We start from the raw sequence: 53,159 nt of genomic DNA, 5'->3' as shown, positions 1-53,159 counted from the left end.
AGAAATGTTTGACTTGCTCATTTTGCTTTTTTATAGTGTGTGCTCACTCAAAATTTACGTTGGCGCTTTGTTTTGTTCAGTTTTCAAAGAGCAATACCTTACGACAGCTTATTTATTATAACATCTTGTTAACTCAGAGTCAAGAACTTTTTAAAACTTTTTCGAAGTTTGTAATCCGTGTGAAACTCGTTCGTAACAACAGATATAAATATAACATCATTACGCAAACTGCGCAATACCTTTTTTAAAGTTTTTTTGAAATAGCAAAAGTTTTTATTTAAAAGCTAAAAATCAAACCCTAACAACCTAACAAAATTATAATCAAAAAACAAAAAACCGATTTAGAACAGTGTGCCATGAGTCGCTGCTCATATACACACTTCCTAAATCGGTTCTGATTCACCGGTTTTCCTTATGGCTTAACGATGTCTCATTAACGGGAATAACAGGACATCACGAATCGAAGGCGAATTCGTCAGCAACATAACCAGACGGTCGACCCCAATTCCCAATCCTCCGGTTGGCGGCATACCATATTCTAAAGCCTCCAAGAAGTCCTCATCCATTTCATGAGCTTCGTCATTTCCTTGCTCACGCTCTTTCAATTGTGCCTCAAAGCGTTGGCGTTGATCAATTGGATCGTTTAATTCCGTGAATGCATTCGCATGCTCTCTTCCCACTATGAACAATTCAAATCGATCAGTAAATCGATCATCCTCTGGGTTTTTCTTCGCTAAAGGTGAAATTTCTACTGGGTGTCCATAGATGAATGTAGGTTGGATTAACTTATCTTCTACTTTTTGTTCGAAGAATTCGTTAACGATATGACCAAATTCCATGGACTCTTTCACTTCAATCCCATTTTCCTTCGCAAGTTGTTGCGCTTCTTCTTTGCTCATAGTAGTCCAAAAGTCTACACCAGTATATTCTTTTACAGCATCAACCATATGGAGTCTTTTCCACTCTGGTTTTAAATCGATCTCATATTCTCCGTACTGGATAGTTGTGGTTCCAAGAACCTCTTGTGCAATATGGGCAACCAAGTTCTCTGTCAAGCTCATGATATCCTTATAATCCGCGTACGCCTCGTATAATTCAATAAGTGTGAATTCCGGGTTATGTCTAGTGGAGACCCCTTCATTCCTAAATACTCTACCGATTTCATAGACTTTCTCTAAGCCGCCGACAATCAGGCGTTTCAAGTGAAGTTCAATGGCAATCCTTAAGTTTAAGGGCATATCCAATGCATTATGGTGAGTCAGGAATGGGCGTGCAGCCGCTCCACCTGCTACAGAGTGCAATAGCGGTGTTTCCACTTCCAAATATCCTTGATCGTCTAAGTAACGTCTCATAGCCTGCACAATACGACTGCGCATGATTAAAGTGTTTTTACTTTCTTCATTTGTAATTAAGTCAACATAGCGTTTCCGGTAACGCTCCTCTACATCCTTCAAACCGTGGAACTTATCGGGAAGTGGGCGCAATGCTTTAGAAAGGAACACATATTCTTTAGCTTTAATGGAAAGTTCGCCGACTTTCGTTTTAAAGATGACACCCGTGATTCCCACGATATCACCAAGATCCGTTTGATTGAAAATTTGGTATGACTCTTCTCCAACCTTATCTAAGCGGACGTATATTTGGATTTGGCCACTTATATCTTGTATATTGGCAAAACCAGCTTTCCCTTTACCACGTTTGGTCATGACACGACCTGCAATGGTAACTTCTATTTCTTTCTCCTCTAACTCTTCTTTTTCCAATGCACCATATGCATCAACAATCTCCTGCGAAGTATGGGAACGCTCGAACCTACTGCCGAACGGGTCTTGTCCATTGTCAATCATAGCCTGCATTTTGTCGCGTCTTACCTGCAGTTGGTCATTCAATTCTTCATGACTCACGAAAATCATCTCCATCTCTATTAATCAAAGCCTCATATAACTATTTGAACTTTCTAATTGCATACCTATTTATTCTTACATAAAGTAAAGGATTTCAACAGCTTTTTATCTTAAATTCTAATATATGGACAGATAAAAACTGCCAGGTTCACTGGCAGTTTTCGATAAACGTATTATAGAAAAACAGGAAGGTAATGTCAAACATCAAACCATTTGGATGTTTTGTTCCCTCGCTTCACATTCATCAACGAGTCCATACAGAAGTCGCGTAACATCTTCTCTAGTCTCACATTCATTAATACCTTTACGTGCTTTTGCATTGCCTTTGACACCTTTAAGGTACCAGGCAGCATGCTTGCGCATTTCACGGACAGCAACATGCTCATTTTTCAACGCTATCAGACGATCCATATGAAGAATGCATACATCCATCTTTTCACGGACTGTCGGCTCATCCATCAATTGTCCAGTTTCCAAATACTTCACTGTCCTGTATATCATCCACGGGTTCCCTAAGGCCGCCCGACCAATCATGACTCCATCAACGCCAGTTTCCTTTAGCATTCTTTCAGCATCTTGCGGGGTTTCCACATCACCGTTTCCAATCAAGGGAATGTTAATGGAATTTTTCACTTCTCGAATAATGTCCCAATTAGCTTTCCCTTCATACAATTGAACCCGGGTTCTGCCATGAAGGGAAATTGCCTTGCCCCCTGCACGTTCTACCGCTTTGGCATTCTCAACAGCAAATACATGTTCATCATCCCAGCCAATGCGCATTTTAACAGTAACAGGTTTATCTACGGCATCCACAACTGCCGAAACCATCTCATATATCTTATTTGGGTCAAGTAACCATCTTGCACCGGCATCACATTTCGTGATTTTCGGGACAGGGCATCCCATGTTGATATCAATGATGTCTGCCGTTGTATTTTTATCTACAAACTTCGCTGCCTCAACTAGATTTTTCTTTTCACCACCAAAGATTTGCAAGCTTAGCGGTTTTTCTCTTTCATCTATATAAAGCATATTCAGCGTTTTGGCATTTTGAAGAACGATTCCCTTGTCACTTACCATCTCTGCGCATACCAATCCTGCACCGAACTCTTTGACAGTCAAACGAAAAGCCGAATTACATACCCCCGCCATCGGAGCCAGAACTACCCGGTTCTTCATTTCAATATCGCCTATTTTTAACACATCGTGACCCCCTATACCACTCTTTCATTTATCCTCAAGTGGTTGCAGATCCTCAATTGAAACTTTAAGAACATCCACCACTTCTAGTAAAAATTCCTCTGTGGGATTTCGGTTCCCTCTTTCAACTTCACCCAACAAAGAAACAGAAACACCCATCTCTTTTGCGAACTCCTCTTGGGTAAAACCTTTTAACTTTCGAAAAGCGCGAATACGCCTTCCCCATTTTTCAGCTTCCATAATCGAACTCCTTCTTTATCCGGAATCTTTTCAAGCAGGTCGCTCAAGGATGTATTCATTTTCGGAAGAATTATATCTGATTCCAATTCCATTAAAGGAATAATCACAAATGCTCTTTCATGCATCCGAGGATGAGGGATTGAAAGAATCTCCGTCTCAACATTTTCATGATTATATAACAAAATGTCAAGGTCTAACGTACGAGGACCCCATCTAACATTCCTTTTTCTTCCTAATTCTTGTTCAACTTGCATGCATGCTCGCAATAAGTCCTCTGGTGTTAAATCGGTTTCCACCTTAATGACAGCATTCAAAAAACAATCCTGGTCAGTATATCCGACAGGGTCCGTTTCATATAATGATGAACAAGAGACAAGTTTAATATGTGGATCTTCACTCAATAATTGGAAAGCCCTTTGAAATGTATCGAAGCTCTCCCCCATGTTCGAACCAATTGATAGATACGATATATTTTTCATTTTAGCGTCCCCTTACAATCTCTATGGCAACCGATTCATAGTGTCCTGCTATAGGAGGATCTGGTTTATATATCTTCACTGTACACACCATGATCTTCGGAAACTTGGTGAGTAACTCCGATGCAATCCTTTCTGCAACAGCTTCCACCAGCTTGTACGGTTCCCCTTCAACGATACCTTTACAGACTTCATATAATTCACCATAATTAATGGAGTCTTCGAGATTATCGCTCATGCCCGCATTGGCCAAATTCGCTTCTACAGTCAGATCCACCCTAAATCGCTGGCCAAGCTTTGTTTCTTCCGGAAATACACCATGGTATCCGTAGAATTCCATCTTATTCACAAATATCTTATCCATTAAACTCACCTTTTCCTATAAGAGCATCCATCATTTTAGCTGTACGTCCCATTTCCTTTACATCATGCACCCGGACCATTTGGCAGCCCTGAAGAATCCCATGACATATCGTTGCTGCCGTCCCTTCCAAACGTTCATGTGCCGGTAGATTAAGAACTTGTCCGATCATGGATTTTTTCGATGTAGCGAGCAGTACTGGATACCCTAGTGATACCAGCTTATCAAGATTCCTCATCATTTCCAAATTCAGTGTCAAATCTTTTGCAAACCCGATACCTGGATCTAGAATGATATTCTCATCCAAGACTCCCTCTTTCTTTACAATCCTAATGCTTTCGAATAGATCTTGCAAAGAATCACGGATAAATTGTTGGTACTCCATATTGTCTCGGTTGTGCATTAAAATAATCGGAACTTGGTACATAGCCGCTACCTTTGCCATATGTGTATCTGCTTTTGCTCCCCAAATATCGTTCAGGATGTGCGCTCCTGCTTTCAATGCCGCTTCTGCAACTTTGGACTTGTACGTATCAACGGAGATAGGAATTTCAAAAGTACGGGAAATCGCTTCAATGATAGGTACGACACGTTCCATCTCTTCCTCATCCGTTATCCGTTCATAATTAGGCCGAGTCGACTCACCACCGATGTCCAAGATATCCGCACCATCTTCAACCATCTGCTCAGCATGTCTTAATGCAGCATCTACCCGATTATATTTTCCTCCATCGGAAAATGAATCAGGCGTAACATTTAAAATCCCCATAATTAAAGTCTTTTTGCCGTAATCCAATTCTAATGAACCGCATTTGATCTTCGATGTACTAGCTAATGACATAGGACGTTCTCCTTCATTAAAAAATCTACGTATATATATGAGTTTACCTATATACCCAGGCAAAGCGCAAGCACCTTAAAATCCAGAACCTCATTACTACACAAAAAAGAGAAGCAAAGCACCATAGAGGTGCTTTGCTTCTCGGTTAACTTTTACTCTTATTCAAAGTTATACAAAGGTGTACTTAGGTAACGCTCACCATTACTTGGAATGATTACAAGGACTTTCTTGCCTTTTCCTAGTTTCTCAGCAACTTTAACAGCGGCAGCGATAGCCCCACCGGATGAAATACCACCTAGGATACCTTCTTCTTTTGCAGCACGACGGGCGTATTCAAAAGATTCATCCGTGTTTACTTGAATAACTTCATCATAAAGATCTGTGTTTAAAATGCTAGGAACGAATCCTGCACCGATCCCTTGAATTTTATGTGGGCCAGGGTTTCCTCCTGACAATACAGGTGAATCGGCAGGCTCTACAGCGTAGATCTTAATATCAGGATATTTTTCACGAAGTACTTCACCTGCACCAGTAATCGTACCACCCGTTCCAATTCCTGCGATAAATGCATCCAGGCCATCTTCACCAAACGCTTCAATGATTTCTGGACCGGTAGTATTACGGTGAACTTCAGGGTTCGCTTTATTTTCGAATTGTTGTGGAATGAAGTATCCGTGTTCTTTAGATAACTCAGTCGCTTTAGCAATGGCACCCTTCATTCCTTCAGGTCCAGGCGTTAGAACTAAATCAGCTCCATAAGCACGAAGCAAGTTGCGACGTTCCAAGCTCATCGTTTCAGGCATTACAAGGATTGATTTATACCCTTTTGCTGCAGCTACCATCGCAAGGCCAATCCCAGTGTTACCACTTGTAGGCTCAATGATCGTATCGCCTTGTTTAAGATCTCCACTTTTTTCTGCGGCTTCGATCATAGCAAGAGCGATTCTGTCTTTAACGCTGCTCCCTGGGTTAAAATATTCAAGTTTCAAATAAATATCTGCACTATTTTCGTTTTGAAGCTTGTTTAATTTTACTATAGGCGTTTGCCCGATTAATTCCGTTACTGAATTAACTATACGTGCCATGTTCTCCACTCCTTTTATTAATACCGAGTATGTTTATTGGTTTTATTAATTTAAAGTTACCAGTTTCACTAGTTCGTTGTCAATGTTTATCTGCAATTTTCTAAATTTTCTTTTATATCCTTTTACCTACTTTTGATCTTCTGATCCATATACCCAATCTACATCAAACTCATCCCAGAAAATCTTACCGGATACCGGCGCCTGGATTTGTTCCAAGGCTTTTTGGCGGCGTATTTGCTCTTTTACTTCCTTATACGAGTATTGCCTACCGTCAATTTTCTCATGTAAATAGAGAACAGCCCATCCTTCATCCGTCTCAACCGGTTGGCTCCAATTTCCCACCTTTAACTTTTCGGCAGCGGAAATATATGCTTTCGAGATTTGTTCATTATCCTGCGATATATACCCCATGTCTCCCCCTTGATTTGCTGTGAATTCATCAAGAGATTTCTCCATGGCTAACACAGGAAATGAAACGCCTTTATTCAGTTCTTTTATTATTTGCTCTGCTTGAGCCTTAGTCGATGTAGTTATTTGAGAAATATGATAGGTAGTGGGTATTCGATAGATGTCCTTATTATTCTCATAATAGTCCTCCATGGTCGCTTCGGAAACTGTGACATCCTTTGTAAGCAGCTTCTCGAGCAGGAGATTCGATTGAATTTCCTGCTTCCATTGGGCTTTGCTTTTACTTAGATTCTGACCAGCAGTTCCATACATCGTTTTCATCATCTTCAGTTCCCGATCCACTTCATCTTCGGATATGGTCACTTTGTATTTTTTCGCTGCTTGTCCCACTACTTCTTTATCAACCATTTCCTCAAGCACGTCTTTACCATATCGTTTTTCAAGTTCATTGATCCATGCTTCCCGGGAAATATCTTTAGAGCCAATCTTCGCTGCCGTTTCCTCTCCTAAAGTGATTTTGGAAGCGATGAATGGCCAGATGACAAAGATTAGGATTGTCAATAGGTTCAACAAGGCAAGACCAGCAATGATTGCCCTAAGCTTTTGTTTAGACAAAACCCTTTTCTCCCGTCTTTTTTTATTTTTGTGTTTCCTTTTCTAGTTCTTCAAGGTCCTCTTTGGAAAATTGGTATGTCTCATTACAGAAATGGCATTGGGCCTCTGCCTGTCCTTCCGTCTCGATGATATCCCTGATTTCCTCTTGCCCGAGGCTTATTAAGGCATTAGAAATCCTTTCCCTTGAACATGGGCATGAGAATTCTACATCTATTTTTTCTAGAACCTGTACATTTCCTTCCCCTAATAGTTCTGTTAGGATTTCTTCCGGAGTTAAACCATTTTGAATCATTTTAGAAACAGGAACGATGGTGCTTAGACGTTGTTCGATTTTCGTAATCGTTTCGTCAGAAGTACCGGGCATTAGTTGGATGATGAAACCACCCGCGGCTAGAATCGAGTTATCAGGATTCACTAATACGCCCACTCCCACCGAGGAAGGTACCTGCTCTGATGTTGCAAAATAATACGTGAAGTCTTCACCTAATTCTCCCGAAACTAGAGGAACCTGCCCAGAAAAATTATCACGTAAACCAATGTCTTTCACGACGGTTAATAACCCCTCGGTTCCAACCGCTCTTCTGACATCCAATTTTCCTTGTTCATTTAAATCAAAGTGAGTTTGTGGGTTCGTTACATATCCACGCACTTCCCCCTTTGCATTACTATCAACAAGAATGGAGCCTATAGGTCCTCCGCCCTCGATTTTAATCGTAAGCTTTTCTTCACCTTTCAACATGGCACCCATCATTACTCCGGCAGTCATAGCGCGCCCAAGTGCAGCCGATGCTGTCGGCCAGGTATAATGCCTCCGTTGCGCTTCCCCTACAGTTTCTGTTGTGGAGACCGCATACGCTCGCACTTGACCTTCATATCCTAACGCCTTTATTAAATAATCTTTCATTTATATGTCCTCCCATGCTGTTTTTTTAGGTTTACTTCTTTACTTGCTCTCGGTTCCTTTTGTAAATTAGCTGTAGGCCTTTTAATGTTAAGAAGGGCTCCACAACATCGATAACTGTGGATTCATTGGCAATCAACGTGGCCAATCCACCAGTGGCAATGACTGTCGGCTCTAAATTACTTTGTGCTTTCATGCGGTTTACGATTCCTTCGACTTGGCCTACATACCCGTATAAAATACCTGACTGCATGGCCGAAACCGTATTTTTACCTATTATTCCGTCTGGACGGCTAATTTCAATTCTCGGTAGCTTGGATGCTTTCGAGTAAAGCGCTTCTGTAGAAATTCCGATCCCTGGGGCGATTGCTCCCCCCATGTACTGCTTTTCCTCATTTATATAACAATATGTCGTTGCGGTTCCAAAATCGACGATGATGAGAGGGCTTCCAAATTCCTGTATGCCTGCTACAGCATTCACAATTCTGTCCGCTCCCACTTCGCGAGGGTTTTCATACTTTATATTCAATCCCGTTTTAATACCAGGTCCAACGATAAGTGGTTTGATTCCAAAGTATTTTTTGCACATGCGTTCAAGCGCAAACATTATAGGCGGTACAACCGATGATATAATGATGCCGTCAAATTGGTCGAATGAGAGACCTTCATGTTGCAGTAAAGACTTTATGACCATTCCATACTCATCTTCTGTTTTATTGCGGCTTGTTTCAATTCGCCAATGATATTTCAGTATTTCTTCATCGTATACGCCTAATACAGTATTCGTATTCCCAACATCTAGTACAAAAATCATTGTTTTCACCACTCCGCTAAATTATTCTCCCACATCATACCATACTGTTATTTTCGATGCTATTAGTCGCGCTTCTCAAAAGGTAAAAATATGCCAGCTGAAAATTTTGTAGGCTTTCTCATATTTATAGTGTAAAGAAAAGGGTATTTCCGAGGAGGAAATACCCTTTTGATTTCAAGTCAACTTACAACTTTTTATTGTCATCTTCTTTTGGGAAAGAAAGTGGCTTATCTTGAGGTGTACCTTCTTCAATCGGAGGTGTATTCAATCCTTCCTCCGTTATCTCAAGGTCCTCAGGTTCTCTTTTATCCAATGGATCTAAAAGAGCCTCTTTTTCCTTTTTCGTATTGATGTTAACTTTTACGTTTTCATCAGTAGTCAAATTCCCATTAAGAGCTGTATAATCCCGTTCTGGTAATTTACCATCTTGGAAAAGCCCTTTGATTTGTTCTGCATCCAGCGTTTCCACTTCTAGCAGGGTCTTGGCAACCAAATCAAGTTTTTCACGATTTTCAGTAAGGATTTTCTTACATCTTTCGTAAGCTTCTCTAATGATGCGTTGTATTTCCAAATCAATCTCATAAGCGATTGCATCGGAATAGTTTTGGTCATTATTGAAGTCGCGGCCCAAGAACACCTGTCCTTGTGAATTTCCAAACTGAAGAGGTCCAAGTTTACTCATTCCATATTCCATAACCATACTACGGGCAATGCCTGTCGCACGTTGGAAGTCATTATGAGCACCCGTACTCACTTCACCAAAAGTAACTTCTTCGGCTACCCTACCACCTAAAAGACCAACGATCTTATCTTTTAGTTCAGGCTCGGTCATGAAGAAACGGTCTTCTTTCGGAAGCATGACGGCATATCCACCAGCTTGACCACGAGGGACAATCGTAACTTTATGAACCACTTCTGCATCATCGAGGACCAGACCGATAATTGTATGACCCGCTTCATGCCAGGCAACAATATTCCGTTCTTTTTTCGATATCACGCGATTTTTCTTTGCAGGACCTGCAATTACCCGATCCGACGCTTCATCCAAATCGGACATATCGATTTTTTTCTTATCTTGACGGGCTGCAACAAGAGCCGCCTCATTCAGTAAGTTTTCAAGATCGGCACCCGAGAATCCAGGTGTACGTTGAGCGATTGCTTTTAAATCCACGCTTTCTGCCAAAGGCTTGTTACGAGCATGAACTTTCAATACTTCTTCACGGCCTTTTACATCTGGGCGCCCAACTGTAATTTGACGGTCGAAGCGGCCAGGTCGTAGCAATGCTGGATCCAATACATCTGCACGGTTTGTTGCGGCGATGATGATAATGCCTTCATTTCCACCGAAACCGTCCATTTCAACAAGCAATTGGTTCAACGTTTGTTCACGTTCATCATGACCGCCGCCAAGGCCTGCGCCCCTTTGACGACCTACTGCATCGATTTCATCAATGAAGATGATACATGGTGCGTTTTTCTTTGCATTTTCAAATAAGTCACGAACACGAGATGCACCGACACCAACGAACATTTCTACGAAATCAGATCCACTGATTGAGAAGAAAGGCGTGCCTGCTTCACCAGCTACCGCTCGTGCAAGTAAGGTTTTACCTGTACCTGGAGGACCCACCAATAGGACCCCTTTAGGAATACGGGCACCAAGCTCAGCAAATTTGCGAGGGTCTTTTAAGAATTCCACGACCTCTACAAGCTCTTGCTTTTCTTCGTCTGCCCCGGCAACATCATTGAAACGAACTTTCTTCTTATCATCGTTATACAGCTTCGCCTTACTTTTCCCGAAGTTCATCACTCGGCCGCCACCGCCGCCTTGTGCTTGGTTAAGTAAAAAGAAGAATAGTATGAAAATGATTACAAATGGAATGATCGAAGTAAAGAATGTAACCCAGCCACTTGTTTGTTTTGGAGGTAAAACATCAACAACTTCAGTACCTTGTTTTTCTACAGCTTCGCCAATGCGACTCTGTGCATACTCACTAAATGGAACGTATGCAACAAAATACTTGTTTTCATCATATTCCTTCAGCTTCCCTGTAATTTCAAAAACACTGCCTTCGGGTTGCATCGTTAATGACTTGACGTCCCCACTCTCCAAATGCTTATAGAATTGATCTTGGGTCAATTTTTCCTGAGGTTCATTGTTATTGTTAAAGATGCTCACAATCCCAATGATGACTAAAAATATCAGTAAATAAAATATGGTATTACGGAAGATCCGATTCATCCCTTACCTCCTCCCACGGGTAAACAAACTATAGTAAATATTATCATACAAAATTAATGAATTACAATAATTTAACACCGCTGTTTTTATCTGGCCATCTCTTTTAACTGAATACTATTATTTCGTGTAAATCTCAGGTTTCAATATGCCGATGTATGGGAGATTACGATATCTTTCCGCATAATCCAGGCCATATCCTACAACAAATGCATCAGGGACGATAAATCCAACGTAATCCGGAGTAATGTCAGCCTTCCTGCCTGTTGGTTTGTCTAACAATGTAACAATTTTAATGGATTTTGCTTTGCGGTAGCGGAAGAGCTCTGCAAGATAGCTTAGAGTTAAACCACTGTCGATGATATCCTCAATGATTAGTACGTCACGGCCTTCTACTGATGTATCAAGGTCTTTGATGATTTTCACTTCACCAGATGATACAGTGGAGTTTCCATAGCTCGAAACATCCATGAAGTCCATTTCAAGGTGTGTATCAACACGTTTCAATAAATCTGACATAAATGGCATAGCGCCTTTTAAAACACCGATAGCCAGTGGGAACTTATCTTTGTAATCAGCCTCAAGCTGTGCTCCCACTTCTCTGATTTTCTGTTGAAGTTCTTCCTCAGATATTAACACTTTTTCAATGTCATTTTGCATGGTCATTGTAATTAATTGCCCCCCAAGAAGATTAAGCTTTATTATATTCTAAGTAGATTAAAGATGATTCATCAGAAACCTGGTCCGCCTCAACATCCGATTTCTTTAAACCGGGAAGCCAAATGACCATCCCTGCTTGATCGATGATAATCGGCCATGCATTTCTTTCTAGCATCGGGACTTTCTCATTGATAAAAATCCCCTTCAACTTTTTCGTTCCACCCAATCCCTTAACATCCATTCTATCGCCTTCCTGCCTTGTGCGGGCAATCAATGGGAGTCGAACAGCCGATTCAGGGAGGATAAAAGAATCATTTCCTTTACTATAGGGAATTTCATCTTTTATATAGTGTGCTTTAATTTTATATCCATTCGGAAGAATAGTCTCACCGGGAATTTGTACTATAATAGAATATTCTTGGCTTTCTTGGCGAAAAAAACTAAAGATGCATGTTTGATAGGATTTTTCTACAATAAGGCCTTCCGGGAGATGCAGTTCTGCTGAAGGTTGAGGATTTAAAAACAAAGCTAAAAGTTGATCGATATGTAATGCCGAAAGCGATGAAGGTCTCTTCAAATAAAGATAGTTTAATATTAGTTGAATAGATCTTCTTTGTAAAGGTTTAGGCATCGCAAGTACCTTATCTATCCGAATTACAGAATGTTTCCTATCCTGTTGAACCCATATCTCGGACATTTCTTTCCTGACCAGATCCTGTAAGAACTTCTCATCTTCCATTACCTCTTCACTAAAGCGCTGGAAGTGTTCATGAACAAGCCTATTTTCTTTCTTTAGGAACGGAAGGACTTCGTGCCTGAAACGATTTCTCAGGTAATCATTCTTTTCATTACTTGGGTCGTATCTAGGCTCAAGATGATGAATGGTTGCGTATTCGATGATTTCATCCTTGGTAACTTCCAAAAAAGGCCTGATTAGCTGACCGCCATGGAAAGGTCTTTTCAGGGAGATTCCTGCTCTCGCTTGACCTGTCGCCCCTCGAGTCAAACGCATGAGAATCGTTTCGACTTGATCATCGCCATGGTGTCCCAAAACGAGCGTATCTGCCTGATGTTTATCCATCATTTCTTCAAAAAAAGCAAAACGCAGCATTCTTGATGACAATTGAGAACTCTGACCGGTTTTTTCAATATATGCTGGCACATCAATCCTTTTGCCTTCAAAAACAATATCCCACTGTTCGCACATTTGTTTGACATACTGATAATCGGCAAGGGATTCGTCGCCCCGAAACATATGGTCAACACTCGCAACAATGAGCTCATAATGAAAAATAGGTTGGGCTTCCTTAAGGAAATGTAAAAGTGCCAATGAGTCAGGCCCTCCAGATACACCTACGAGCAATTTCGAACCTTCCTGAATCAAGTGGTTCCTATGAATGGTCTTTAGAACTTTTTCCTTTAACATGGGATCTTCCTTCTTTATGTACAGGTATTAGTTTCTACGTTTAAAAAGTGTAATGGGTTTCAAATATTCCACCTCTACACTTTATTAACTATATCATAACAACTGTTCATATATGTAAAGAACATAGATTATCGAGATGACGGCCACCACTAAAAAAGTCTCTACAAATCCCCCCTTCTTTTTCTTCGGCTGCCTCTGGCTTCTTCTTGCTTGTCTCGTAGTAGCTTGACTCGACGTCTTTTTCTTTGAATGATTCTTGTCACTAAGTAAGACAACTAGGTCCTCACGCATCCTTAAGGCGGAGTCATACTTCCCGAGAAGCGCCTTATCCAGCATCTTTCTATATGGTTGCAATTCCTTTTTCTGTTTAATCACGTCTGTTAGTTGACTATACCCTTCCCCTTTTTTCTGAAAACGCGCTGGATAGGCCGAATTGATGATAATCATGGCAACAGCGAACAAATCATATTGTAGGTCAGCCTTTCTTGACCCCAACCCCCAGTATCCCCTATCGAAGAATTCGGTGAATTCCTTCACCGATCTCCCAATCAAGGTCGTTCCGCCGACATCTACACATCGTACTTTATAGTCCTGGGAAGTCACGATCAAATTCTCTGGCTTTAGATCGCCAAAGACCCACCCATTTGCATGCAAGGCAGATAAACTAGTCAATAATTGAAGGGCCAAGACCCCAATCCACGAGAACCCTTTCTTCTCAATGAAATACAAGAAATCATGACCGTGAATATACTCCATTACATAAAACGGGAGTTGCTTTCCTTTGGTCATAAAATCATCCGCTTCCAAAAATGAAGGTCCAAGGGTAGACCCCTGGACCTTGGAAAAGGATTTTAGAATATTCATCTCTGAAATGATCGATGTCCCATTATCACTGAGCTTCAGAGCATAATGACGGTTTTTGCTTTCTACTAGATAAACAAATCCGTTAGCACCGCAGCCCAACTCCTTGATAATTGTGTAATGGTTCTTATTCCACTTTCCAGTAATGATACTTCCAGGGGGGAGCTTACATAGATTCCTCAAAGTATTGTTCATCATCATTCGATAACAATCCCCTCAACGAACGTTTTTTATTGAAATAAGAAAGTGCTTCCCGTATTGCTGGTCCTGTTGGTGTGAGCCCTCCCGTACTAAGCTTGGAGAATATTTTCGTCAACGCTTCCAAGTTCGGCGTCCAATCAAGCAGTTTTTCCACATCATTCCTTTTCCCGGGAAATGCAAAGACGGAAAACCGGCTATCGCCCATTCTTGCATTCATACTGAGGGAAAGGTCTAACAAGGAATCCTTCACGGTCGGAAGCTTATGTTTCATACTCGCACTTGTATCGACAAGGATTAGCACCTCAAGCTCGCTCGTTTCTCCTAGCTCGTCGACCACCTCCATCACTTCTCCTCTTTTATCTGGCGGGAGATCTTCCATCGTTCTAGAGTCACCTAATATTTGTTGAAGTTCACGATTAATAACTCCTTGTATAGTTTGCGTCATGGCTTTTTGAGTCACCATCTGAACGGTTTGTGATAATTGTTGAGCATAAACGATTTGGCTGACGCCGCCCCCGGCACCCGCAATTTTCTCGATCTCTTTCAGGCCCTTTTCATCTATTACATCGTTTTCCAATACTCCTATGACATTGATGGTGACGCCCTGCTCCCTTGCTAGTGCAGCTACTGAAGCAGGCTCCTCACCATGATTCGAGCAGCCGTCCGTTATAAGCAAAACCTGTCTTAATGTACCTGCTTTCATGTTTGGCTCTCCCTTCCTTTCAATCTGTTACCATACTTGACTAAAAGGGAGGAATTTATACAATAAAATACATAGGCAACCAGTCAACATTCTATGACTGGTTGCCTATGTAAATCTTAGTTCCTGCGAACTTGTTATATCGGGTGAAAAGGTACCAACTTGGCACATTGATTCCTCCTTATGGTTTTTATAGGCACTCCTCCTCTATTGGGCTTTTTTTCGTTTGGCCGAAACGGGAATCGATGCCCATTTCGGTGTATTATGCTTGATTTTCGAAGTGACCACTGTCATGTCGTCATCTATGACTCCTTTTGTCCGTATGACTTCTTCTAGGATTAGATCAGATATTTCCTGTGGGTCGTCCGTTTCCATTTCCTTGATTTTCCGTTTAAGCCAAAACTCAATGTTTTCCACATGAGATGGGCCATCGAACACTCCATCACTCATCATGATCAATATATCGCCATCCCTCAGTTCCTCGGATACGACATCTACATCAACTTCTTGAATAATGCCCATTGGCAGGTTACTGGATTCTATTTTAATGATTTTATCCCCCCTCTTAATAAAGCTTGGTATGGAACAGATTTTTAAAAATCTAGCCTTTGCATCTTGAAGGTCAATCATTACTAGGTCAAGAGTAGAAAATATTTCATCAGTCGTTCGCAGAGATAATACGGAGTTTACAGATTTTATGGCTATCTTTTCTTCTATTCCGGATTGTAAAAATTTCTGAAGTAACTTCAATGTTTCCGTGCTTTCATAATGAGCCCTCTCCCCATTGCCCATCCCGTCGCTTATGGCAATCGCATATTTCCCGGCGCCAATTTCCATTGTCGTATAACTATCCCCTGATACAAGCCCTCCTCCCTTTGCAGCATGTGCTACACCCGTTTCAACCGTGAATTTTTTTGCCGACCTGAATATCACCTCACATTGGCCTTGTGGGTACTTGGCACATTCCTCAGAATGAACAACAATCGTTTCCCCTAAAATATCGGAAAGCATAGGAGCAATCAATTTCTCGCATTCCCCCCTTCCTTGACAGTAAGGGACGCTCATTTCTATATCGACACCTCCTTGTTCAAGGCTGTAAATCTCCACATACCCAATATTTAGACCAAAATCCTGAATGGCCTCCATTATAGATTCCTCATGCAGATGATGATTTTTCCTTTCCCTTTGAATTTCCTTGGCGAAGTCCTCCATTACGGCTGATACACCCCGTAACTGATCAGCTACTAGTCTCCTACTCTCTTTCACCTGCCTTTTCAGTTTTTGATTGGCTTCGTAATAATTAAGTTCCTGGGCTATCGCCCCTACGACCTGCGGACCTCTCGTACAGTACTTATCCCACTCCTTTGACGTTTTTTGGGGAAGCTGTCCATCATTTTCACTCAATTGAATCATAATTTCCTGCATTCCATCATAGGTTGTATTAAAGTTCTTGGCCCAGCATTGATCCTTCTTAAAACAGATCTGACAGGTCTTTTCAGTAACATTGCTTAAAAAGTAATCAAACTCTTTTTCATCCTCCTCCACTCTTCCTCTTTCATCGACTTGTGAGAAACTATTGGAAAGCGCCTCGAATACATGTGAGAACTGTTCTACCCTTTGGGCGGTCACGTCCCTCACTTTCCGGGCATACTGCTGCTGTTCATCTGAATTTTCAGCGGTTCCGGGTATATGCTTGGCAATTTTATTTATGATGGATGACGGTGTTAATACGAATAATAAGACGGCAATAAGCGATTCATATAGTGTGACCATGATATTGTTGGTTCCTTCTCCGTACAGGCCTATTAATAGCGTTGCAATTAATAGGCCTGCGGCAACGCCGACCTTTCTTCCCTCCTTCAGTAATCCCCCAAGCAAGCCCGAAAAGGCAAGGAGGCTCATTTGATAGAGACTCGCGATGCTTGCCAGGCTAAATATTAAACCGGTGACGACGCCGACAGTGGAGCCTATGGCGGCCCCTCCTGCCAGCCCGAATAGGAGGACCAGATATCGTGAAAATATATGGTCGAGAGATAAATCATAAATCATCCAGCCTATTGTCCCGGTCATCACTGATGCAAGCAGGATGATTATACTGACGATTTCCTCCGTCCTTAATGATTGCGATTTTTTACGTATGGATAGCAGCGGGATGGACTGTATGAATATTAGGGTAAGAATCATTGCGAGTCCCGCCTCCACCCCGATCATCATCATGTCGTATAGCTGAATCGTTCGGAAGACCAGATATTGCTGGGCCAGGTTGACCAGGAAGAGTGAAGCGAACACATACATCGACATCGTCTTGAACTGTCCTTCAACTCCCGGTCTCTTAATCTTATTAAAAAGAAGGAGCAGGAACGCGGATGCAAAGATCACTAAACTATTGGAGTAATGAATGGTCAGCCCCCCTGCGATTAAACCGAATAGTGCAAGTGGCGCTCGATCACGACGCATGAGAAACACAGCAGCGAAAAACGGAAGGGCAAATGGTGATAATTGTGAAAGAATCAAGGCTCGTCCTAATAAAAAACCGATAATGGCTAATGAAATTCCCTTCTTTATAAATATGTCATCCGTTTTTGCCTGAAGCGTCTGAATCCAATTGATCGCCCCATCCTTCGCTTCCTTTAACTGAACATCTCCAAGCGGTTCCATCATAGGTCTTTCGATTTTCTCCATTTCAACACCCCATTCGTATTATTGATTTTTATTATATAGAGGACATCTCTATTTTTTTGTCATAATTTTATAAGTCATACTAAAAAACGTTCGACGAAATTCTTCTTGAACGTTCATTTGTATACAGGTTTTTAAACGCTTTTCTTAAATAGAGGAACAGGCGTTCTTTTATTTCTGAAGAAAAGCAAAGTTTTTAGGTTATTTTTGTGGAAAATGCCCTGAATATTTAAGTTAAATTTGGAAAGTGACATTTTTTCTTTTTTCTGTTGACAATCCTCTAGCACGACTGTAAGATATAACTTGTGCTTCAGTAGCACTTATCATTATGGCGGCGTAGCTCAGCTGGCTAGAGCGTACGGTTCATACCCGTGAGGTCGGGGGTTCGATCCCCTCTGCCGCTATCTTTTTACTAATTCTGGCCCGTTGGTCAAGCGGTTAAGACACCGCCCTTTCACGGCGGTAACACGGGTTCGATTCCCGTACGGGTCATCCCATAAAAAAAAGCGCCTCGGTTCCCTCTTCATTAGGAGAGTAAACCGAGGCGCTTTTTAGTTGGCATAAGTCTTTTTGCCATAGCTAAGATCAGTTTTTTGAACCTATCACTATATTAAAAGAAGGCAAGCCTAGTAGGCTTGCCTTTATCCATGATCTATATTTGTATTCATACTATGAATTATTAACAGAAACGTTGCTAATCCATTTCAGCAGCAAGTTTATCCGCGTCTTCCTCCGCGCCCTCCACGCTTTGTTTCGGTGCTTCGCTTGAGTGTCGTTAAGCGGTCTTCGCTATCCTTTAAGAATTTAGCCATTTTTTGCTCAAAGTTTTCCTTAGGTTGAAAACCATTCCCTTTAGAACGAGAGTCTTTCGAACGATTATCATTCCCTCTTCCCTGGCGCGGACGTGGTGTATACGCAGGTTTTCTCTCTCCCTCAGGTCGGTCTATTGCTTTTTTTATGGATAAGCCAATTTTACCGTCCTTTTCCACATTGATGACTTTCACTTCAACTATGTCCCCAACCTTCAAATGGTCATTAATGTCTTTGACATAATTATCCGCTACTTCACTGATATGGACAAGACCCGTAAAACCCTCGGCTAACTCTACAAATGCACCAAAATTAGTAATGCCCGTTACTTTTCCTTGTAACTTGCTGCCTACTTCGATTGACATAAAAAAAATGTTCCTCCTTAGAAATGTTAAAAAATCTCTTCACTTATATTATAGCTAAAGTAAAAAAATAGTGTCAATATTAGTCGCTATCTTCCTTCGCCTTTGGAAGGTTGAAGATGACTTCACCCTTATCTGATAGGAAGTAATCCCTTCTCGCGATCTTTGCGATGTACTCCTCATCATTCAGTTTTACGATCTCTTCTTTAAGAAGTGACTCTTTCTTTTCCATTTTCGCTAACTTTCCTTCTAGTTCTTCCTTTTGCTGTACTTTTTCATCTAAGGCAATATTCTGCGTAACGAGAGTGGACACAGCCACAATCAAAAAGATAGCAGCGAAAACGGAATATAGCGTTAGTCGGCGGACTAAACCACGTTTCTTTTTTTTGACTGTTTGTACCTTTTTCTCTTGTTGAGCGACATAAGGATTTTCGATTTTTGCTACATTCCTTTTCTTGAGGCTGCTCATGGTCCTATCACTCCTCATTTTCTTCTTTTTCTCCATTTATGGATTGTCTCACTAATAGAATTCTTCATTTTCAATAAAATCCCTTTGCCTTTATTATAAAACTTCTCGCCATTTTTTGTAACAAAAACCGGAAATAAATTCCACATTTTTAAAAATATCCATTTTAGAGGCTTCCAGAATATATTTAATACAAAGAGAATCACTTTACCTATCCCTTTTAAAAGCGTTCCGACACCCTTGCCTATCCCCATGATGAATACAAACATGGTCATGATGATCCATTTAATTGGCTCAAATAGTACCAGGCGGACCAGTTCTGTTAGAAATCTAAACAGCTTGACCACCAAAGAAATGACAAATGACAATAATCGAAGATACAAATCTTTAAAAAGAGCTTGGTAGGCAGAAAATCCGCATAATAAGGCCAAAAATAAATAGAGGCGTAGCTCACCCTCATTCACTAAAAACAGGACATAAAAAATGACTAGGCCTTGAATGATCCAGAAAAGAAAGTCATGGAGGAAAACAATCCACTTATTCCTCTCTGAACGCTTCAAGAAATGGTTATACGTATCTAGGGCAGCACCAAACAAACTGCCCATTCCAATCATCGCAAGCAACGTATAAAATTGAATCGTCAGGGTCATTTGAACAATTTGCCAAAGAAGCCTTTAGCTTTCTCCCCAGATTGTTCATCTAAGTATACGAGGTCAAATACCTTCCCCTTGATTGAAACAATCCCTTTATCCACATCTAGATTCTTCATTTGTAAATTTTGTCCACGAATAGATAAGAAGCCCATGGATGTTTCAAGCAGAAACTCTTCGTTATCGAAACTTTCCACTTGTTTCACCCCGGTAATATCCAATAAACGACGGCCCTTCATCGTGACATCATGTTCCTGAATCGTTCCTTTTGTATAACCAGCATTTGGATCAATATATTGGCTCATTTCCATCCCTCACAATACCATTGATTTTGTACAAGTGTATGTGCAGATGGGATGAATTAGAACAAGCCTGTCCCTACACTTCTGCCAGCTTTTCTTCCTTAATGATTGAAAACATCTCGGCGGCTGCTTCTTTCTTCGTCGTTTCCTGGATTTTCTCTACGCGGACGGTAACCAACTTTTGACCAAAACGCACCGTTAATTCGTCACCCTCTTTTACATTTGAACTCGCCTTTGCCTGTTGCCCATTGATGGTGATACGACCTTTATCCGCAACTTCTTTTGCAAGGGTCCTTCGCTTGATTAATCTTGATACCTTAAGGAATTTATCTAATCTCATTGGCATGTTTACATCCCCTTATAATTTAAAGTCCTTTTGCTTTGGCTTCATTCCAATAGGAATCCAATTCCTCCAGTGTATAATCAGAGAAATTCTTTTCCTCCTTTTTGATACATTCTTCTATATATGTAAACCGTTTATAAAACTTAAGATTTGCCTTATGGACAGCTTCTTCTGCTTGTATGTCATAATAGCGCGAAACATTGACAAGCGCAAAAAAGAGGTCGCCCAATTCGGACTTTATCCGATCTTTATTTGGGTTAGGATCCTTCATTTCGTCTTCAAATTCTTGCACTTCTTCTATAACCTTTTTCCATGCTTCGGAAACCTCTCCCCAGTCGAACCCGACCTTCGCTGCCCTTTTCTGATAATCCTCGGCACGAAGCAAGTTTGGCAGTGACTTCTCCACACCATCTAAAAGGGAGACATCCCTGTCTGCGTCTTGTCCGTTTTCTTCTTCTTTGATTTTCTGCCAGTTCACTAAAACGTCTTCCTCGCCACTCACTTCTACATCTCCGAACACATGAGGATGGCGCCGGACCATTTTAGCCGAAATCCCGCCAATTATATCATCTATAGTGAACATGCCTTCATCTTCACCAATTTGCGCGTGAAGCATCACTTGTAGCAGCACGTCCCCCAATTCCCCAATCATTCCATCATCATCTTCTTCATCGATTGAGTCTATCAGTTCATAAGCCTCTTCTATTAAATATTTTTTTAGGCTCTCATGTGTTTGTTTCTTATCCCACGGACATCCATCAGGTCCTCTAAGCTGCGCAATGATTTGACGAAGCTTGGAAAATTCCCGGTACTGCAAGGCCTCTTCTTTAACGGGCGGTACATAAACACTCGTTAGGTTGCTCAGTTCCATTTGCCGATCTAACTCATAAAGCGCACATTGGGTAACCTTTTCCTCGCTACTTCCTGCCGCTGTTACGATATACACTGTATAGTCATCAGGAAGCTTCTCCATCAGCGTCAATTTCACGTTAGAAGCACTGAAGGCATCGTATACCTGCCCGATGATCATGTGTTGCCGGATATGTAAGTCGTCCGGGGAAAGATCCGTTCCATCCAGAAGTTGAAATCCTTCAATCGGATCAATCTTCACGGCCTGGAATAGAGGATCAAGGAAGCTTTGACCACCTTCAAGCTTGATGGCAACTCCACGGTCCGGTCCTTTCTCCAGTAAGAGCTGGACCGTCTTCTCGGCAACCATCGGGTGGCCTGGTACAGCGTATAGAACAGGACCATTCATGGCTTCGCTTAATAACGTCTCTGATATTTCCTCGTATACAGCTTCGAACTGGTCATGTTTTTCATATACTGAATCAAAAGAAAGGAACTTAGTTCCTAGCGCCGTCAAATCCGTGATGACCGGGTGGTCCATTGTCCGGACGAAGCATTCCTTTGTTTGAGTCAGTTTCTTATAGATTCCATATGGGAGCTGGTCTAAATCGCCCGCACCAAGACCTATAATCGTTATCTCATTCGTCAACATTTTCAGTACCTCGATTCTTCTTTTTAATAAGCCGTTTAACTTTTAACCCTGCTGGTATCAAGGCAAGCTCCTCTTCCGTGAACAACCCAGTACGGATGATCATGAATAAGAAGATCACCGCTCCCATGCCCACTCCGCCTAATGCTTGGAATGTAGCAAGCATCCTACTTTCTTCAGGTGGCATCACCCAGCGGAATGCTTCATTGAATAGCAGGACTGCCAATCCCATGCAAGCCGTACTTCCTAAAATAATATACAGGTGCCTCTTTTCAAATAAAGGCTTTTTGATATGTACCTTTACTACTATATAAAACAAAATCGTCATGATAAAGAAAGCCAGAACGGTAGCACATGCCGCCCCTGCAATGTGATAGCGAGGGATAAGGGCAAGATCTAATAGCCACTTGCTCCCTACCCCGATTAGCGTGATGATTACCGGGGCTACCGAATGACCCAGACATTGTATCACCGCAGCTTTTGCCATGATTAGTGACGTAAATAATATCGATATGGAATAGATGGCTAAGGTGACTGTACCTTTTGAGTCTGTGAACAACATGTAATTGACCGGTCTCATCGTTGCCATCAAACCCACGGCGGCAGCCAATCCAATCGTTGCACTCACACGCAACACCAATCTAACCTTTCCTAGAATTTCTTGATCATTACGGTCCCGGACAAACCCGGAGATAACAGGGACAAGCGCCAATGCAAAAGAGTTCGCCCCGACGGTCCCCAACTGAAGCAAAGGTTGTCCCCGGTCATAGACCCCTTTCCACCCTTTGGCTTCTCCTTCACCCATCCCGGACCCTCTCAATAGCGAGTAGAGGTGAAGGGAATCCACAAATTGAAACAGGATGAGTATAAGCCCGGTCACACAAAAGGCGAAACCTTGAAAGATTAAGCTCCTGGAAATACGAATGAAGTGGGGCCTCTTAACACCCATTGGCTTAAACAGCTTCCACTCCCGTCTCAAAAGCACGAAGGCAAACAACAGAACAAGCCCCGATATCCCTCCCGTAATCGAACCGAAGACCGCGCCCTTACCGACATCATACAGAGAATAGCCCATATGCACAAACAGTGTCGATAATACAAGGATGGTTACAACCCGGATACTTTGTTCAGCGACCTGGGAGCCAGCCGTTGGAATCATATCATTTTTCCCTTGAAAGAATCCTCTTAAAACGGATGAAAACGGCATGAGTAAATAGGAAAATGCTATGATTTTCAAAAGCCCTGATAACTCTGGGTCTCTCATGATCCCCGCAATCCAATCCGCTCCGAGAAATAGAGCCATGAATAACAATAAACCGATGGAACCTAAAACAACCAAAGCAGTCGACAGAATGTCTTTTATCGTGTAGTCATTTTCGGAAGAGCCCCGTTCTGCAATGAGTTTTGATATAACAACGGGAAAACCAAGCGTAGAGAGTGTCAAAGCCACTCCGTAAAAAGGATATACCTGTTGATAAATATAGAACCCGATATCCCCGGCGACATTTTGATATGGAATGCGATAGGCTGCACTCAAAATTTTCACGATAATGGCCGCAGCACTTAAAATCAAGGCTCCTCGAAAGATGTCCCTTGAAGTTTTATAAGGCTTTTCAGCCATTCTTTTTCCCCTTTTCACTTATATGTGGTTGTTATTATAGCACAATTTGTAGAAGTTATTTTACTTACAGGGTCCCCTCCTCTTAACACGATCCTCCAGCAAAAGCACGACTCCATTTATTCATGGGACTCCCTGTTATGATCTTTTTTTTAAAAGAACAAAAAGGACAGCGATCGCTGCCCTTTACACATCCATATATATAATTGCATTTCCTGACTTACTGTTCCATTTGCCTTGCAAGGAAACTAGCTGCTGTTTCAACCGACTTCTGTTCAACTTCACCTAATGCGCCATCTTTAGAGAAAATCAGAACCGCACCTATCGGGTCACCACTGGCTATGATCGGAGCTGCTGCATAAGATTGAACTTCTTCATCATTTGAATCCACGAAGGAAATTTGTCCATTCGGTGATTCAAGGACAGGATTTCTTTCCTCCATGATTTTTTCTACCAAGTCACTGATGCTTTTATTTAAATAGTCCTTTTTAGACCCGCCCGCTACAGCAATGTAAGTATCACGATCACATATCATAACTGGATTTCCTAGGCTATCATATATTGCTTCTGCATATTCTCTTGCAAAATCACCTAGTTCACTAATAGGGGAGTATTTCTTTAGAATGACTTCTCCATCTCTGTCCACGAAGATTTCTAATGGGTCACCTTCACGGATGCGGAGAGTCCTTCGAATTTCTTTTGGGATGACAACTCTACCTAAATCATCAATTCGCCGAACGATACCAGTTGCTTTCATCTAATGTTGCCTCACTTTCATCTAATTGATTTGATATATCCTCTTTTGTAAAGCAAAAACATCACCAGCTATTGAACTTAGTATTTTTCTAATGGTAAGTTCTATACACTTTGAAAAAATATTTCTTTTTGATGTATTTTTTATAAGTGTGCCAGAAGGCTTCTTCAAGAGAACCATCTTCTCATTAATTTTTTGTCGCTTGTATTTCTTTTTTGACGAACTGGAGGCCTTTGGTCATCTCGAAAAGTATAGGTAACCACTTGGTTTGTTCTACACCTTTTATGTGCAGAACAAGTTTCATTCGATTACCGTCCATACCGAAGCCAACCATACGGCCGTATTTCGAGCCAAGCTCAAAGACCTTTTGACCGTCCACGATGCTGCTTACTTCTTCCCTAAGGAGGATGGTGATTTCCTGTTTAAGCTGTTTGATGCTCTCAATACCAGCCGTATTAGCAAACACCTTCATTTCAGCGATTAAAAATAGATAAGCAACCTCTTCCGGGTACTCGCCAAATCGATCGAGCATCTCCTCTTTTAATTCCTCAACTTCTTCTAGAGAAGCAACGCCTCTGAACCGTTTATACATTTCTATTTTCTGATGTCCGTCCATTATGTAGGCATCTGGGATGTATGCATCAATTTCAACATCAATTTCAAGTGTAGACTTTTCTTCGATTGGTTTATCCGAACGTTTTGCCTCAACAGCCTCTTGTAACATTTGAGAATATAAATCAAAACCAACTGAATCGATGAATCCATGCTGTTGAGCACCTAATATATTTCCTGCTCCCCTGATGGATAGATCCCGCATGGCAATTTTGAATCCTGATCCTAGTTCGGTGAATTCCTTAATAGATTGGAGACGTTTTTCGGCAACTTCAGTCAACACTTTATCTTTTCTATAAGTAAAGAATGCATAGGCCACCCGATTTGAACGTCCAACTCGTCCCCGTAGCTGATAAAGCTGGGAAAGGCCCATTCTATCTGCTTCATTAACGATGAGCGTATTAACATTGGGAATATCCACACCGGTCTCTATGATGGTTGTGCTTACTAAAACATCATATTCTCCCTCTAGAAAACCAAACATGACGGCTTCTAGCTCCTGCTCGGACATTTGTCCGTGAGCAAAGGTAACGCGGGCATCCGGTACTAACATGGAAATTTCTTCTGCTTTTCTTGCTATATCATCTACCCTATTATATAAAAAATAAACCTGTCCATCTCTCGCTAACTCACGTTCGATTGCTTCTTTGACCAAGCCCCCGTTATACTCCATTACATAGGTCTGGATTGGAAAACGATTTTCCGGAGGTGTCTCTATGACGGATAAATCACGAACACCCAGCATCGACATATGAAGAGTCCTTGGAATAGGCGTAGCAGTCAAAGTCAATACATCGACATTGGTTTTCAATCGTTTTATTTTTTCTTTGTGAGTTACACCGAAGCGTTGTTCCTCATCAATCACCAGCAAGCCTAAATCACGATATACCAAATCCTTAGATAGAATTCTGTGTGTGCCGACAACGATGTCCACTGTACCAGCTTTTATCCCCTTTATCGTTTCCGTTTGTTGTTTTTTTGTACGGAAGCGACTCATTAGCCCTATGGATATTGGGTACTCCTGGAATCTCTCCCTCAATGTTTCATAGTGCTGTTGAGCAAGAATCGTGGTCGGAACAAGGAAAGCGACCTGCTTACCATCCATGATTGCTTTAAAAGCGGCACGAATGGCCACCTCCGTCTTTCCATAACCCACATCACCACATAGCAAACGGTCCATCGGCCTTTCACGTTCCATATCCTTTTTAATCTCGGTAATGGATCGCAGTTGATCTTCCGTTTCATTATAGGCGAATGAAGTTTCGAATTGCCGCTGCATATCGCCGTCAGGGGAAAAGGCATAGCCTTTTGCTGCTTCTCGTTCTGCATAGAGTTTAATTAGATCATCTGCAATGTTCTCCACAGAAGACTGAACCTTACTTTTTACACGTTTCCATTCTGTTCCGCCTAACTTATAAAGCTTCGGTTCTTTACCTTCTGAACCAACATACTTTTGAACAAGGTTAATTTGATCAACAGGAACATATAATTTGTCATCCGCTTGGTACTTGATATGCAGATAGTCCTTATGTACCCCGTTTATCGTTAGCGTTTCAATTCCTAAGTATTTACCAATCCCGTGATTGACATGAACGACGTAATCACCGATTTTCAACTCGGAATAACTTTTGATCCGTTCCGCATTTGATAGTTTTTGCCTGCGAATCGACTTTTTTGTCTTCTTATTAAACAATTCAGTTTCCGTAATAATGCTGAATTTCTGCATTGGCAATTCAAAACCGCTATTAAGGCTGCCGCGTAATATCTGCACCTTTCCAGGAAGGATGCTGTTTGCATCCAGGAGTTCAGCCGCTTCGATATCATAATCTGCTAATATGGAATGGAGCTTTTTTACTCGTTCCTCATCTTGCCCAAGAATGATCACCGTAAAATTCCCTTTTTTCCAACGTTCCAGTTCTGCCTTGAATACATTCATCTGTCCATGGAAATTCTGCATTTGCTTACTGGAAAAATTAAGGATGTTTTGAGGGTTCGTATGCGGCACATGACGTAAAAACAAAGAAAGGTACACAAACGGCCGATTTGATTTTGCAATTAATTCATGCATTGGATGGGCCATTTGTATATCATGGATAATCTGCCCCCGACTTATAAGGTCTGTATACCATGTTGCCTCTTCCTTTTCCAAAGAATCATTAAGTTCTTGGATTCTACTGATTTCATCCAGGAACACCAATCCATTTCCGGGAAGATAATCTATTAAACTAGCTGGTTTATCATATGCTAAACTTAGGTATTTGAAGATTTGATCAGGCTTATTACCGTCCTTAAGCTGCTCAAGTTCATAGCTGATGGTTTGGACCAATTGTTCTTTCGTTTTTTCATCTTTTACCTTTTTCAAGCTCTTACTTAATCCGCTTTCAAGTTTCGAAATAATGGATTCAATATGAATCGTTTCCAATAGAGCTTCGCTAACCGGGCCGATTGTTACGGTCTGAAGCTTTTTAATGGAGCGCTGATCTTCTGATGAGAACGTTCTAATAGAATCAATCTCCGTATCGAATAACTCAATCCGAATAGGGTCCGGATCCGTTATCGGATAGATATCGATGATACCGCCCCGGATGCTGAATTCCCCAGGGGAAGACACCATTTCAGCCCGATTGTACCCCATAGCGATGAATTTACCCAATGTGGATTCCAGATTGATTTCTTCACCTAATTTAAAGGAAAGCTGATGCTTCTTCCAAACATCTTTCGGAGGAAGTATTCTGCGGACACCAGGAATCGGTGCAATGACAATTCCTTTCTTACCTTTTGCCCAGAAATTCAATGCTTCTACGCGTTGTGCCCGTAATTCAGGACTGGCCACACTCATGTCTGCAGCAATTAATTCATTGGCTGGATATATAAATAGCTCATCTTCCGGGATAAAACTCGATAAATCCTCCTGGAACTTTTGAGCTTGTAGTAGGTTATGGGTCACTACTAAGATTGGTCTGTTCGTCTTCTCATATACAGATGCCAGCAGAAGTGATCTTGAAGAACCAGTCAAGCCAGATACCATTTGTTCTTTTAATCCTTCGTCTATGCCTGCTATTAACGAATGAACATCATCTTGTTTAGAGAACAAGTGTTGTAATCCATCCACAGTCTGTCCCTCCTCTCTTGATCATGCGTAAATCCTTTTGATTGTATTTACTCTCTCTATAACCGAATCAAACCTATTCTCTATTTTTCAATCCATATATACTAAAATGAACGGAAAAATGCTTTGGATTTTTGTCCAAAGCCCTCTCCCGCTAATGAATAATATAATCGCTTTCATAATATTCTGGGTTATTTTGCAGTGAATTATAACATTCTTCACATATTGCCTTCACATGCATATCCCCTTCGGAATCATAAACGATCATCTCTTGACGGTCTTCATCAGTAAGTTGATTAAACCCCAACTGCTCCGCGGTCAATGCGTCATGCTCAAGTGAACCTAATTTAGTTCCGCAATGCCGGCAACGATAATGGAGAGCCATATTCGATAACCCCCTATTTAATAATACCGTTAGTATGTACTAAAATAGGGGAGATTTATTCAGCGAAACAGAAAGAAATTTCTCCTTATCTTATATCTACTCTAACCTTATTGGTTATATTCGTTCATGACCTGAGTAAATGGTTTTTCTAGCCATGTTTCACATGCGGCTGCACTTTTTTCGATTGTAGCCCCGACATGATCCCAATCTTCTTTAGAAAAACGGCCCAAGACATAATCAGGCACTGGAATATGACCGACTGGACGGCCAATCCCTATTCTAATTCGATTGAAGTCCTGGGTACCTAAATGGGCAATGGTTGATTTAATCCCATTATGTCCGCCTGCACTTCCTTTTTGACGAAGCCGTACTTTTCCGGGCGGTAAGTCAAGATCATCATAAATGATGATAACATCCGATACGTCCACTTTGAAAAATTGCATGACGGCCGATATGGATTCTCCCGACAAATTCATGTAGGTTAAAGGCTTAAGTAGTAAGACCTTCTCGCCCCGCACCATTCCCACACCATAAATGCCTTTATGCTTGGCTTGGTCAAGTGAAATGGACCAATTTTTAGCTAACTCATCTATCACTTCAAACCCGACATTATGCCGTGTTTTTTCATATTGCTTACCCGGGTTTCCTAACCCTACAAAGATTTTCATGATTCACACTCCGTCATTCCTGATATTTAGAGAGTTACGTTTGACCGAAGATTCTAAAAATCATAAGTGACCTTAGAAAAATAGTACCTTAATTTTAAGTATTTCCGCAAGCGACCGGAGAACTAATTAGAAATTATTTCTAATTAAAAGCAATAACTCCTTAACGAATGCAGAGAAGCAAAAAAAGACGCAACTCATAAAGAGCTACGCCTATTATACCATGATTAACTTCTATAATCCCGGCATCATGACTCTGGTGAAGGCTTAGTCTCCCTGCCTTCCTCATTTTCTGGGATTCCACCATCTTGCTGTTCACCTGTACTAATTTCCTCTTCTTGACGAGGTGGTAATACAGAAGCAATGACTTCTTCCCCACTGTTTTCAATTGTGACTTTTTGGTTTGATTGGACGTCAGATATGTAGATTGTTTCACCTACTTGAAGCTCTGTGACATCAACGTCGATTGATTCCGGGATATCATCAGGTCTAGCTGAAACAGTTACCTCATGTAGTGACTGCTGTAGGACGCCACCATCTTTAACCCCTTTGGATGTACCTACGAGATTGATGCGTACCTGTGCTTGTAGTTCTGCTTTCATGTCCACGATTAAGAAATCGGCATGAAATACATGGTTTTTCAACGGATCCTTCTGATAATCAGAAAGCATGACCTGATGTTTAGTTCCTTCTAAATCTAACGAAATAATTCCGTTACGGCCCACTTCTTTTATTGTTTTTTGGAAATCCGCGTTGTTGACTGAAATGGCTGTGCTGCCATTTTTATTCCCATATACGACGGCCGGAATTTCTCCGCTTTCCCTTAAGTCCTTTAAATTAGAATGTTTAGTCCCCTTACGTTCTTTAGCTACTAATAGATTACTCATACATCCTCCGCCTTCCTGAATATAAAATATTACAGTTTCACTATATATTTAAATCTTCCCTTATCAGAGAAAGATTAAACATATATTGGCACGCTAGAAATACGACTCCAAGAAAGAATAAGGGGGAGTAGGGAGAACTTTTTTAAAAAGCAGAGAATAAAAAAATGGCGGACCATAAGGCCCACCATGTTTTTTAAAACTGACTATCAATCGAACAATGTACTAACAGATTGTTCTTCATGCACACGAATGATCGCCTCAGCAATCAATGGAGCCACAGACAATTCAACAATTTTATCAATTTTCTTTTCTTCAGAAAGGACAATTGAGTTTGTGATGACTAATTCTTTGATTGATGAATTTTGAATGCGCTCAATAGCTGGACCTGAAAGGACCGGGTGAGTACAACATGCATACACTTCTTTAGCTCCATGCTCTACAAGGGCATTCGCTGCAAGTGTAATGGTTCCTGCTGTATCGATGATGTCATCAATCAGAATAGCTGTTTTTCCTTCTATGTTACCGATGATGTTCATTACTTCAGCCACATTTGGTCTTGGACGGCGTTTATCGATAATAGCAATCGGTGCTTTTAAACGATCCGCCATTTTACGGGCACGTGTCACACCACCATGGTCAGGAGAAACAATGACGATATCTTCAAGATTTTTTTCTTTGAAGAAGTCAGACAAGATTGGAACCGCTACTAGGTGATCAATTAAAATATCGAAGAAACCTTGAATTTGCGGTGCGTGAAGATCTAATGTAATAACTCGGTGTGCGCCAGCTGTTTCTAATAGATTTGCTACTAGCTTAGCTGTGATTGGCTCACGTGCGCGTGCTTTACGATCTTGGCGTGCATATCCATAATAAGGCATAACGATGTTAATCGTTTTTGCCGAAGCACGTTTTAAAGCATCAATCATGATTAAAAGTTCCATCAAGTTCTCATTTACAGGCTGGCTCGTTGATTGAATGACATAAACGTCACACCCACGAATACTTTCTTCTATGTTAATTTGAACTTCACCATCACTGAAACTCGTTACGGTACATTTTCCAAGTTCAACGCCAATTGTTGCGGCAATTTCTTGGGCTAAACCAAAGTTTGAATTCAAAGAGAATACTTTTAAATTAGGATCTAAATACTGATTTGACATGATGACCTCCGTGGGTTAGTTATTGAATTTTAATTTTTTCACATAATCTTCTTTGTTAACTTGACGTGCCCGGGCAACTGACAGAGCTTCCTGCGGTACATCCTTGGTGATTGTTGACCCCGCAGCAACATATGCTCCTTTTGCAATCGTTACAGGCGCAACGAGATTTGAATTGCAGCCAATAAAGACATCGTCTTCAATTTTCGTCAAATATTTGTTTTTACCGTCATAATTCACGGTAATAGATCCACAGCCTATATTAACATTCTCTCCAACCTCAGCATCCCCTATATAACTCAAATGAGAGGCTTTGCTTCCTTTTCCGAATACGGACTTTTTAATTTCGACAAAATTTCCGATTTTCACGGAATCTTGTATATCCGATTCCGGTCTGATATGCGCAAACGGGCCGACTTTCACAGAGTTACCAATTTGGCTATCCTGTGCAACCGATTGGCGAATTTCCGTTCCATTCCCGATTACACAATTTATGATTTCCGATTGTGGGCCAACCTGGCAATCTGTTCCGATAACACTTCGCCCTTTAATCATTGTACCAGGATAAATGATTGAATCCTGGCCAATTTTCACATCGGATTCAATATACGTCGTAAGCGGATCAACGATTGTGACGCCATTTCTCATGTGCAACTCATTGATGCGTTTCCGTAATATTTGTTCCGCCTGTGATAAAGCGACGCGGTCGTTTACACCTAAAGTTTCGTCGAAGTTACTTGATTGAAAGGCCGTAACTGTTTCGCCTGCTTGTTTTAAGATTTCAATAACATCCGGTAAATAGTATTCACCTTGGACATTTTCATTTGAAACTTTTTTAAGTGCGCTAAATAAGGCCTGATTGTCGAAACAATATGTTCCCGTATTAATTTCCTTAACATATCGTTCTTCAACAGAAGCATCCTTATGCTCGACAATTTTTTCGACAAGTCCATTTTCACTACGTAAGACTCTGCCATATCCATCTGGCTGATCTGCATACGCTGTCAGAATGGTTGCCTTCGCCTGGCTTTTTTCATGTAAAGCGATAAGCGCTTCCATCGTTTCTGCTTTGATTAAGGGCGTATCCCCACAAATAACAAGTGTTATTCCACTTTTACCTGCTAATACGCTTTCCGCCTGCATAACAGCATGTGCCGTACCTAATTGTTGCTCTTGCAAGGCGTACTTGCATGAATCCCCAAGTTGTTCTTGTACTTTTTCTGCTCCATGCCCAATAACTGTTACAATATCTTCTATTTGAAGTTGATTGACTTGATCGATAACATGTTGTACCATTGGTTTTCCGCAAACAGGGTGTAAAACCTTGTAAAGCTTAGATTTCATCCTAGTGCCTTGCCCAGCGGCCAAAATTATTGCATAGCGATTACTCATAACAGGCCTCCATTTTCACCTTTTTATCCATTAAAAATATTATCTTAAATAAGGATTCTTTTCAAGGTAACATTTGAAAGTAGATGATAATGTTAACCTCTGTCCATCAGACCTTTGACCTTAATATGGGAATAAAAACTAATTAAAATTCCCCCATTCATTATAATCCCCTTTGCAAAATGAGCTGCATTTCCCTCACCCATGTACGTGAAAAGCGACTATCAAGTAGCAGGTCCATTCCCTGAAATGCTATAACACCCGCGTTTATACAGTGATTCCATTCCTTATTTCCCTATGTAAAAGTAATGCTTTCAATGCGGCGAATGCCCTTGTAATGACCATCAATCACAATTGATCAATTTTTACTTTAATGGTAAGTAATTATTTTTCTTATAAAAAATAAAATTTACTAAAAAAAATGTTTATACATAAAACAAAAGGGGTATTTGTAATTTTGAAGATAGTACCAGTTACTTTTCTAGATTCAATATTTACAAGTCATAAAAATAAAAAAGAGCACTACTTAAGAAGTAGGCTCTGGTTGCACTTATTTATAATGGACCATGTAAAACACTTAAGAAGCTCCTGCTCCTGCTTCCTCTAATTCGGTTTCAAGTTCTCCTAAACGATGATATTCTGTCAAGACAGCTTCTTGAATTTTCCCGCGTGTGGAAGAATTAATCGGATGCGCAATATCACGGAATTCCCCATCTGGAGTACGTTTACTTGGCATAGCCACAAATAAACCATTATTTCCGTCAATTACTCGAATATCATGAACCACAAATTCATTATCGAGTGTAATTGATGCGATTGCTCTCATACGACCATCCGTATTCACACGGCGTAATCTTACGTCAGTAACTTCCATTTAAGCTCACCATCCCTTTTAGTTGTTAAATCTTAAAGTACATATTCAACAAATAAACGGGAAATCCTTCTATTATCTGTAAGTTTTTTAGAAAATTAAGCCTAGTTTTGAAAAAATATTAAAAACATCCTGAAAATACTGGAAAAGTACCCACTACAATCCCCCTAGAAAAGGCAAAAAAAAAGAGCCCGTTTATTTAACGAGCGCAATCACTTCTATTTCCACAAGAGCATCCTTAGGCAAACGTGCGACCTCTACGCAAGACCGCGCCGGTTTATGTGTAGAAAAATACTCTCCATATACCTCATTAATCGAACTGAAGTCATCCATGCTTTTAATGAATACCGTCGTTTTAATGACTGTGTCTAAAGTAGCACCTGCCTCTTTCAATACAGCCTGAAGATTCCTAAATACCTGATGCGTCTGTTCTTTTACGTCTCCATTCACCATTTCCCCGGAAGCAGTAAGAGGAATTTGACCCGAACTATAGAATAAACTTTCCACAATGATACCCTGTGAATATGGACCGATTGCTGCTGGTGCTTCATTCGTGTGTACTTTTTTCATGAAAAATCCCCCTTAATCCCTTTTAGTAAAATAGTTTCCACGACTAACGTTTATCTTTTTATCTCTTTCAACAACCTGCGTCAGCTTGATTAATGACACATAATCCTCCACGAGACACTCTTCCGTATGTTCGGACTCTACGAGGACAGCAATCCCGGCAACAGTCGCCTTAAATTCATCCAGAAGGCTTACCATCCCGTTGATTGTCCCTCCTGCCTTCATGAAATCATCCACAATCAGCACATTCGATCCCTCAACCAAGCTTCTCTTTGAAAGGACCATTGTCTGGATTCTTTTAGACGAGCCAGAGACATAGTTGATACTAACGGTAGAGCCTTCTGTCACCTTATTATTCCTTCTTACTATGACGACGGGAACATTCAAATAGTTCGCCACCGCGTATGCTAATGATATCCCTTTAGTAGCCATCGTCATTATAACCGAGACATTTTTCTTGGCATACATGGAAGCGATGATCCGGCCGACCTTATTCACAGTTTGCGGGTGACCTAAAATATCGGTCATATATAGGTAGCCGCCCGGTAATAGTCTTTCAGGACTAGCGATTGTTTCACAAAGCTCATCTATAAAGGTATCGGCTTCCTCCCGTTTAATGGAAACGATATACTTTACGCCACCCGCGGCACCCGGTACGGTCGTCAAAGAACCTATTCCTCTTTGCTCAAAGGTATCCTTGATGATCGTCAAATCCTCACTTATTGAAGACTTGGCAGAACTGTACCTCTCAGCAAAATAGGTCAGTGAAACGAGTTCCCCTGGATGTTCTAATAAATAATTGGTCATATCGACTAGCCTCTCGCTGCGACGAAATTTCATTTGTAACACACCCTCTGTCATTTCCGAATATTATAATGCAACTATAACATCATTGTCCGCATTTATTCAAGGTCGCTACGGTCACCTAACATGCGGACAGCATAGACTTGATCACAAAATCCTCGTAGTCCGTTATAGATCCTTTGCATACGGGAGTCATGTTCCACTAGTCCAAAGACTGTCGGTCCGCTTCCACTCATCAAGACAGCATCTGCGCCGAACGTCTTCATTTGGTCTTTAATGTTGCCCACCTCTGGATACAATTGCAATGTAACCTGCTCCAGTACATTTCCCAGACCGTCGCATACACGTTCATAACTATTATCCCTTATGGCCGAAATCATACCGGGAATATCAGGATGATCCATTTTGGCAACCTGCAATCGTTTATATATATCAGCGGTAGATACGCCAATAGTCGGTTTGGCTAAAATAACCCAGCATTTGGGCGGTGTAGGAAGATGCATGATTTTTTCCCCACGTCCTGTAGCCAAAGCCGTCCCTCCATACACACAAAACGAAACATCAGAACCGATTTCTGCCCCTATTTCAGCAAGTTCATCCATGGAAAGTCCTAACTTCCACAGTCTATTTAATCCTCTTAATGTAGCAGCGGCATCACTGCTTCCACCTGCAAGTCCGGCTGCTACAGGAATATTTTTCTCTATTGTAATAGAAACACCTTTATTAATTCCATAACGTTCCTTTAAAATGAATGCAGCTTGATACGCCAAGTTCCGATGATCATCCGGAACGAATCGATTATGAGATAGAATTTGAATGTGGTTCCCTTTTATTTCTTTTAGCTCTATTCTATCGGCAAGATCGACTGTCGTCATGATCATCTCCACCTCGTGATACCCATCAGGCCGTTTGAAAAGCACATCCAAAGCTAAATTAATTTTAGCCGGGGCTTTTTCCATAAGCTTCAATATGTCCACCTACTTTAACGTTCTTAAAAGTTCTTGTCCTATTCTATCATATTTGTTTCTATTCTAAAGGTTTTTTCATCGTATTTACAATGTATTGAAGTGGAGAATACCTTAGAGGGGAGAAAAGGACTGCGGGGAGAGGGGGCCGTTGCTCCTTCTTGAAGGACTTGCCATGCAACTTAGTGCCCGTTATTCGCTTATGTTTCTTTATAATAAAAGGCCAGACTCCTGTATCTACAATGTAAGCATAAAAGGATATCGCTATACATTGAAGAAAGAGCCTGGCCCATTTCGTAAGGACAGCATGATTCATTTTAGTGAGATTTTATTCTTTATCCACCATTTGACGTTGTGCTTTTTCGATTGCAAGTTTTACCATGTTTCCTGCGTCGCGGGCTCGGATTCCGCCCCAACCCTCTTTTTGGACAACATCGTAAAATCCAAGTTCTTTTGCCAATTCCTCTTTAAAGTCCTCGGACATAATCCCTTTTTTTCTACTCAAGCGAAACAACCCCTTTCACATGCTGTCACATGCCTATTGTTTGTTACATACGCTATTTCATGCTTACTTATTCCACCCTGAACTGGTCACACCTGGGTTTTGGACAAATCAAAAAGTAGCAAACATATTGTCTGCTACTTCCTCTAAGTTAAATCTCTTGTTGTTTGTTTAAAAAGGTTAGTTCCACGGCTTCCGTTAATACATCCGCATAGCTGTAAGATACTCTTTCAAACGCATTTTCATCTTGGTCGAGTTCAATTACAAAAACAGCCGGATAAGTTTCCGCCAAAATTCCAAAACGTTCTACAGTCTTTCTTCTTCCACCGTTTGCTTTCAAAAGCAATCTTTTACCTAGGTTTGAATCAAGTGCAGTTTTAATATCAGCTAGAGTTTTTGGCATTTTCGGTCCACCTCACTAATTATAGTATATCACAAATTGTTAATATACGCAAACAAAATAATAAATTATATCAGCAGTTAAAAATGTAGTCAATATATTTTTACCTTAATTCCGCAAAAATCGTTAACATTTTTATTATCTCCTAGTAATTGAAAATATATGTAAGCGAACTATTCATTATCAAAAAGGAAAAATTTTCGCTACTGAGTCCTCTGCTCCCTTTTTCGATTAAAAAAATCCTATCAGAATTATTGATATCCGAAATTTCAAGCAATAAATTAAGCTGCATTCTTTCAAAATGCAGCTCATCATTCTTCCTGGAAAGGTTTAAAGGGGAGTCCTGTTCGAAGCATGCCTTTTGTTTCAATCCCGCCCAATCCTTTTTCGCCTGTTAACGTATTGCGAAGAACATCCCAAACATGAAGATTCTCCATATAGGCCGTGAAACTTACCTTACCGACAATATATACGGGATCAAGCGCATGAATATTCACGCGCGAAGGGGAACTTGCATAATTAGCCCCTGCTTGGATGATCGATTCAAAGTGGGATTGACAAGCACCAGCGAATATAACTAGTTGATCTAGATGTGATACCTTCTTTCTCGCCTCCCGGACGGTTTGCACGAAATCCTTGGAGTGACGATAGGCGTTGATATCGGACATCGGTCCATTTGATTTAGAATAGGCGTCATGACCCGTGACGACAAGGATATCTGGACGGTAATGGTCCAGTAGGCTGCCAATTCTCTGAGGCATTTCTTTTTCGTTACAATAGACGCCATTCACCGGTATGCCGAATTTCTGGTAAAGGTCCAGGCATTTTCGAAGATAGGAAGCATCCCCGTCTACATGTAGCACTCTGCCTGGTATTTGAAAGTATTCACCGCTATAGCGGTACCCATTACTTGATTGATATCCGCTTTTTTGCTGCTGAAGCTCTAAATCTTGCGTTAATAGGCGGTAGGATTGTTCTTGGAGTGCTTCATTGGACTTTTGACGGACACTTCGCTCATTATCGTTTATGATCATCAAATCCTGAAAAGGTGCATCTGCGATTAGCCGAATATCTTCCCCGTAAAGAACCGCTTCACGTTTGCCGTAATTATCACGGATATCAATTACCCGAAATAGTACGTCGCATTTATAAGAGAGCCGACCGACAATATCATTTATCTGAACATTCATTGCTCCACCCCATGAGAAGACTTATTTTAAAGCCCACCCTAGATTGTTTTCTTTCTTAAGTTATGCTAACGCCCCACGAATGGTGAAAGTGAAAATTGGGGTATATCATATGCAGGAATCGGTTCACTACCCGCTCTAATCCAAAAAAAAAGCCGGATGAGGGAGAATAGAACCCCTTTCCGACGTTAGATTGGTAATGGTTATTTAAAATTCGGCAGTAATGCATCACTCAAGCGTCCAAATTCCTCAATGCTCAATGTTTCCCCTCGCCTAGTCGGGTCGACTTCTACGGCCTTAAGAGCAGCAAGAATTAATTCCTTTTTCGCTTTTCCTTCCGGCAACTGACTTGTTAAGTTATTTAATATCGTTTTTCGGCGCTGTGCAAAGCTCGCCCGGGTCACGACGAACAAAAAGTCCTCATCTTGTACTTCGACAATCGGTATAACCCGTCTTGTGAGGCGAATAACAGCCGAATCGACATTCGGTTGCGGCATGAACACCGTTTTTGGAACGATCATAACCGTCTCTGCTTCCGTATAATATTGAATGGCAATCGATAAAGAACCATATTCCTTCGTGCCTGGCTTAGCTGCGATTCGATCGGCGACTTCCTTTTGCAACATACATACGATGCCTCTAATCGGTAAGTCCTCTGACAAAAGCTTCAAAATGATGGGAGTAGTAACATAGTAAGGAAGGTTGGCTACGACCATTATATCCTTGATATCCTTGAACTCTTCCTCGATGGCCTGCTTGACATCCGCTTTCAAGACATCCCCATGGATGATTTTCACATTGTCGTATGGAGACAGTGTATCGGCTAGTATCGGAAGTAAGCGCTGATCTATCTCGAAGGCTGTGACCTTTTTGCTGCTTTTCGCTAATTGTTCAGTCAGCGCCCCTATACCTGGCCCAATTTCAATCGCTCCACTTTCCTCTGTCAACTCCGCATGCTCGACAATCCGCTTCAGGATATTCGTATCGATTAGGAAATTTTGCCCAAGGCTCTTTTTAAACGAAAATCCATACTTCTTTAGGATGTCTTTCGTTCTGACAGGGGTTGCTATATCTTTATTCATGATTTTCCTCCTGATTTATCTGTACAATCGCTTCGCTAAAAGCCTCAGTTGATATTTGAAACATTTTTAATCGCTTGTATAATTGCTTACCATTTGTAAAACCGATCTTTAAGATGGAACCAAGTCTTTCTCTTCGCTCTCTAGCTCCCGCACCACCGATTAAACCTGCATCTATTAAATCCTGCTGGGATATTTCCTCTTGGGCTTCCTCATCCATGAGTTGTGCGTCTTTCAAGGCATTACGAATCGCTTCAGGTGAAGCGTGCTCCACGCCTATTCCCCTGCCTGACTTAGGCAACGCCTCTTTCTTCGTTAAAAAGGCATGTTTACAGCCCTTTACTTGTTCTGAAATGATATTTCTGATTTTTTGTCCTGGAAAATCCGGATCCGTAAAAATGATAACACCACGTGTGACTTGTGCCAACCTTACCTGATCTATACAGGATTGATTCACGGCAGAACCGTTCGTTTCTATGGTATCCGCATTGACCGCCCTTTTTATCGCTACTGTATCATCTTTACCTTCAACAACAATGATTTCTTTAATCTTTTTCATGTTTTCCTCCATACAGAAAAGCGCAAGACTTACTATGTAAACAGACCTTGCCACGACTTTTCCATCGGGATGGCTTCTCACGCCATCACTCGATTCACTTTTAGTTTACACTGAAATTTTATGACTTATTGAATCGTCTCTTTTATTAAAGCAGGTTTATACTGTTGGTTTCAACAAATGGTAAAATAAAACGTCAAAAAAGCAGGAGACAATTTATCTCCTGCGAGAGAAAACTTATTAATCCAGTACTCGGATTTTCACTTTCTTTACACCCCAACGATAAGCGTCGTTTTTCGATGAAAAGAATACATCTATTCTGTTTCCCTTAATCGCTCCGCCCTTATCGGCAGCAGTAGCATAGCCATAACCTTCGACATAGACCTTCGAGCCCATGGGAATCACGCTTGGATCGACTGCTATGATTTTGGCATTAGGATTACTTTTCAGATCCACTCCTGTTGAAGTAACACCTGAACAGCCGTGGCAACTTGCTGTATAGGCCGTTGATGAGACGTAAATTTCTTTTCCGCTGGTAGAATTCACATTCGTTGCTCTCGGTGATTCTTGGGTTTCAAGCTTCTTAGTTCCGACCGCTACGACCTTATCCTGCTTTTTATTCACAACTTTTTCAGAAAGCAATTTCCTTTTGACTTCTTTTCCATTTTCTTTGATCACTTCGTATTCCTTGGAAGTGATACCCTTTTTTCCTTCTTTTTCGATCTTTTCTTTCCCTTTTAATAAAGAATCATCATTTTTAGTAATGACAGCATAATCGACAGGTTCTTCCACTACATCGGTGACTTTTTCAATTCGAATAACGTTTACCGTATTCTTTGCTTCAACTTTTTCCACTAATCCTGGTTCAACTCGATCTAAATCATTGAGTTTGACACCTTGTTGCTTTAAAAAGTCAGCGACCGTAGTCGAAGTTGACCAAACCTGCTTTTCTTTTCCACCTACCACCAAGTTCAGTGAAAAGGCTCTATCGATGCTAACTTCCATATCTGCTTTAAGCTTCGTGTCTTTTGAAGGAGTAACTTTATCCTTCTCATCTACTCCGAGCTCCTGCTCCTTGATAAATTCCTCTACGGTATCGGCGGTTGACCAGACTTCCTCTTGCTCACCATCTTGTACCATGACAATTTTTCGAGCCTGCTTGTACACTACCTCTAGATCATCAGCTACTTCACTGTCAACAGAAGGATGTACATAATCTGCGGCTTGAACCGTAATCTCTAAATCTTTTAACATATCATTTACAGTAGCCGCGTGTGTCCGCACTACCTCTTTTTTCCCGTCAAGCATGATTGTGACTGTATGCATTGTTCCTTTATGGATCAGTATTCCCAGCGCCGTAGTGACGAGAATTGCCGTGCATATTGCAACCGCTATTCGCTTCTTACCTACAAGTCTGGAAATAAGGTTTTTCATAGTTTTTGATAGAATGAAAAACTCCTCCTTCCTCCCGGTGATTATATAGACATACTTATCGAGCTGTCAACCCATCCACTTCTCATTTAGGAAATTATTACCTATTATGCATATTCCTCATAGAAAAGGAAAGGGTGACTTCTCGACATAAAACACCTATGTTGGGAGAGAGATTTGTAGAAACTTCAAAAAATGCTTTCTAAATAGCAAATCCCGGGAGAACGTGACCCAAAATGATGTCAATTAATGCCGAATAATTTCTTGGCATTACTCGTTGTCGCCTGGGATACTTCTTCCACGGAAAGTTGCTTGATGTCTGCAATTTGCTCGGCGACGAGTTTCACATAGGATGGTTCATTACGCTTTCCTCTAAAGGGATGGGGTGCTAGGTAAGGACAATCCGTCTCAATTAATAGACGATCCAATGGCACAGCTGCTGCTACTTCTTTTGGTTTCTTCGCATTCTTGAAGGTAACGGGGCCCCCCAATGAAATATAAAAGTTCATATCGATACATTCCAAAGCTGTTTCGGCACTACCACTAAAGCAATGCATGATGCCTCCCACTTCTGAAGCACCTTCTTCCTTTAATATGCTCACGATATCTGCGGTTGCTTCACGATTATGAATGATGATAGGCAACTTTACCTTTTTTGCTAGGCGTATTTGTTTTCTGAAAACTTCCTTTTGAATTTCCTTCGGCGATTTGTCCCAATGATAGTCAAGGCCCATTTCCCCTATAGCAACTACCTTAGGATGTGCGGAGAGTTCTTCAATCCACTGGAGATCTTCTTCAATCATATCTATTGCATCAACAGGATGCCAACCGATTGCTGCAAACATAAACTCATATATTTCCACTAGTTCCATTGCTCTAGTGATGGTAGGGCGGTCAAAGCCGACGACAACCATGTTTTTTACGCCCGCTTCCTGCGCTCTTTCTATGACTTCTTCAAGATCTTCATTGAATTGCTCTGCATTTACATGTACATGTGTATCGAAAAGCATGTTTATTCTTCCTTTCTAGCACTATTTTATTTCGTAATGAGAGTTTTATGTTTCTCAATTAGGTAACAAAAAGATTACATAGTCCCTCCCTGAAGGCAGGGACTAAAGAATGGTCTCAGTAGATGCCTGCTGCACTGGGGCATATAAATAAAAAACATAAAAGTGTTTCATATGAAACACTTTTATGTTTTTTTGAGTTATTTCACTTTCGATCCATTAGGAATGGAAGCATCTATTGTAGCAACAGATAGGACGCCATCTTGGCTGCCAGCCAAAATCATTCCTTGAGAAAGCTCCCCACGTAATTTCACTGGTTTAAGATTGGTAACGCATATCACTTTTTTCCCTACTAATTCTTCTGGTTTGTAGTGCTGAGCAATCCCGGATACGACCTGCCGCTTCTCGTACCCAAGATCCAACTGTAGCTTAAGCAGTTTGTCGGCTTTTTTTACGGGCTCGACTTCCATTACCTGCGCTACACGCAACTCAACCTTTGTGAAATCATCGATTGTGATTTCATCAACTTCCGGAATTTCGACTTCTTCCTTTTCTTCCTCTTTGGACGTGCCACCCTGCATTTGTTCTTTAATATATTGAACTTCCTCTTCCATATCTAAACGCGGGAAGATAGGGTCCCCTTTTAACACTCTTGTATCGGAAGGAATTAATCCAAACTCGCTGAGACTATCCCATGTCTTCAGGTTCTCATCCTGAATGCCTAGCTGAGTAAAGACTTTTTCCGGTGCCTGCGTTAAAAATGGTTTCAATAGGACGGCTGTCCGGCGTAAAGATTCAGCCAAATGGACCATAACACTTGCAAGTTCCCCTTTTTTGGCTTCATCTTTAGCCAACATCCACGGTTGGGTTTCATCGATGAACTTATTGGTCCTGCTCACAAGCTGCCAAATGGACGTAAGGGCAACGGAGAATTCCATTTTTTCCATGGCTTCTTCATATTTATGTACCGTATCTTGATTCATTTCAAGCAAGTTTGTTTCAAATTCGCCATTCGACCCTTGATAGTTTGGAATTGGAATCACACCGTCGAAATACTTATTGACCATGGCTACGGTTCTGTTCAATAAATTACCTAGATCATTCGCTAAGTCAAAGTTAACCCGTTCTACAAATCCCTCTGGAGTAAATACCCCGTCAGAACCGAATGGGACTTCACGAAGAAGGTAATAACGTAAGGAATCCAAACCGTATCGATCAATCAATGTAACCGGATCGACCACGTTCCCTTTTGACTTCGACATTTTGCCGTCTTTCATAAGCAACCAGCCGTGGGCAAATACCTTTTTCGGAAGCGGCATATCGAGAGCCATTAACATGATCGGCCAGTATATGGTATGGAAACGAACGATTTCCTTCCCTACTAGGTGAACGTCCGCCGGCCAGTAATTCCTGTATTTAGAATCATCATCCGTCCCATACCCTAAAGCTGTAATATAGTTAGTCAACGCATCAATCCAGACATAAATGACATGCTTCGGATCTCCCGGTACTTTAATTCCCCAGTCAAAAGTTGTACGAGAAACGGCCAAATCTTCTAATCCCGGTTTGATAAAGTTATTGATCATTTCATTTTTTCTTGATTCAGGCTGGATGAACTCAGGGTTTTCCTCATAGAACTTCAATAAACGGTCAGCATACTTACTCATCTTGAAGAAATATGACTCTTCCTTAACCTTCTCGACTGGTCGGCCACAATCTGGACATTTCCCATTACCTTCTTCGACTTGGCGTTCCGTAAAGAAAGATTCACATGGTGTACAATATAATCCTTCATATTGATCCAAGTATATGTCGCCCTGATCCAGCAGCTTCTTGAATATTTTTGCCACAACCTCTTTATGGCGGTCTTCTGTCGTCCTTATGAAGTCATCATAAGATATATCAAGCTTATTCCAAAGCTCTTTTATTCCAGACACGATATTGTCCACATACTGTTTAGGTGTGATGCCCTGTTCAGCTGCTTTGCGCTGGATTTTCTGACCATGTTCATCCGTTCCCGTTAAGTACATAACGTCAAAGCCACGCATCCTTTTGTAACGAGCCATGGCATCTCCTGCCACCGTCGTATACGCATGCCCTATATGTAAATTACCACTTGGATAATATATGGGTGTTGTAATATAAAATGTATTTGATTTTTCCTGCATTTTATTGCCTCCTCATCATTTGCAAAACTGGCTAAGGACTTGCCCCTGCCAATTAGAGCACAGTAAAACTATTATCTCTATTTTAACCCTATCTGTCATTCTATGCGACAAGAATCAACAATCATTTCATCCTGAAATTCGAATGAAAGGCAAAGAATTTCTAATCAGTGCTTAATGCTTGCAAGGTTGTCTTCACCCTATTTTCAGCATTACCTCTTACCTCAACAAAATATACCTTACTATTCATATTTTGCGCAACATCTCCCATTCTATTTGGACGTTTTACAGGAATATTATCCTATATTCCGAATTTTTGATTTGAAACTAAAATAACATTACTCTTATAATAGGGAAGAGATAGAGCTCCATTATCATAGTTTGTCGAATCTTGGTGAAGTAAATGGTTCCGCAGACAAGCTAGGACTAAGGCTTTTTTGCTTTATTACTTTTCGTATCCTTTATAAAAAGCGATAATGAGCTCTTACAGAAAAATGAAAATAAATCATTGACGAATATGGGAATGGCTGGTATTATAAATTTATAAAAAAAATTGTCGAATAATGACGAAAAAAAATAGAAAAAGGTACTAAATTGTATTTTGAGAGGGGAATTTTCAATGAAATCTACAGGAATCGTTCGTAAAGTTGATGAGTTAGGCCGGGTAGTTATTCCAATCGAGCTTCGCCGTACATTAGGCATCGCTGAGAAAGATGCTTTAGAAATCTATGTGGATGATGAGCGCATTATCTTAAAAAAATATAAACCTAACATGACTTGTCAAGTAACTGGTGAAGTTTCTGATAACAATCTTACACTTGCTAATGGTAAGTTAATTCTTAGCCGTGAAGGTGCAGAAATGTTAATTAAAGAAATTCAACAAAACTTTGCAACTTCTAACTAATATAGATAAAAAACTTCCGAATTTCGGAAGTTTTTTTTGTCCATTTAGTTGGCATCTATATGAAATGCCTGGTATACGTCGCGTTTTTGCATATTTCGATCTTTTGCAACTTGCTTTATGGCATCCTTTGAAGGCATTTTCTTCGTTTCGATATAATAGTTGACATGCCCAACAATGTCGAAAGCTGACCACCATGCTTCTTCTGGGTCTTCTTCCTGTTCTTGAGCACCCTCTATTATCAAACAGAACTCACCGCGCACCTCATTTTCAGCCGCCCAATTCATTGCCTCACTTAATGTACCGCGAATAAACTCTTCAAACTTCTTGGTTAATTCACGACATAGGACTATTTGTCGGTCTCCTAGTATTTCATGCATATGTTTCAAGGTTTCCTTTAAGCGGTGAGGCGATTCATATACAATCCAAGTAGCTTCCATTTTTTTTAACTTTTCCAACTCTTGTTTCTTTTCTTTTGCTCCCCGCTTTAGGAAACCATAGAAATAAAAGGGTTGAGGGGAAAGCCCTGAGGCAATCAACGCCGTTAATGCCGCATTGGCTCCTGGCAAGGGGATAACCTTAAACTGTTCAGCAATTGCCTCCCTCACAAGTTCATAGCCTGGATCGGAAATCGTTGGTAAACCGGCATCACTGACGAGAGCGATCACTTGGCCTGAACGAAGTCGCTCAAGCATTTGCCGTCCGCTGTTTTCCTTATTATGCTCATGATAACTGACGATAGGTGTAGAAATCTCAAAGTAATTACATAGTTTTTTTGTATTTCGCGTATCCTCGGCAGCTATGACATCTGCTTCCTTTAAAATCCTAAGAGCGCGGAAACTCATATCTTCAAGATTGCCTATAGGAGTAGGGACTAGATATAAAGCCGGTTCCAACCCCTCTTTTTCGAAACTCTTTTGCTGCCACATAGATTATGTCTCCTCCTTTGCCATCCACTTTTCTTTTTGTTTTCTGGTTAGTTGCTTGAACTGGTATTCTGCCTTCATGGCCAAAGTCTGGTTTTCAAACGTTTCATGATAAATCAGTTCCACAGGGGTCCGTCCACGCGTATATTTAGCGCCTTTCCCCTGATTATGCATATTGATCCTTCGTTCTAAATTATTGGTGTATCCCGCGTAATAACTATCATCGCTGCATTTTAAGACGTAGAAATAGTGCCTATTCGTCTCCATATAAAATCTTTCTGATTTCAGGATTATATTCATTCTGTTCATTGTACACAACGAGTGGAGGTAGGATTTTCAAATCCGGGTTTCCGTCTTTAATTCCTTCAATGAGAATCGTATTGGCCTCTTTTGTACTTTTTGGATAAACGAATTGCAACCTCTTCGGTTCAATCCGATACTCCCTCATCAGTCGTAGGATATCCATCAAACGACCAGGTCTATGGACGAATGCCGCTTTTCCACCCTGACGAAGTAACTGACTTGAAACACGCATGACGTCTTCCAATGTGCACATGATTTCATGACGGGCAATCGCAAAGTGTTCATTTTTATTGATTTCCTCAATGGACGGAGTCGGGAAGTACGGTGGGTTACACGTTACCACATCATATTTACTGTATCCTATTTGCTTTGGGATTTCTTTTATATCAGCATGGACCATTTCAATCTGCGAGGAAACCCCGTTATACTCCATGGTTCTTTGAGCCATGTCATATAGGCGATCCTGGATTTCGATGCCCGTAATGGACCCTTTAGTCCTTGTGCTTAGCAACAAGGGTATGACGCCATTGCCTGAACAAAGATCCACTAGCCTTCCCTTTTGGATCGGTACGCTTACAAACCTGGATAATAAAACGGCATCTAATGAAAAAGAAAACACCGATGGACTCTGGATGATCCGTAAATCCTCCGCCAACAGGTAATCCAGCCGTTCATCCCCTTTTAGTTCTACCATTGCTATTAACCCTCCTATATATGTAGAAAAAGCAGGATTAAGCCCTTACTTTAACCCTCACTCGTAACAAAAAGGGTCTGACTCATAGTATGCGTCAGACCCCGAATCACTATATATTGTAAACGGTCTATCTATCACGTAAAAGAGATGGAACATTCTTTTATATTATTCCATTTTCACTTCTTGTTTAAAAAAGATAAACAGAACAGGCAATCTCCTTCTTTACGTAAACTGCCAAAATGCAGATTACAAATATGGAAGCCTTCTTGATAGATACGGGCTAGATTATCATAGCCTTCCCCTATATCCATAACCTTATTCGTACTCTCAGTACGGTTCTTCGTCTTTTGTTTCTCTTTTATAGAAACAGGTTCACTCTCGGCATCCGCAAGGCCCAATCGATGACGCAAGTGCTCATTTTCTAACTTGAGCGATTGATTTCCTTCGAGGATTTCCGCAAGATTCTCCTTCAATTCTCCAAGCTGTTTATATAATTGGCCTATCTGGGCTTCCATATTGGTAACCGACTCAAAAATATCTTTCTTATCCACGCTCTCCCACCACCTTAATAATCTGTGGCTTGAATAGAAACGGCTCCCTCTTTTAGAATCTCATCTAAAGTATACTCTAATACTCTTTCCTGCTCGATTAGTTCAATCTGAAGTACGCGTTCTAGAATATTAAGCCCCACTACCTTGCCTTTGCCACCAGGCGTATCAATCATCTCACCTAAATCAGGAAGCATTTCCTTCGCACTCTCATACTCGTCATTTTCATATTTCAGACAGCACATCAATCGACCACATAATCCTGAGATTTTTGTAGGATTTAGTGATAAATTCTGATCTTTCGCCATTTTAATGGAAACAGGTTCAAAGTCTCCCAGAAATGTCGAGCAACAAAGCATTCTGCCACATGGTCCAATGCCACCAAGCATTTTAGCCTCATCCCTGACTCCAATCTGTCGAAGTTCAATCCTGGTTCTGAATATGGCTGCTAAATCTTTGACTAAATCACGGAAATCCACGCGACCATCCGCAGTAAAGTAAAACACTACCTTATTTCTATCAAAGGTATAGGACACGTCAACGAGCTTCATATCCAGCTTATGCTCATCGACCTTTTGACAACATATATAATAAGCTTCTTCTGCAGCAGACTTGTTTTCCTCAACAATTAGCTTATCTTTCGCATCTGCAACCCGAAGTACTTTTTTCAATGGCAGGACAACATCATTTTCATCTACTTGTTTACGGGCTGTAACAACCTTACCGAATTCAACACCGCGGACAGTCTCCACTATAACAAAATCGTCCTTGGGAATGGCGAATTCGCCCGGATCAAAGTAGTATATTTTGCCCGCTTTTTTAAAACGGACACCTACAACATCATACAAATCATGATCCCTCCTGCAAATTCAGCACAAGCTGTTCCATCAACAGCTGTGGATTTGTGTTGGACATCAACTTCCTTTTCGCTTCCAAAATAAACTCCATATGTTCAGCGAGTCGTCTCGGAGAAAGATGAAGAGCGTGAGTTTCAAATTCCTTCAGTTTATTTTGAAATACAATCAGGTCCTTCTTGTCCAACTGAATATATAATAAATCCTTATAAATAAGAAGTAACAAATCAAGGCCTCTGTCTACCTGTTCTCTATCTTTAAAGTGCGAAAACCAATCCGTCTGAAGGAACAATAAGGCCTTCAGGGAATTCTGTTTTAACACTTCATACAATTTTACCACTATTTTTTGGCCTTGTACAAACCATTCATCATGACTCATGTCAATTCCGTCTACCACATTCTGTGTTAAATGAGCGACGACAGCGGCCATCTGTGGGTCCACGTCCTGTTCCATCAGCTTTCGTTTGACATTCTCCGGTGATAACGGTTTAAACGAGATCAATTGGCACCTCGACAAAATGGTCGGTAGAATGCGCTGAACTTGTTCGGTCATCAGTATGGCTACCGTATCTCCTACAGGTTCTTCTAAAAACTTCAAGAGACTGTTCGCTGCCCCGACTGACATCTTATCCGCATCGGTAATCATGTACACTTTCCGATTGGCTTCCACACTTTTCTTTGAGAATTCCTCTTGAAGACTCTTAATTTGTTCCTTTTTAATGGACAGTCCATCTTTTTCAATCAAATGGATATCCGGATGGTTTCCACTAGAAATTCGTTTGCAGTTCTTACACTGTCCGCATGGCTCAAAGCCTTCGACCGGGTTCTCGCATAGTAAGCTTTTTGCAAAATTTTTGCTTACCTCTTTCTTACCTGTACCTGTATCCCCTTCAAATATATACGCATGAGCCACTCTGTTCTTCGTGATGCTATTTTGCAACATCGTCATAACCTGCGGCTGAATTTGTCTCATTTCCTGCCATGTTTTATCCAACATCATCACTCACTTACGTATATAAATTAATCAGCAGTCCTTTAATTTCGCCTATCATTTCTAATATCTCAAGCGAACTCTTCTCTTTATTTAAAATTTCCTCGCTTAACTCGATCAGTTTCGCATCAATCGTTTCCACGGTCTTCAATGGTCGACTCTGTCCGTATTGATTCCAGCTCGTGGACTGCTTCAGTTCAAGACCATACTCAACAGCTTCGCGCACAAACCGCTTCACTAATGCCTTATATTTGGCTAGTTCCCTAAAGGTCCGGGATCGGACCAGGCGCTGACCTGCCCCTTCAATGTCCCCGATTAAACGATTCAAAGTTTGAACCTGCATCTTCTGGTCCTGTGTTTGAACCAGTTGTTGAAACCTTCCATTACCTGATTGCATTTGTTTATTATCCTGCCGGGCTTTATCCAAATTAATAGGTATGTCATGGTTGATTTTCATAAAGAACCTCCATATATCTAGCCGTTAAAATTGCAGAAAATTTTCAACCGGCAGGACAAATATGGTTGCACCGCCTACTTGAATTTCCACCGGATATGGTACATACGATTCGGCATTGCCACCCATTGGTGAGACCGGGGAGACTAATTGAGAACGCGACTGACAACTCCGCTTGATTATCTCAATCGCCTGATCGACACGTGTATCCTCCGTGCCAATCATAAAGGTTGTATTCCCTGATTTTAAAAACCCACCCGTACTGGCGAGCTTGGTTGTCCTGAAATTATGATCCACTAATTCATTAAGCAGCCGATGGCTATCCTTATCTTGAACGACAGCAATGATCATTTTCATTCTCATCATCCTCCGCTTACTATGAATTTTCACTACCTTACTCCCATTATAACAATTTGTGCTTACATGGAATAGGGTGCAGTTGAATAATATGGAAATCCTAGCGTACCGTTATCTCTTCTTCAAAGCTATCATTAATTGATTCTTCGCTTCTTGGAAAACTTCCTCGATTGATTGATCGGCATCAATGATAACGTAACGATCCTTCCATCTGCTAATGGTTAGCTGATAACCCTCATATACCTTTTCATGAAACTCCAGAGCCTCCAAATCCAGTCGATTCACTTCACGGTCCCCGTTTGACTGTATCCGTCTTAAACCCTCTTCAGGTTTTATATCGAAAAAGAACGTCGCATCAGGCATCATGTCACCAATTGCAAATTTATTAATATTGTATACATCTTCTATATCTAAGCCCCTTGCATAGCCTTGATAGGCCAAAGAGCTATCAATGAATCGGTCACAGAGGACGATGGTCCCCTTTTCTAGTGCAGGGATGACTTTTTCCACCAAATGCTGCCGCCTTGCAGCAGCATATAGTAAAGCCTCCGTTCTTGAATCCATTGCTGTATTGTCTTTATTCAAGATAACTTCTCTTATTTGTTCGGATATCGGGATGCCACCTGGTTCCCGTGTTAGCAAAACTTGATAACCTTCTTGTTGGAGGGCGTTCCCGAGCATGTGAATGATTGTTGTTTTCCCTGCTCCCTCAGGCCCTTCCATTGTTATAAAAATTCCACGATTCATTGGTGTACCTCCAAGGTTCTTTGTTTGTAGTATATCATTTTATCCAACCTGGCTGCCCTCATAAACAATCAGCTTCCCGCTTGAAAGGAAAGAACCTCCATGGAATCTTGAATCCAATGCTAACAGTCTCCCTAAATTATCGATATGCTCTGATGTAATCATTTCCCCGGTCATAATCAAGGGGATGCCAGGAGGATAAGGAATGACCATTTCCGCAGATACCGCACCGATTGCTTTTCCAAACTCAACTTGGACCGTACTTTTTTGTTTCATGACAGAGTATGGATAGGCAAGGCTCGTCATGGCGTTTTTACCGAGTGCACTTTGTGGAACAACTTCTTCATCTTGTTCTCCTGATCTATCTTTCATCGCACTTGATGCTCGTTCGATTTTTTTGATGATTTCCTTAAAAGGAAAATCCTGTTCTTCCTTTACTAAAGGAAGAGTCATCAAAAGATTGTAGGGATCCGCAAGTTCCGGATATAGGTTTTCCCCTTCAAATAACTTCTGTAACTGAAATCCACTTAAGCCTGTCGTGGACTGGATGACGACTTTCAAGGGGTCGGCAGACGTTCCCAATGGTGGCTCCAGTACTCGTATCGTGCCGAGCTTGCCCAACTCCCCTCTGAAGTCTGAAATCCTTTTGATGAGCTGGTTTTGGTCTTCTATTGTAAATGATGCTAGATATCCGCGCGCTAAGTCAAGAGACCCCATGATGGGATAAGAAGGACTGCTCGATTGTAGCATTTGTAAATAGAAAGTCATCTTGTCCAAATCCAACAAATCAGAATGAATATGAAGGTAGGACCCCATCGTCATGGCTGGCAATGTTTTATGGGCTGAGTGTACAACTGCATCGGCTCCCGCCAGTATCGCGGAGTCGGGAAAAAGGCTTCCCAATTGAAAGTGAGCACCATGTGCCTCATCTACCAACACGGGAATACCTCTTTCATGTGCCATTTTTACAAGGCCAGACAATCCTTTTTCAGCAAGTCCATAGTAATTCGGGTTGGTCAATATGACAGCCTTGGCATCCGAATGTACATCCAAGGCCTCACCCAATAGATCTGAACTGATGCCACCCGCTACTTCCCATTCCCGATAAAATATAGGTTGTAAAAAAACAGGCCGTACATTTGCCAACATCAGGCCATGCAAGATGGATTTATGACAATTCCTTTGAACCAGTACCTTGTCTCCCTCCCCACAGGCCGCAAGGATCATGGCTAGGTTACCTACAGTTGTTCCATTGACCAAAAAATAACTCTTCTGGACTCCATATAAGTCAGCAAGTAGTCTCTCAGCTTCCAATATGACACCTTCTGGAGCGTGTAAATCATCCAGGCCACTTATTTCCGTAGCGTCTATTCCAAGTAGGGGCTTATAGAGTGCACGACCTTTTTCATTGAACACTTGACCATTTTTATGGCCCGGGACATGTAATGAAATGGGTCCCTTTTTATATAAATTGCTCATCGCATCGAACAATGGCGTATGTAATTGATTCATTTCCCTCTTCCTTCAACATCATAATGTTCTTCATTTTATCAAATTTGTCCAAGATTATCTTATCTAAAAGGTAAAAGTTCAATCAAGCGGTTCATTTCCCTCCTCATGGAAAAAGAGTTAGAGAATAAAGAAATCGCCATTTCTTTATTCTCTAACTCTACAACTATCTACAACTACTTACATTATGAACAAATTTCCGGATTCGTAATTTTCCTTAACTGTTTCAAATAGTACTTATACCTGGGGTCATTCGTATCCGTCCCAATCATATCCCTTTCGCATTCTTCACAGATGAAAGTCGTATATAGGTGTATCCCCATGCCTTTTACTTGTTCACATACCACGCACGATTCCCCTGCTGTTGTTTTGGTTGTTGTTTTCCCCAACATCTCCACCTCCATAGCTGCATTCTCCCCAAAAACCATTGTCCGCATACATAGAATTAAAATAGTTTAAGAGAACTCGGGGCTGCTTTTAATAATGTATGATAATGGCTTACATTAGGTGTATGTCTATATAAAAATTCCCCGTCTCCGAGATTGTTTTCATAAAAAACAATTTCTCATTTGAAGTTCAATGATCAGATTCCATAATGCAACTCGTTCTTTCTGCACACAAAAAAAGGCCAAGCCTAATGGCTGACCTTTGAAATGGCTTGGCGGCGTCCTACTCTCACAGGGGGAAACCCCCAACTACCATCGGCGCTGAAGAGCTTAACTGCCG

General features: G+C 41.1%; 54 protein-coding genes, 2 tRNA genes and 1 rRNA gene. 3 read left to right on the top strand and 54 right to left on the bottom strand.

Translation table 11 applies throughout. From position 1 onward, the window contains the following. Positions 1-419: 419 nt before the first annotated feature. The 16 genes from lysS to spoIIE all read right to left on the bottom strand — a co-directional run bounded on the left by lysS (position 420) and on the right by spoIIE (position 17,614). The gene (lysS, locus tag ACQKIC_RS19460; RefSeq protein ID WP_402875958.1) at positions 420-1,913 is read right to left on the bottom strand and encodes a lysine--tRNA ligase; all 1,494 of its coding nucleotides are present in this window, start codon (positions 1,911-1,913) and stop codon (positions 420-422) included. 195 nt (positions 1,914-2,108) lie between these two features. Beyond that, the gene (gene dusB / locus ACQKIC_RS19455; protein WP_402875956.1) at positions 2,109-3,107 is read right to left on the bottom strand and encodes a tRNA dihydrouridine synthase DusB; all 999 of its coding nucleotides are present in this window, start codon (positions 3,105-3,107) and stop codon (positions 2,109-2,111) included. Positions 3,108-3,131: 24 nt separating this feature from the next. Next, positions 3,132-3,344 (bottom strand): helix-turn-helix domain-containing protein, encoded by a 213-nt coding sequence (locus ACQKIC_RS19450; RefSeq protein ID WP_402875955.1) that lies wholly within the window; start codon positions 3,342-3,344, stop codon positions 3,132-3,134. Continuing rightward, positions 3,296-3,823, bottom strand: coding sequence for a 2-amino-4-hydroxy-6-hydroxymethyldihydropteridine diphosphokinase (gene folK / locus ACQKIC_RS19445; RefSeq protein WP_402959614.1), 528 nt, complete (start codon positions 3,821-3,823; stop codon positions 3,296-3,298). The genes ACQKIC_RS19450 and folK overlap by 49 nt, the downstream gene beginning before the upstream one ends. 1 nt (position 3,824) lies before the next feature. Further along, positions 3,825-4,184, bottom strand: coding sequence for a dihydroneopterin aldolase (gene folB, locus ACQKIC_RS19440; protein ID WP_402959612.1), 360 nt, complete (start codon positions 4,182-4,184; stop codon positions 3,825-3,827). Next, a complete protein-coding gene (gene folP, locus ACQKIC_RS19435; protein WP_427592152.1) occupies positions 4,177-5,022 on the bottom strand; it encodes a dihydropteroate synthase in 846 nt (281 codons plus the stop codon). Before folP ends, folB begins: the two co-directional genes overlap by 8 nt. Before the next feature lie 158 nt (positions 5,023-5,180). Next, on the bottom strand, positions 5,181-6,107 hold the full coding sequence (cysK, locus tag ACQKIC_RS19430; protein ID WP_402875947.1) for a cysteine synthase A: 927 nt from the start codon (positions 6,105-6,107) through the stop codon (positions 5,181-5,183). Positions 6,108-6,233: 126 nt separating this feature from the next. Further along, positions 6,234-7,130: a peptidyl-prolyl cis-trans isomerase gene (locus ACQKIC_RS19425; protein WP_402875944.1), complete on the bottom strand. Its 897-nt coding sequence runs from the start codon at positions 7,128-7,130 to the stop codon at positions 6,234-6,236. A 22-nt stretch (positions 7,131-7,152) separates the two neighbouring features. After that, the gene (gene hslO, locus ACQKIC_RS19420) at positions 7,153-8,034 is read right to left on the bottom strand and encodes an Hsp33 family molecular chaperone HslO (protein WP_402875940.1); all 882 of its coding nucleotides are present in this window, start codon (positions 8,032-8,034) and stop codon (positions 7,153-7,155) included. 31 nt (positions 8,035-8,065) lie between these two features. Continuing rightward, positions 8,066-8,845, bottom strand: coding sequence for a type III pantothenate kinase (locus ACQKIC_RS19415; RefSeq protein WP_402875963.1), 780 nt, complete (start codon positions 8,843-8,845; stop codon positions 8,066-8,068). A 184-nt stretch (positions 8,846-9,029) separates the two neighbouring features. Continuing rightward, the gene (gene ftsH / locus ACQKIC_RS19410; protein WP_402875938.1) at positions 9,030-11,087 is read right to left on the bottom strand and encodes an ATP-dependent zinc metalloprotease FtsH; all 2,058 of its coding nucleotides are present in this window, start codon (positions 11,085-11,087) and stop codon (positions 9,030-9,032) included. A 117-nt stretch (positions 11,088-11,204) separates the two neighbouring features. After that, entirely contained in the window at positions 11,205-11,744 is a 540-nt protein-coding gene (gene hpt, locus ACQKIC_RS19405) for a hypoxanthine phosphoribosyltransferase (RefSeq protein ID WP_402875962.1), read from the bottom strand. 31 nt (positions 11,745-11,775) lie between these two features. Continuing rightward, a complete protein-coding gene (tilS, locus tag ACQKIC_RS19400) occupies positions 11,776-13,170 on the bottom strand; it encodes a tRNA lysidine(34) synthetase TilS (RefSeq protein WP_402959608.1) in 1,395 nt (464 codons plus the stop codon). A gap of 93 nt (positions 13,171-13,263) precedes the next feature. Then, positions 13,264-14,232, bottom strand: a complete 969-nt coding sequence (locus tag ACQKIC_RS19395) for a protein kinase domain-containing protein (RefSeq protein ID WP_402875935.1) — start codon at positions 14,230-14,232, stop codon at positions 13,264-13,266. Further along, positions 14,198-14,935 (bottom strand): VWA domain-containing protein, encoded by a 738-nt coding sequence (locus tag ACQKIC_RS19390; RefSeq protein WP_402875934.1) that lies wholly within the window; start codon positions 14,933-14,935, stop codon positions 14,198-14,200. Before ACQKIC_RS19390 ends, ACQKIC_RS19395 begins: the two co-directional genes overlap by 35 nt. A 204-nt stretch (positions 14,936-15,139) precedes the next feature. Next, entirely contained in the window at positions 15,140-17,614 is a 2,475-nt protein-coding gene (spoIIE, locus tag ACQKIC_RS19385; protein WP_402875932.1) for a stage II sporulation protein E, read from the bottom strand. Positions 17,615-17,941: 327 nt separating this feature from the next. On the opposite strand from spoIIE, the gene ACQKIC_RS19380 reads away from it, so the two are divergent. Both ACQKIC_RS19380 and ACQKIC_RS19375 read left to right on the top strand, forming a co-directional pair. Then, positions 17,942-18,015, top strand: a tRNA-Met gene (locus ACQKIC_RS19380). A gap of 16 nt (positions 18,016-18,031) precedes the next feature. Then, positions 18,032-18,103: transfer RNA gene (locus ACQKIC_RS19375), tRNA-Glu, on the top strand. A gap of 224 nt (positions 18,104-18,327) precedes the next feature. Here ACQKIC_RS19375 and ACQKIC_RS19370 read toward each other — a convergent pair. The 26 genes from ACQKIC_RS19370 to metG all read right to left on the bottom strand — a co-directional run bounded on the left by ACQKIC_RS19370 (position 18,328) and on the right by metG (position 44,155). Then, positions 18,328-18,786: a S1 domain-containing RNA-binding protein gene (locus tag ACQKIC_RS19370; RefSeq protein ID WP_427592153.1), complete on the bottom strand. Its 459-nt coding sequence runs from the start codon at positions 18,784-18,786 to the stop codon at positions 18,328-18,330. A gap of 79 nt (positions 18,787-18,865) precedes the next feature. Further along, the gene (locus tag ACQKIC_RS19365) at positions 18,866-19,252 is read right to left on the bottom strand and encodes an FtsB family cell division protein (protein ID WP_402875928.1); all 387 of its coding nucleotides are present in this window, start codon (positions 19,250-19,252) and stop codon (positions 18,866-18,868) included. Between the two features lie 14 nt (positions 19,253-19,266). Then, entirely contained in the window at positions 19,267-19,899 is a 633-nt protein-coding gene (yabQ, locus tag ACQKIC_RS19360; protein WP_402959604.1) for a spore cortex biosynthesis protein YabQ, read from the bottom strand. Continuing rightward, entirely contained in the window at positions 19,896-20,204 is a 309-nt protein-coding gene (yabP, locus tag ACQKIC_RS19355; RefSeq protein WP_402875924.1) for a sporulation protein YabP, read from the bottom strand. Before yabP ends, yabQ begins: the two co-directional genes overlap by 4 nt. Before the next feature lie 73 nt (positions 20,205-20,277). After that, positions 20,278-20,541, bottom strand: a complete 264-nt coding sequence (locus ACQKIC_RS19350) for an RNA-binding S4 domain-containing protein (protein WP_427592160.1) — start codon at positions 20,539-20,541, stop codon at positions 20,278-20,280. Between the two features lie 25 nt (positions 20,542-20,566). Continuing rightward, on the bottom strand, positions 20,567-22,045 hold the full coding sequence (gene mazG / locus ACQKIC_RS19345; protein WP_402959602.1) for a nucleoside triphosphate pyrophosphohydrolase: 1,479 nt from the start codon (positions 22,043-22,045) through the stop codon (positions 20,567-20,569). Continuing rightward, entirely contained in the window at positions 22,032-23,663 is a 1,632-nt protein-coding gene (locus ACQKIC_RS19340) for a putative polysaccharide biosynthesis protein (protein ID WP_427592154.1), read from the bottom strand. Before ACQKIC_RS19340 ends, mazG begins: the two co-directional genes overlap by 14 nt. 217 nt (positions 23,664-23,880) lie before the next feature. Next, positions 23,881-24,417, bottom strand: a complete 537-nt coding sequence (gene spoVT, locus ACQKIC_RS19335) for a stage V sporulation protein T (protein ID WP_402875918.1) — start codon at positions 24,415-24,417, stop codon at positions 23,881-23,883. 184 nt (positions 24,418-24,601) lie between these two features. Beyond that, positions 24,602-28,138, bottom strand: a complete 3,537-nt coding sequence (mfd, locus tag ACQKIC_RS19330) for a transcription-repair coupling factor (RefSeq protein WP_427592155.1) — start codon at positions 28,136-28,138, stop codon at positions 24,602-24,604. A gap of 151 nt (positions 28,139-28,289) precedes the next feature. Next, complete coding sequence (locus ACQKIC_RS19325; protein WP_402875914.1) at positions 28,290-28,520, bottom strand: anti-sigma-F factor Fin; 231 nt, start codon at positions 28,518-28,520, stop codon at positions 28,290-28,292. 107 nt (positions 28,521-28,627) lie between these two features. Then, a complete protein-coding gene (gene pth, locus ACQKIC_RS19320; protein WP_427592156.1) occupies positions 28,628-29,188 on the bottom strand; it encodes an aminoacyl-tRNA hydrolase in 561 nt (186 codons plus the stop codon). A 245-nt stretch (positions 29,189-29,433) separates the two neighbouring features. Further along, positions 29,434-30,072 (bottom strand): 50S ribosomal protein L25/general stress protein Ctc, encoded by a 639-nt coding sequence (locus ACQKIC_RS19315; protein WP_402875909.1) that lies wholly within the window; start codon positions 30,070-30,072, stop codon positions 29,434-29,436. Between the two features lie 206 nt (positions 30,073-30,278). Beyond that, positions 30,279-31,232 (bottom strand): ribose-phosphate diphosphokinase, encoded by a 954-nt coding sequence (locus ACQKIC_RS19310; RefSeq protein ID WP_402875907.1) that lies wholly within the window; start codon positions 31,230-31,232, stop codon positions 30,279-30,281. A gap of 15 nt (positions 31,233-31,247) precedes the next feature. Further along, entirely contained in the window at positions 31,248-32,621 is a 1,374-nt protein-coding gene (glmU, locus tag ACQKIC_RS19305; protein WP_402875905.1) for a bifunctional UDP-N-acetylglucosamine diphosphorylase/glucosamine-1-phosphate N-acetyltransferase GlmU, read from the bottom strand. Between the two features lie 574 nt (positions 32,622-33,195). Next, positions 33,196-33,492: a septation regulator SpoVG gene (gene spoVG, locus ACQKIC_RS19300; protein WP_034316332.1), complete on the bottom strand. Its 297-nt coding sequence runs from the start codon at positions 33,490-33,492 to the stop codon at positions 33,196-33,198. 192 nt (positions 33,493-33,684) lie between these two features. Then, on the bottom strand, positions 33,685-34,059 hold the full coding sequence (locus tag ACQKIC_RS19295; RefSeq protein ID WP_402875903.1) for a RidA family protein: 375 nt from the start codon (positions 34,057-34,059) through the stop codon (positions 33,685-33,687). 12 nt (positions 34,060-34,071) lie between these two features. Beyond that, positions 34,072-34,896 (bottom strand): pur operon repressor, encoded by an 825-nt coding sequence (gene purR / locus ACQKIC_RS19290; RefSeq protein ID WP_402875902.1) that lies wholly within the window; start codon positions 34,894-34,896, stop codon positions 34,072-34,074. A 62-nt stretch (positions 34,897-34,958) separates the two neighbouring features. After that, complete coding sequence (ispE, locus tag ACQKIC_RS19285) at positions 34,959-35,828, bottom strand: 4-(cytidine 5'-diphospho)-2-C-methyl-D-erythritol kinase (RefSeq protein WP_427592157.1); 870 nt, start codon at positions 35,826-35,828, stop codon at positions 34,959-34,961. A gap of 325 nt (positions 35,829-36,153) precedes the next feature. Continuing rightward, positions 36,154-36,330 (bottom strand): small, acid-soluble spore protein, alpha/beta type, encoded by a 177-nt coding sequence (locus tag ACQKIC_RS19280; protein WP_402875898.1) that lies wholly within the window; start codon positions 36,328-36,330, stop codon positions 36,154-36,156. A 148-nt stretch (positions 36,331-36,478) separates the two neighbouring features. Next, the gene (veg, locus tag ACQKIC_RS19275; protein ID WP_402875897.1) at positions 36,479-36,730 is read right to left on the bottom strand and encodes a biofilm formation stimulator Veg; all 252 of its coding nucleotides are present in this window, start codon (positions 36,728-36,730) and stop codon (positions 36,479-36,481) included. A gap of 308 nt (positions 36,731-37,038) precedes the next feature. Then, positions 37,039-37,917 (bottom strand): sporulation peptidase YabG, encoded by an 879-nt coding sequence (yabG, locus tag ACQKIC_RS19270; RefSeq protein ID WP_402875895.1) that lies wholly within the window; start codon positions 37,915-37,917, stop codon positions 37,039-37,041. 200 nt (positions 37,918-38,117) lie between these two features. Further along, positions 38,118-38,996, bottom strand: a complete 879-nt coding sequence (gene rsmA / locus ACQKIC_RS19265; RefSeq protein ID WP_402991795.1) for a 16S rRNA (adenine(1518)-N(6)/adenine(1519)-N(6))-dimethyltransferase RsmA — start codon at positions 38,994-38,996, stop codon at positions 38,118-38,120. Continuing rightward, entirely contained in the window at positions 38,989-39,552 is a 564-nt protein-coding gene (rnmV, locus tag ACQKIC_RS19260; RefSeq protein ID WP_402875892.1) for a ribonuclease M5, read from the bottom strand. Before rnmV ends, rsmA begins: the two co-directional genes overlap by 8 nt. Positions 39,553-39,789: 237 nt before the next feature. Then, positions 39,790-40,983 (bottom strand): ubiquitin-like domain-containing protein, encoded by a 1,194-nt coding sequence (locus ACQKIC_RS19255; protein WP_402875890.1) that lies wholly within the window; start codon positions 40,981-40,983, stop codon positions 39,790-39,792. 239 nt (positions 40,984-41,222) lie between these two features. Further along, entirely contained in the window at positions 41,223-41,990 is a 768-nt protein-coding gene (locus ACQKIC_RS19250; RefSeq protein WP_402991798.1) for a TatD family hydrolase, read from the bottom strand. Between the two features lie 197 nt (positions 41,991-42,187). After that, a complete protein-coding gene (metG, locus tag ACQKIC_RS19245) occupies positions 42,188-44,155 on the bottom strand; it encodes a methionine--tRNA ligase (RefSeq protein ID WP_427592158.1) in 1,968 nt (655 codons plus the stop codon). A 616-nt stretch (positions 44,156-44,771) separates the two neighbouring features. Here metG and ACQKIC_RS19240 point away from each other — a divergent pair. Further along, positions 44,772-45,056 carry an AbrB/MazE/SpoVT family DNA-binding domain-containing protein gene (locus tag ACQKIC_RS19240; RefSeq protein WP_402875885.1) on the top strand — a complete coding sequence of 95 codons (285 nt, stop codon included), beginning with the start codon at positions 44,772-44,774 and terminating at the stop codon, positions 45,054-45,056. 44 nt (positions 45,057-45,100) lie between these two features. Here the strand turns inward: ACQKIC_RS19240 and rsmI are convergent, their stop codons facing one another. The 12 genes from rsmI to rrf form a co-directional block, all read right to left on the bottom strand. After that, on the bottom strand, positions 45,101-45,982 hold the full coding sequence (gene rsmI / locus ACQKIC_RS19235) for a 16S rRNA (cytidine(1402)-2'-O)-methyltransferase (RefSeq protein WP_402959594.1): 882 nt from the start codon (positions 45,980-45,982) through the stop codon (positions 45,101-45,103). 3 nt (positions 45,983-45,985) lie between these two features. Continuing rightward, a complete protein-coding gene (locus ACQKIC_RS19230; RefSeq protein WP_402875881.1) occupies positions 45,986-46,246 on the bottom strand; it encodes a GIY-YIG nuclease family protein in 261 nt (86 codons plus the stop codon). Next, positions 46,233-46,976 carry a tRNA1(Val) (adenine(37)-N6)-methyltransferase gene (locus ACQKIC_RS19225; protein WP_402875879.1) on the bottom strand — a complete coding sequence of 248 codons (744 nt, stop codon included), beginning with the start codon at positions 46,974-46,976 and terminating at the stop codon, positions 46,233-46,235. Before ACQKIC_RS19225 ends, ACQKIC_RS19230 begins: the two co-directional genes overlap by 14 nt. A gap of 176 nt (positions 46,977-47,152) precedes the next feature. Further along, a complete protein-coding gene (gene yabA / locus ACQKIC_RS19220) occupies positions 47,153-47,527 on the bottom strand; it encodes a DNA replication initiation control protein YabA (protein ID WP_402875877.1) in 375 nt (124 codons plus the stop codon). Positions 47,528-47,541: 14 nt separating this feature from the next. Then, the gene (locus ACQKIC_RS19215) at positions 47,542-48,372 is read right to left on the bottom strand and encodes a PSP1 domain-containing protein (protein ID WP_402875876.1); all 831 of its coding nucleotides are present in this window, start codon (positions 48,370-48,372) and stop codon (positions 47,542-47,544) included. 1 nt (position 48,373) lies between these two features. After that, entirely contained in the window at positions 48,374-49,372 is a 999-nt protein-coding gene (gene holB / locus ACQKIC_RS19210) for a DNA polymerase III subunit delta' (protein ID WP_402991806.1), read from the bottom strand. Between the two features lie 13 nt (positions 49,373-49,385). Next, positions 49,386-49,826: a YaaR family protein gene (locus ACQKIC_RS19205; RefSeq protein ID WP_402875872.1), complete on the bottom strand. Its 441-nt coding sequence runs from the start codon at positions 49,824-49,826 to the stop codon at positions 49,386-49,388. A 24-nt stretch (positions 49,827-49,850) separates the two neighbouring features. Beyond that, a complete protein-coding gene (locus ACQKIC_RS19200; RefSeq protein ID WP_402875870.1) occupies positions 49,851-50,180 on the bottom strand; it encodes a cyclic-di-AMP receptor in 330 nt (109 codons plus the stop codon). Positions 50,181-50,291: 111 nt separating this feature from the next. After that, a complete protein-coding gene (gene tmk / locus ACQKIC_RS19195; RefSeq protein WP_402991803.1) occupies positions 50,292-50,927 on the bottom strand; it encodes a dTMP kinase in 636 nt (211 codons plus the stop codon). A 39-nt stretch (positions 50,928-50,966) separates the two neighbouring features. After that, positions 50,967-52,436, bottom strand: coding sequence for an aminotransferase class I/II-fold pyridoxal phosphate-dependent enzyme (locus tag ACQKIC_RS19190; protein ID WP_427592159.1), 1,470 nt, complete (start codon positions 52,434-52,436; stop codon positions 50,967-50,969). Positions 52,437-52,618: 182 nt separating this feature from the next. Further along, on the bottom strand, positions 52,619-52,825 hold the full coding sequence (locus ACQKIC_RS19185) for a sigma factor G inhibitor Gin (RefSeq protein WP_403125368.1): 207 nt from the start codon (positions 52,823-52,825) through the stop codon (positions 52,619-52,621). Positions 52,826-53,089: 264 nt separating this feature from the next. After that, positions 53,090-53,159 (bottom strand): 5S ribosomal RNA (gene rrf / locus ACQKIC_RS19180); the annotation flags it as partial.

This window comes from Peribacillus sp. NPDC046944 (genome assembly GCF_050272735.1).
Classification (GTDB): domain Bacteria; phylum Bacillota; class Bacilli; order Bacillales; family DSM-1321; genus Peribacillus.
Note: the sequence above shows the minus strand (reverse complement) of the source record. Positions and strands in the feature narration are given on the sequence as shown.

Excerpts from the sequence above, each read along its gene's own strand:
- lysS (WP_402875958.1), bottom strand. The coding sequence starts at position 1,913 with ATGATTTTCGTGAGTCATGAAGAATTGAATGACCAACTGCAGGTAAGA.
- ACQKIC_RS19450 (WP_402875955.1), bottom strand. The coding sequence starts at position 3,344 with ATGGAAGCTGAAAAATGGGGAAGGCGTATTCGCGCTTTTCGAAAGTTA.
- folK (WP_402959614.1), bottom strand. The coding sequence starts at position 3,823 with ATGAAAAATATATCGTATCTATCAATTGGTTCGAACATGGGGGAGAGC.
- folB (WP_402959612.1), bottom strand. The coding sequence starts at position 4,184 with ATGGATAAGATATTTGTGAATAAGATGGAATTCTACGGATACCATGGT.
- folP (WP_427592152.1), bottom strand. The coding sequence starts at position 5,022 with ATGTCATTAGCTAGTACATCGAAGATCAAATGCGGTTCATTAGAATTG.
- cysK (WP_402875947.1), bottom strand. The coding sequence starts at position 6,107 with ATGGCACGTATAGTTAATTCAGTAACGGAATTAATCGGGCAAACGCCT.
- hslO (WP_402875940.1), bottom strand. The coding sequence starts at position 8,034 with ATGAAAGATTATTTAATAAAGGCGTTAGGATATGAAGGTCAAGTGCGA.
- ACQKIC_RS19415 (WP_402875963.1), bottom strand. The coding sequence starts at position 8,845 with ATGATTTTTGTACTAGATGTTGGGAATACGAATACTGTATTAGGCGTA.
- ftsH (WP_402875938.1), bottom strand. The coding sequence starts at position 11,087 with ATGAATCGGATCTTCCGTAATACCATATTTTATTTACTGATATTTTTA.
- hpt (WP_402875962.1), bottom strand. The coding sequence starts at position 11,744 with ATGCAAAATGACATTGAAAAAGTGTTAATATCTGAGGAAGAACTTCAA.
- tilS (WP_402959608.1), bottom strand. The coding sequence starts at position 13,170 with ATGTTAAAGGAAAAAGTTCTAAAGACCATTCATAGGAACCACTTGATT.
- ACQKIC_RS19395 (WP_402875935.1), bottom strand. The coding sequence starts at position 14,232 with ATGATGATGAACAATACTTTGAGGAATCTATGTAAGCTCCCCCCTGGA.
- ACQKIC_RS19390 (WP_402875934.1), bottom strand. The coding sequence starts at position 14,935 with ATGAAAGCAGGTACATTAAGACAGGTTTTGCTTATAACGGACGGCTGC.
- spoIIE (WP_402875932.1), bottom strand. The coding sequence starts at position 17,614 with ATGGAGAAAATCGAAAGACCTATGATGGAACCGCTTGGAGATGTTCAG.
- ACQKIC_RS19370 (WP_427592153.1), bottom strand. The coding sequence starts at position 18,786 with ATGTCAATCGAAGTAGGCAGCAAGTTACAAGGAAAAGTAACGGGCATT.
- ACQKIC_RS19365 (WP_402875928.1), bottom strand. The coding sequence starts at position 19,252 with ATGAGCAGCCTCAAGAAAAGGAATGTAGCAAAAATCGAAAATCCTTAT.
- yabQ (WP_402959604.1), bottom strand. The coding sequence starts at position 19,899 with ATGACCCTGACGATTCAATTTTATACGTTGCTTGCGATGATTGGAATG.
- yabP (WP_402875924.1), bottom strand. The coding sequence starts at position 20,204 with ATGAGCCAATATATTGATCCAAATGCTGGTTATACAAAAGGAACGATT.
- ACQKIC_RS19350 (WP_427592160.1), bottom strand. The coding sequence starts at position 20,541 with ATGAGATTAGATAAATTCCTTAAGGTATCAAGATTAATCAAGCGAAGG.
- mazG (WP_402959602.1), bottom strand. The coding sequence starts at position 22,045 with ATGTTGACGAATGAGATAACGATTATAGGTCTTGGTGCGGGCGATTTA.
- ACQKIC_RS19340 (WP_427592154.1), bottom strand. The coding sequence starts at position 23,663 with ATGGCTGAAAAGCCTTATAAAACTTCAAGGGACATCTTTCGAGGAGCC.
- spoVT (WP_402875918.1), bottom strand. The coding sequence starts at position 24,417 with ATGAAAGCAACTGGTATCGTTCGGCGAATTGATGATTTAGGTAGAGTT.
- ACQKIC_RS19325 (WP_402875914.1), bottom strand. The coding sequence starts at position 28,520 with ATGGCTCTCCATTATCGTTGCCGGCATTGCGGAACTAAATTAGGTTCA.
- pth (WP_427592156.1), bottom strand. The coding sequence starts at position 29,188 with ATGAAAATCTTTGTAGGGTTAGGAAACCCGGGTAAGCAATATGAAAAA.
- ACQKIC_RS19315 (WP_402875909.1), bottom strand. The coding sequence starts at position 30,072 with ATGAGTAATCTATTAGTAGCTAAAGAACGTAAGGGGACTAAACATTCT.
- ACQKIC_RS19310 (WP_402875907.1), bottom strand. The coding sequence starts at position 31,232 with ATGTCAAATCAGTATTTAGATCCTAATTTAAAAGTATTCTCTTTGAAT.
- glmU (WP_402875905.1), bottom strand. The coding sequence starts at position 32,621 with ATGAGTAATCGCTATGCAATAATTTTGGCCGCTGGGCAAGGCACTAGG.
- spoVG (WP_034316332.1), bottom strand. The coding sequence starts at position 33,492 with ATGGAAGTTACTGACGTAAGATTACGCCGTGTGAATACGGATGGTCGT.
- ACQKIC_RS19295 (WP_402875903.1), bottom strand. The coding sequence starts at position 34,059 with ATGAAAAAAGTACACACGAATGAAGCACCAGCAGCAATCGGTCCATAT.
- purR (WP_402875902.1), bottom strand. The coding sequence starts at position 34,896 with ATGAAATTTCGTCGCAGCGAGAGGCTAGTCGATATGACCAATTATTTA.
- veg (WP_402875897.1), bottom strand. The coding sequence starts at position 36,730 with ATGCCAAAAACTCTAGCTGATATTAAAACTGCACTTGATTCAAACCTA.
- yabG (WP_402875895.1), bottom strand. The coding sequence starts at position 37,917 with ATGAATGTTCAGATAAATGATATTGTCGGTCGGCTCTCTTATAAATGC.
- rsmA (WP_402991795.1), bottom strand. The coding sequence starts at position 38,996 with ATGAATAAAGATATAGCAACCCCTGTCAGAACGAAAGACATCCTAAAG.
- rnmV (WP_402875892.1), bottom strand. The coding sequence starts at position 39,552 with ATGAAAAAGATTAAAGAAATCATTGTTGTTGAAGGTAAAGATGATACA.
- ACQKIC_RS19255 (WP_402875890.1), bottom strand. The coding sequence starts at position 40,983 with ATGAAAAACCTTATTTCCAGACTTGTAGGTAAGAAGCGAATAGCGGTT.
- ACQKIC_RS19250 (WP_402991798.1), bottom strand. The coding sequence starts at position 41,990 with ATGCTTTTCGATACACATGTACATGTAAATGCAGAGCAATTCAATGAA.
- metG (WP_427592158.1), bottom strand. The coding sequence starts at position 44,155 with ATGCAGGAAAAATCAAATACATTTTATATTACAACACCCATATATTAT.
- ACQKIC_RS19240 (WP_402875885.1), top strand. The coding sequence starts at position 44,772 with ATGAAATCTACAGGAATCGTTCGTAAAGTTGATGAGTTAGGCCGGGTA.
- rsmI (WP_402959594.1), bottom strand. The coding sequence starts at position 45,982 with ATGTGGCAGCAAAAGAGTTTCGAAAAAGAGGGGTTGGAACCGGCTTTA.
- ACQKIC_RS19230 (WP_402875881.1), bottom strand. The coding sequence starts at position 46,246 with ATGGAGACGAATAGGCACTATTTCTACGTCTTAAAATGCAGCGATGAT.
- ACQKIC_RS19225 (WP_402875879.1), bottom strand. The coding sequence starts at position 46,976 with ATGGTAGAACTAAAAGGGGATGAACGGCTGGATTACCTGTTGGCGGAG.
- ACQKIC_RS19205 (WP_402875872.1), bottom strand. The coding sequence starts at position 49,826 with ATGAAAATCAACCATGACATACCTATTAATTTGGATAAAGCCCGGCAG.
- ACQKIC_RS19200 (WP_402875870.1), bottom strand. The coding sequence starts at position 50,180 with ATGAAAATGATCATTGCTGTCGTTCAAGATAAGGATAGCCATCGGCTG.
- tmk (WP_402991803.1), bottom strand. The coding sequence starts at position 50,927 with ATGAATCGTGGAATTTTTATAACAATGGAAGGGCCTGAGGGAGCAGGG.
- ACQKIC_RS19190 (WP_427592159.1), bottom strand. The coding sequence starts at position 52,436 with ATGAATCAATTACATACGCCATTGTTCGATGCGATGAGCAATTTATAT.
- ACQKIC_RS19185 (WP_403125368.1), bottom strand. The coding sequence starts at position 52,825 with ATGTTGGGGAAAACAACAACCAAAACAACAGCAGGGGAATCGTGCGTG.